At 71.8% G+C, this 45,973-nt stretch carries 43 protein-coding genes; 21 read left to right on the top strand and 22 right to left on the bottom strand.

The window, feature by feature from the left end:
- From P3L51_RS13705 to P3L51_RS13690, 4 genes are all read right to left on the bottom strand, one after another.
- Window positions 1–662: transcriptional regulator (locus P3L51_RS13705; RefSeq protein ID WP_354605446.1), on the bottom strand; the 662-nt coding region annotated here is incomplete at its 3' end.
- Window positions 659–1,123: a hypothetical protein gene (locus P3L51_RS13700; protein ID WP_354605445.1), complete on the bottom strand. Its 465-nt coding sequence runs from the start codon at window positions 1,121–1,123 to the stop codon at window positions 659–661. The genes P3L51_RS13705 and P3L51_RS13700, both read right to left, overlap by 4 nt.
- Before the next feature lie 190 nt (window positions 1,124–1,313).
- Window positions 1,314–2,714 (bottom strand): APC family permease, encoded by a 1,401-nt coding sequence (locus P3L51_RS13695; RefSeq protein ID WP_354605444.1) that lies wholly within the window; start codon window positions 2,712–2,714, stop codon window positions 1,314–1,316.
- 75 nt (window positions 2,715–2,789) lie between these two features.
- Window positions 2,790–4,151: a type III PLP-dependent enzyme domain-containing protein gene (locus P3L51_RS13690; RefSeq protein WP_354605443.1), complete on the bottom strand. Its 1,362-nt coding sequence runs from the start codon at window positions 4,149–4,151 to the stop codon at window positions 2,790–2,792.
- 116 nt (window positions 4,152–4,267) lie between these two features.
- On the opposite strand from P3L51_RS13690, the gene hutU reads away from it, so the two are divergent.
- The 4 genes from hutU to hutI all read left to right on the top strand — a co-directional run bounded on the left by hutU (window position 4,268) and on the right by hutI (window position 9,850).
- A complete protein-coding gene (gene hutU, locus P3L51_RS13685) occupies window positions 4,268–5,941 on the top strand; it encodes a urocanate hydratase (RefSeq protein WP_354605442.1) in 1,674 nt (557 codons plus the stop codon).
- A 116-nt stretch (window positions 5,942–6,057) separates the two neighbouring features.
- On the top strand, window positions 6,058–7,248 hold the full coding sequence (locus tag P3L51_RS13680; RefSeq protein ID WP_354605455.1) for an allantoate amidohydrolase: 1,191 nt from the start codon (window positions 6,058–6,060) through the stop codon (window positions 7,246–7,248).
- On the top strand, window positions 7,239–8,633 hold the full coding sequence (locus tag P3L51_RS13675; RefSeq protein ID WP_354605441.1) for a formimidoylglutamate deiminase: 1,395 nt from the start codon (window positions 7,239–7,241) through the stop codon (window positions 8,631–8,633). The genes P3L51_RS13680 and P3L51_RS13675 overlap by 10 nt, the downstream gene beginning before the upstream one ends.
- A 17-nt stretch (window positions 8,634–8,650) precedes the next feature.
- Complete coding sequence (gene hutI / locus P3L51_RS13670) at window positions 8,651–9,850, top strand: imidazolonepropionase (RefSeq protein WP_354605440.1); 1,200 nt, start codon at window positions 8,651–8,653, stop codon at window positions 9,848–9,850.
- 91 nt (window positions 9,851–9,941) lie between these two features.
- On the opposite strand, the gene P3L51_RS13665 is transcribed toward hutI, so the two are convergent.
- The 7 genes from P3L51_RS13665 to P3L51_RS13635 all read right to left on the bottom strand — a co-directional run bounded on the left by P3L51_RS13665 (window position 9,942) and on the right by P3L51_RS13635 (window position 16,840).
- Window positions 9,942–11,228: a family 16 glycosylhydrolase gene (locus P3L51_RS13665; protein WP_354605439.1), complete on the bottom strand. Its 1,287-nt coding sequence runs from the start codon at window positions 11,226–11,228 to the stop codon at window positions 9,942–9,944.
- A gap of 168 nt (window positions 11,229–11,396) precedes the next feature.
- Window positions 11,397–12,620, bottom strand: a complete 1,224-nt coding sequence (locus P3L51_RS13660) for a cytochrome P450 family protein (RefSeq protein ID WP_354605454.1) — start codon at window positions 12,618–12,620, stop codon at window positions 11,397–11,399.
- An 80-nt stretch (window positions 12,621–12,700) separates the two neighbouring features.
- Window positions 12,701–13,969, bottom strand: coding sequence for a cytochrome P450 (locus tag P3L51_RS13655; protein ID WP_354605438.1), 1,269 nt, complete (start codon window positions 13,967–13,969; stop codon window positions 12,701–12,703).
- Between the two features lie 13 nt (window positions 13,970–13,982).
- Window positions 13,983–14,507, bottom strand: a complete 525-nt coding sequence (locus P3L51_RS13650; RefSeq protein WP_435594442.1) for a GTP-binding protein — start codon at window positions 14,505–14,507, stop codon at window positions 13,983–13,985.
- A gap of 112 nt (window positions 14,508–14,619) precedes the next feature.
- The gene (locus P3L51_RS13645) at window positions 14,620–14,979 is read right to left on the bottom strand and encodes a DUF742 domain-containing protein (protein ID WP_354605436.1); all 360 of its coding nucleotides are present in this window, start codon (window positions 14,977–14,979) and stop codon (window positions 14,620–14,622) included.
- The gene (locus tag P3L51_RS13640; RefSeq protein WP_354605453.1) at window positions 14,976–15,422 is read right to left on the bottom strand and encodes a roadblock/LC7 domain-containing protein; all 447 of its coding nucleotides are present in this window, start codon (window positions 15,420–15,422) and stop codon (window positions 14,976–14,978) included. The genes P3L51_RS13645 and P3L51_RS13640 overlap by 4 nt, the downstream gene beginning before the upstream one ends.
- Window positions 15,423–15,430: 8 nt before the next feature.
- Complete coding sequence (locus tag P3L51_RS13635; RefSeq protein WP_354605435.1) at window positions 15,431–16,840, bottom strand: ATP-binding protein; 1,410 nt, start codon at window positions 16,838–16,840, stop codon at window positions 15,431–15,433.
- 523 nt (window positions 16,841–17,363) lie between these two features.
- On the opposite strand from P3L51_RS13635, the gene P3L51_RS13630 reads away from it, so the two are divergent.
- From P3L51_RS13630 to P3L51_RS13605, 6 genes are all read left to right on the top strand, one after another.
- Complete coding sequence (locus P3L51_RS13630; RefSeq protein ID WP_354605452.1) at window positions 17,364–18,446, top strand: GNAT family N-acetyltransferase; 1,083 nt, start codon at window positions 17,364–17,366, stop codon at window positions 18,444–18,446.
- A 26-nt stretch (window positions 18,447–18,472) separates the two neighbouring features.
- Complete coding sequence (locus P3L51_RS13625; RefSeq protein ID WP_354605434.1) at window positions 18,473–19,930, top strand: glycosyltransferase family 2 protein; 1,458 nt, start codon at window positions 18,473–18,475, stop codon at window positions 19,928–19,930.
- A 35-nt stretch (window positions 19,931–19,965) separates the two neighbouring features.
- Window positions 19,966–20,742 (top strand): polysaccharide deacetylase family protein, encoded by a 777-nt coding sequence (locus P3L51_RS13620; RefSeq protein WP_354605451.1) that lies wholly within the window; start codon window positions 19,966–19,968, stop codon window positions 20,740–20,742.
- A gap of 259 nt (window positions 20,743–21,001) precedes the next feature.
- On the top strand, window positions 21,002–22,765 hold the full coding sequence (locus P3L51_RS13615; protein WP_354605433.1) for a hypothetical protein: 1,764 nt from the start codon (window positions 21,002–21,004) through the stop codon (window positions 22,763–22,765).
- Window positions 22,762–23,151, top strand: a complete 390-nt coding sequence (locus P3L51_RS13610; protein ID WP_354605432.1) for a hypothetical protein — start codon at window positions 22,762–22,764, stop codon at window positions 23,149–23,151. The genes P3L51_RS13615 and P3L51_RS13610 overlap by 4 nt, the downstream gene beginning before the upstream one ends.
- Window positions 23,151–24,236, top strand: coding sequence for a glycoside hydrolase family 26 protein (locus P3L51_RS13605; protein ID WP_354605431.1), 1,086 nt, complete (start codon window positions 23,151–23,153; stop codon window positions 24,234–24,236). The genes P3L51_RS13610 and P3L51_RS13605 overlap by 1 nt, the downstream gene beginning before the upstream one ends.
- Window positions 24,237–24,324: 88 nt before the next feature.
- On the opposite strand, the gene P3L51_RS13600 is transcribed toward P3L51_RS13605, so the two are convergent.
- The 8 genes from P3L51_RS13600 to P3L51_RS13565 form a co-directional block, all read right to left on the bottom strand.
- Window positions 24,325–25,383, bottom strand: a complete 1,059-nt coding sequence (locus P3L51_RS13600; protein ID WP_354605430.1) for a serine hydrolase domain-containing protein — start codon at window positions 25,381–25,383, stop codon at window positions 24,325–24,327.
- Window positions 25,380–26,261: a DUF6895 family protein gene (locus P3L51_RS13595; protein WP_354605450.1), complete on the bottom strand. Its 882-nt coding sequence runs from the start codon at window positions 26,259–26,261 to the stop codon at window positions 25,380–25,382. The genes P3L51_RS13600 and P3L51_RS13595 overlap by 4 nt, the downstream gene beginning before the upstream one ends.
- Window positions 26,262–26,383: 122 nt before the next feature.
- Window positions 26,384–27,364, bottom strand: coding sequence for a DUF6895 family protein (locus tag P3L51_RS13590; protein ID WP_354605429.1), 981 nt, complete (start codon window positions 27,362–27,364; stop codon window positions 26,384–26,386).
- Complete coding sequence (locus P3L51_RS13585) at window positions 27,361–28,053, bottom strand: hypothetical protein (RefSeq protein WP_354605428.1); 693 nt, start codon at window positions 28,051–28,053, stop codon at window positions 27,361–27,363. Before P3L51_RS13585 ends, P3L51_RS13590 begins: the two co-directional genes overlap by 4 nt.
- A gap of 12 nt (window positions 28,054–28,065) precedes the next feature.
- Window positions 28,066–28,254, bottom strand: coding sequence for a hypothetical protein (locus tag P3L51_RS13580; protein ID WP_354605427.1), 189 nt, complete (start codon window positions 28,252–28,254; stop codon window positions 28,066–28,068).
- Between the two features lie 77 nt (window positions 28,255–28,331).
- On the bottom strand, window positions 28,332–30,476 hold the full coding sequence (locus P3L51_RS13575; protein ID WP_354605426.1) for a lipopolysaccharide biosynthesis protein: 2,145 nt from the start codon (window positions 30,474–30,476) through the stop codon (window positions 28,332–28,334).
- Entirely contained in the window at window positions 30,469–31,620 is a 1,152-nt protein-coding gene (locus P3L51_RS13570; protein ID WP_354605449.1) for a DegT/DnrJ/EryC1/StrS family aminotransferase, read from the bottom strand. The genes P3L51_RS13575 and P3L51_RS13570 overlap by 8 nt, the downstream gene beginning before the upstream one ends.
- A gap of 137 nt (window positions 31,621–31,757) precedes the next feature.
- On the bottom strand, window positions 31,758–32,600 hold the full coding sequence (locus P3L51_RS13565; RefSeq protein WP_354605425.1) for a GbsR/MarR family transcriptional regulator: 843 nt from the start codon (window positions 32,598–32,600) through the stop codon (window positions 31,758–31,760).
- A 234-nt stretch (window positions 32,601–32,834) separates the two neighbouring features.
- On the opposite strand from P3L51_RS13565, the gene P3L51_RS13560 reads away from it, so the two are divergent.
- The 4 genes from P3L51_RS13560 to P3L51_RS13545 all read left to right on the top strand — a co-directional run bounded on the left by P3L51_RS13560 (window position 32,835) and on the right by P3L51_RS13545 (window position 36,059).
- Window positions 32,835–33,683: an ABC transporter ATP-binding protein gene (locus P3L51_RS13560; protein ID WP_354605448.1), complete on the top strand. Its 849-nt coding sequence runs from the start codon at window positions 32,835–32,837 to the stop codon at window positions 33,681–33,683.
- 47 nt (window positions 33,684–33,730) lie between these two features.
- Window positions 33,731–34,558 (top strand): ABC transporter permease, encoded by an 828-nt coding sequence (locus tag P3L51_RS13555; RefSeq protein ID WP_354605447.1) that lies wholly within the window; start codon window positions 33,731–33,733, stop codon window positions 34,556–34,558.
- 91 nt (window positions 34,559–34,649) lie between these two features.
- Window positions 34,650–35,123, top strand: a complete 474-nt coding sequence (locus tag P3L51_RS13550; RefSeq protein WP_354605424.1) for a carboxymuconolactone decarboxylase family protein — start codon at window positions 34,650–34,652, stop codon at window positions 35,121–35,123.
- A gap of 18 nt (window positions 35,124–35,141) precedes the next feature.
- Window positions 35,142–36,059, top strand: a complete 918-nt coding sequence (locus P3L51_RS13545; RefSeq protein ID WP_354605423.1) for an RNA polymerase sigma-70 factor — start codon at window positions 35,142–35,144, stop codon at window positions 36,057–36,059.
- 133 nt (window positions 36,060–36,192) lie between these two features.
- Here the strand turns inward: P3L51_RS13545 and P3L51_RS13540 are convergent, their stop codons facing one another.
- Window positions 36,193–37,098 carry an RNA polymerase sigma factor SigF gene (locus P3L51_RS13540; RefSeq protein ID WP_354605422.1) on the bottom strand — a complete coding sequence of 302 codons (906 nt, stop codon included), beginning with the start codon at window positions 37,096–37,098 and terminating at the stop codon, window positions 36,193–36,195.
- A gap of 329 nt (window positions 37,099–37,427) precedes the next feature.
- Between P3L51_RS13540 and P3L51_RS13535 the strand changes: the two genes are divergently transcribed.
- Both P3L51_RS13535 and P3L51_RS13530 read left to right on the top strand, forming a co-directional pair.
- Window positions 37,428–37,796: an STAS domain-containing protein gene (locus tag P3L51_RS13535; protein ID WP_354605421.1), complete on the top strand. Its 369-nt coding sequence runs from the start codon at window positions 37,428–37,430 to the stop codon at window positions 37,794–37,796.
- 194 nt (window positions 37,797–37,990) lie between these two features.
- Entirely contained in the window at window positions 37,991–38,479 is a 489-nt protein-coding gene (locus tag P3L51_RS13530; RefSeq protein ID WP_354605420.1) for an ATP-binding protein, read from the top strand.
- A gap of 104 nt (window positions 38,480–38,583) precedes the next feature.
- Here P3L51_RS13530 and P3L51_RS13525 read toward each other — a convergent pair whose 3' ends face one another.
- Window positions 38,584–40,146, bottom strand: a complete 1,563-nt coding sequence (locus P3L51_RS13525; RefSeq protein ID WP_354605419.1) for a peptide MFS transporter — start codon at window positions 40,144–40,146, stop codon at window positions 38,584–38,586.
- Between the two features lie 263 nt (window positions 40,147–40,409).
- Here P3L51_RS13525 and P3L51_RS13520 point away from each other — a divergent pair, with 263 nt between their 5' ends.
- Together P3L51_RS13520 and P3L51_RS13515 are read left to right on the top strand one after the other, a co-directional pair.
- Window positions 40,410–41,087 carry a response regulator transcription factor gene (locus P3L51_RS13520; RefSeq protein ID WP_354605418.1) on the top strand — a complete coding sequence of 226 codons (678 nt, stop codon included), beginning with the start codon at window positions 40,410–40,412 and terminating at the stop codon, window positions 41,085–41,087.
- A gap of 76 nt (window positions 41,088–41,163) precedes the next feature.
- Window positions 41,164–42,429 carry a sensor histidine kinase gene (locus tag P3L51_RS13515; RefSeq protein WP_354605417.1) on the top strand — a complete coding sequence of 422 codons (1,266 nt, stop codon included), beginning with the start codon at window positions 41,164–41,166 and terminating at the stop codon, window positions 42,427–42,429.
- On the opposite strand, the gene P3L51_RS13510 is transcribed toward P3L51_RS13515, so the two are convergent.
- Window positions 42,422–42,919 carry a GtrA family protein gene (locus P3L51_RS13510; protein ID WP_354605416.1) on the bottom strand — a complete coding sequence of 166 codons (498 nt, stop codon included), beginning with the start codon at window positions 42,917–42,919 and terminating at the stop codon, window positions 42,422–42,424. The genes P3L51_RS13515 and P3L51_RS13510 overlap by 8 nt on opposite strands.
- 169 nt (window positions 42,920–43,088) lie before the next feature.
- Between P3L51_RS13510 and P3L51_RS13505 the strand changes: the two genes are divergently transcribed.
- From P3L51_RS13505 to P3L51_RS13495, 3 genes are read left to right on the top strand one after another with little or no spacing between them, the layout of a single operon-like run.
- The gene (locus tag P3L51_RS13505) at window positions 43,089–44,228 is read left to right on the top strand and encodes a 5-(carboxyamino)imidazole ribonucleotide synthase (RefSeq protein ID WP_354605415.1); all 1,140 of its coding nucleotides are present in this window, start codon (window positions 43,089–43,091) and stop codon (window positions 44,226–44,228) included.
- Window positions 44,225–44,749: a 5-(carboxyamino)imidazole ribonucleotide mutase gene (gene purE, locus P3L51_RS13500; protein WP_354605414.1), complete on the top strand. Its 525-nt coding sequence runs from the start codon at window positions 44,225–44,227 to the stop codon at window positions 44,747–44,749. Before P3L51_RS13505 ends, purE begins: the two co-directional genes overlap by 4 nt.
- Before the next feature lie 8 nt (window positions 44,750–44,757).
- A complete protein-coding gene (locus P3L51_RS13495; protein ID WP_354605413.1) occupies window positions 44,758–45,951 on the top strand; it encodes a dipeptidase in 1,194 nt (397 codons plus the stop codon).
- Window positions 45,952–45,973: the final 22 nt, after the last annotated feature.

Here is a 45,973-nt window from a genome sequence, read left to right as displayed (position 1 = left end):
AGTCCGGCCGCCGCCAGGCGCCGTACCTCCAGGAGGGTGTGGAACGCGGGGCGGCCCAGGGCCCAGGCGATGGCCGCCGGGGTCCGTACGCCGTCCGCCAGCTCCAGCAGCGCGCGCTGGCGGCGGGTGACCGACTGGCCGGGCGCGGGGGCGCGGGGCACGACCGGCGAGGTGTCCACCGCGGGGTACGGCCAGACCTGGTCGAGCAGTTCGCGGCGGCGCAGCGTCTCGCGTTCGACGGCCGCCGCCGCGACGGGGCGCACCGGGCCGAGCCAGTGCGCGACGCCGTACCGGAACCGGGTGGGGCCGCTGCCCGGCGCGAGCGCGAAGAACGCGGCGTCGTACAGCGCGCCGAGATGGCAGATCTCCAGTTCGCCGCCGCCTATTCGGCCGCTGTCGACGAGGAAGCGCCCGACCTGACGGCGCGCCCCGGCCTCGTCGACCGCCCGCTGCCAGCCGTCGCGCGGCAGCCGGCCGCCGGTGGTCAGCAGGACGTCGATGCCGGGCGCGGTGGGGCTCTCGGCGTGCACGACGCGGCCTTCGCGGAGATAGAGCGTTCCGTGGTCGCGCAGGAGGGCGCCGGTGGCGCGTTCGTCCGCCAGCCGGACCAGCATGGGGGAGACCGGGGAGGAGAGGGCGGGCGCCGCAGTGTCGCCGTTCATGCGAGTACCAGCCGTTCGGCGAGCTGTTGGAGCCGGAGCCGGGCGAGAGCGAGATTCCCGGTGTCGCGGTCGAGCCACAGATGAAGGAAGACGCTGCTGTCGAAGGTCGTCTCGACGAAACGCAGGACGTGGTAGCCGGTGCGGGTGGTGATGATCAGGTCCTCGACGGGCGGGCCCTTGCCGTCGCCCTCCGCGTCCCGTGCCGCGTCCCGTGCCGCGGACCCCGCCTGCCCGGGGCCCGTTCGCCCCGGGCCCGCCCGCTCGGCGGCCGGCGCGAACGCGGGGTACTCGGCGGCGGCCCGCGCCAGTTCGGCGGTCTCGGTCGCGGTCGTCTCGTGGTCACCGTTCGGCGACTCGCCCGCCGTACCGAGCGCGAGACCGCTGGTCCAGTCGACGATCGCCGCTCCGCGGGCGCCGGGCAGGGCCATGATCTCGTGCAGACAAGCGTCGATTCCGGGCACGCGGACTTCCCTCCCAGCCGGTCGTGCGTAGGCACCGTCGTGCGGCAGTGACGGTGAGATTACGCAACGTACGTACGGGGGAAGGGGTTTCGGGCAATTTCCAACGGAACATGCCCCACGGGGATAGGGTCGGCGCACGGAACGGCTCGGGGCGGTCCCGTGGCTGTCCCGTGCCGTCCCGCGTCACGTACTACCGCGTCACGTCACCGCCGGTCCTGGCGTGCTCCTCCGAACGCGCCTTCAGGACCAGCTTGTTGACCGCCCACAGCGCGATCCCGATCGCCAGCAGCACCCCGGCCCGGATGTAGACGTCGGCGGTGCGGTCGGCGAGCGGGCTGGCCAGGATCAGCGCGGTGATCGCGCCCAGTACGGGCACGATCGTCGGCGCGCGGAAGTGCCGGTGCCCGACCGGGTCGCGGCGCAGTACGAGCGCGGCGACGTTGACCACGAAGAACACGCAGAGCAGCAGGAACGCCGTGGTGTCGCCGAGCCCCTGGATCTCGCCCGTCGACACCAGCCCGATGGCGAGCACCGACACGAAGACGATGCCCACGACCGGCGTACGGCGCGCGGGGAGCACCCGGCCCATGGCCCTGGGCAGGATGCGTTCGTTGGCCATGCCGTAGCAGAGCCGCGAGGCCATCATGATGTTGATCAGCGCCGAGTTGGTGACGGCGAAGAGGGCGATCAGGGCGAAGAGTTTCGGCGGGAAGTCGACGCCGCCGGCCTTCACGACCTCCAACAGCGGGCCGCTGGAGCCCTCCAGGGTCCGGTAGTCCACCAGGAGGGACGAGACGAGGGCGACCAGGATGTAGATCGTGCCGGTGACCGCGACGCCGATGAAGATCGCGCGCGGGAAGGTCCGGCTCGGATCCTTGGTCTCCTCCGCCATGTTGACCGAGTCCTCGAAGCCGACGAACGCGAAGAACGCGAGTGCCGTCGCGCCGAGCACACCCGTCATCAGGGAGAAGCCGGTGCCGCTCGCCTCGAAGTCGGTGAGCCGCGACGGCTCGCCGTCGCCGGTCATGACGGCGTACGCGCCGATGCCGAGGATGATCGCCAGACCGCTCAACTCGACCAGCGTGAGTACCACGTTGGTCTTCACCGACTCCGAGACACCGCGCAGATTCAGCGCGGCGAGCGCGACGACGAACAGGATCGCGACCAGGGTCGGCGGCACGGCGTCGGTGAACTCCGCCAGGTAGTCGCCACTGAAAGCGCGGGCCGCCGCGCTCGCCGACGACAGACCCGAGCACATCACCATGAAGGCGACGATGAAGGTCAGGAACGGGACCTTGAACGCCTTCTGGGTGTAGAGCGCGGCGCCGGCGGCCTTCGGGTACTTGCCGACCAGTTCCACGTACGAGGCGGCCGTCAGGATCGCGACGAGGAAGCCGATCGCGAACGGCACCCAGAGCGCGCCGCCGACCCTGCCCGCGACCTGGCCGGTGGTCGCGTAGATGCCGGTGCCCAGGATGTCGCCGACGACGAAGAGGATCAGCAGTCCGGGGCCGAGGGCGCGTTTGAGCTCCGGTGCGCCGCCGGCCGGTCCCGGTGTGCCGGCCGCTGTCGGTGGGTGGGTTGTGGGCATGCGATGACCTCCCCCGGTTGATGGTGGGAAGTGTTCTGCCCGGAACGGCGGGGCTGATTCCTCTCGGTCCGGCCGTCAGTCCCGTACGAGCGCGTCCGGGTGCCCGCCACCCGACTCGGCGACGATCTCCGCCACGCTCTGCGGCGCCCGTACGGTGGCGAACCGCACCGCGTCCGTCCCGGTCCGCGCCGCCGCTGTGAAGCCGTAAACCCCGGGCCGGGCAAGGCTGTTGTACGCGTAGTGGTTGGCGAAGTAGTACGCGCCGGTGTCCAGCGCCGCGACGAGGTCGCCCTGCTCCAGCAGCGGCAGGGGCCGGCCCGTGGCCAGGACGTCGCCCGCGAAGCACGCCGGGCCCGCGACGTCCTGGACGACGTCCGGGCCCTTCTTGGGGCGGCCGTCGGCGTCGTACGCGGCGATGCGCAGCGGCCACGAACGGGGGTCGTAGACGGTACGGGTGGCGACCTGCACGCCCGCGTGGGTCACGGCGATGGGCCGGCCGCCGGCGGACTTCGCGTACTCGACCCGGGCCAGGATCGTGCCGTGCTTGGCGAGCAGCGAGCGGCCGAACTCGGTGACGAGCCCGTAGCGGCCGTCGAACAGGCCGGGGACGGTGGACTTCAGCAGCCGGGCGTAGTCGGCGTAGGTGGGGGTCTCCTCGTCGGAGGAGAAGTTGACCGGCAGGCCGCCGCCGATGTCGATGGTGTCGACCTGCGGCCGGCCGGCCGCAGCGTTGATCTCCTCGGCCAGCTCGTGGACCGTCCGGACGCCCTCCGCCATGAGGGCCGGCTGCACGCCCTGGGAGCCGGAGTGGGTGTGCAGCCGGGTCAGCCAGGGCCGGTCCAGGAAGGCCCGTACGACCCAGGCGCGGGCGCCCTCGTCGCGCAGCGCGACGCCGAACTTGGACGTCGCCGTCGCCGTGGACAGGGCCTCGATGGAGCCGCTGCCGGTCTGCGGGTTGACCCGTAGCCCGATCGGGGAACTGGTGGGCGCCGCGTGCAGGAGGGCGTCGAGCCGGGTCAGCTCCTGCGCGTTGTCGGCGTTGACCGCGATACCGGAGTACAGGGCGTCGCGCAGCTCGGTGGGCGTCTTCGCGGGAGAGTCGAGAACCGTGCGGTCGGGCGGGATCCCGGCGGCGCGCGCGAGGCCCAGCTCGCCGGGGCTCGCGACCTCGGCGCCGACACCCGCGTCACGCAGCAGGCGCAGGACGGGCACCAGGGGCGAGGCTTTCACGGCGAAGGCGTGCAGTACGAGGGTGTCCGGCGCGGTGACGGCGTCGAACGCCGCCCGCAGCGCGGCGGCGGAGGCGCGGACACCCGCCACGTCCAGGAGGGCGACGACGGGATCGGCCTCGGTGAGCAGCCCCCGCTCGACGGCGGCCCGTACGGCGAGATCGCGCCTGACGGCGACGGTGTTGTCCTGTCCTGCTTCGTCGACCATGCGTGTCAGCCAATCATCCGGCCGCCGGTTACTCCACTGTTGACTACATCTATTCACCCGGCGAGGATGTGAATAGATCGGCCAACAGTGGAGCAGCGACGGAGGAGGCACCCGCCATGTCAGGACCCCGACCCGTACGGGCACCGCGCGGTACGGAACTGAGCGCCCTGGGATGGCAGCAGGAAGCCGCCCTGCGCATGCTCCAGAACAACCTCGACCCCGAGGTCGCCGAACACCCCGACCAGCTCGTCGTCTACGGCGGCACGGGCAAGGCGGCGCGTGACTGGCGCTCCTTCGACGCGATGACACGCACGCTGCGGACGCTCAAGCAGGACGAGACGATGCTCGTCCAGTCCGGCCGCCCGGTGGGCGTGATGCAGACCCACGAGTGGGCCCCGCGTGTACTGATCGCCAACTCCAACCTGGTCGGCGACTGGGCCAACTGGGAGGAGTTCCGCCGCCTGGAGCGGCTCGGCCTCACCATGTACGGCCAGATGACCGCCGGCTCCTGGATCTACATCGGCACGCAGGGCATCCTCCAGGGCACGTACGAGACGTTCGCCGCCGTCGCCGCCAAGAGGTTCGGCGGAACGCTGGCCGGGACGATCACGCTCACCGCCGGGCTCGGCGGGATGGGCGGCGCGCAGCCGCTGGCCGTGACCATGAACGACGGCGTCGCGATCTGTATCGACTGCGACCCGCGCGCGATCGACCGCCGGATCGAGCACCGCTTCCTGGACGTGCGGGCCGACTCCTTGGAGCACGCGCTCCAGCTCGCCACCGAGGCCCGCGACGCGCGCCGGCCCCTGTCGATCGGGCTGCTCGGCAACGCGGCGGAGCTGCTGCCCCGGATGCTCGCCGAAGGCGCGCCGATCGACATCGTCACCGACCAGACGTCGGCGCACGACCCGCTGGCGTATCTGCCGCTCGGTGTCGACTTCGACGACATGGCGTCGTACGCCGCCGAGAAGCCGGCCGACTTCACGCTGTGCGCCCGCGAGTCGATGGCGCGGCACGTGGAGGCGATGGTCGGCTTCATGGACGCGGGCGCGGAGGTCTTCGACTACGGCAACTCCATCCGCGGTGAGGCGCAACTGGCGGGCTACGAGCGGGCGTTCGCGTTCCCCGGGTTCGTACCGGCTTACATCAGGCCGCTGTTCTGCGAGGGCAGGGGTCCGTTCCGCTGGGCGGCGCTGTCCGGCGAGGCGTCGGACATCCACAAGACGGACAAGGCGATCCTGGAGCTGTTCCCCGAGGACGAGTCCGCCCACAACGCCTCGTTGCACCGCTGGATCAAGATGGCCGGCGAACGCGTCCGCTTCCAGGGCCTGCCCGCGCGCATCTGCTGGCTCGGCCACGGCGAGCGCGACAAGGCCGGTGAGCGCTTCAACGACATGGTCGCGAGCGGTGAACTCGCCGCGCCGGTCGTCATCGGCCGCGACCACCTGGACGCCGGGTCGGTCGCGTCCCCGTACCGCGAGACCGAGGCGATGCTCGACGGCTCGGACGCGATCGCCGACTGGCCGCTGCTGAACGCCATGGTGAACGTCGCCTCCGGCGCGACCTGGGTCTCCATCCACCACGGCGGCGGAGTCGGCATGGGCCGCTCGATCCACGCCGGCCAGGTGACGGTCGCCGACGGCACGGAGCTGGCGGCCGAGAAGATCCGCCGCGTCCTGACGAACGACCCGGGCATGGGCGTCATCCGCCACGTCGACGCGGGCTACGACATCGCGGAATCGGCCGCCGCCGAACACGGCGTCCGCATCCCGATGCGGGAGTCCGAGTGACACCGCCCGCCGGGTCGGCCGCGCCGGGCGGCGCCGACCCGCACCCGGGCGTGGGTGGCACGCCCGCCGTGGACGAGGCGCCGGGCGGCGCCCTCGGTGCGGTCTCCTTTCATGAGATGTGGCGTGACCTCGCGCCCATCGGACGGGACCCCGGCACCCGTGGGTACCGGCGCTACGCCTGGAGCGGTGCCGATCGGGAGTGCCGGGACTGGTTCCGCGCGCAGGCGGAGGCGCGGGGGCTGGTGTACGAGAGCGACCGGAACGGCAACCAGTGGGGGTGGGCCGGGGACCCGGACGCCGGGGACGCCGTCGTCGTCGGGTCGCATCTGGACTCCGTGCCCGACGGCGGCGCCTTCGACGGGCCGCTCGGTGTGGTCTCCTCCTTCGCCGCGCTCGACGAACTCCGCCGCAGGGGCGCGGAGTTCACCCGGCCGGTCGCCGTCACCAACTTCGGTGACGAGGAGGGTGCCCGGTTCGGGCTCGCCTGTGTCGGGTCCCGGCTCACCGCCGGGCAGCTCGGCGTCGCGCAGGCGCACGCCCTGCGCGACGGGGACGGCGTCCCGCTGCCGCGCGCCATGGAGGCGGCCGGTTACGACCCCGACGCCATCGGGCCCGACCCCGAACGCCTCGCCCGGATCGGCGCCTTCGTCGAGCTGCACGTCGAGCAGGGGCGCGCGCTCGACCTGACCGGTGACCCCGTCGGTATCGCCTCCTCCATCTGGCCGCACGGCCGCTGGCGCTTCGACTTCCACGGCGAGGCCAACCACGCGGGCACCACCCGCCTCGCCGACCGCCGCGACCCGATGATCAGCTACGCCGAGACCGTCCTCGCCGCCCGCCGCGAGGCGGCACTCGCCGGCGCTCTCGCCACCTTCGGCAAGATCGCCGTCGAACCCAACGGCGTCAACGCCATCCCCTCTCTCGTACGCGGCTGGCTCGACTCCCGCGCCGCCGACCAGGCCACCCTGGACACCGTCGTCACCGCGATCGAGGCGGCGGCCCACGAGCACGCCGAGCGCGCGGGCATCGACCTGAGAGTCGTACGGGAGTCCTTCACCCCCGTCGTCGAGTTCGCCCACGGCCTGCGCGACGAGGTCGGCCGGATCCTCGGCGGCCGGCTCCCCGTGCTCGGCACGGGCGCCGGGCACGACGCGGGTATTTTGTCCGGATCCATTCCGACCGCCATGCTGTTCGTACGGAACCCCACCGGCGTCTCGCACTCCCCGGCCGAGTTCGCGGCCGAGGACGACTGCGTGGCCGGGGTCCTCGCACTCGCCGACGTACTGGAAGGGCTGGCGTGCACGTGACCACGTACTGGCTGGAGCACGCCTGGCTCGACACCCACGTCGAACCGGCTGTCACCGTGACGGTCGCCGACGGGCGGATCACCGACGTCCGCACCGGGGACGACACCCCACCGCCCGGCGCCACGGCCCTGCGCGGGCTCACGCTCCCCGGCCTGGCCAACACCCACTCGCACGCCTTCCACCGCGCGCTGCGCGGCAAGGTCCAGGTCGGCTCCGGCACCTTCTGGACCTGGCGCGAGATGATGTACCGGGTCGCCACCCGGCTCACCCCGGACACCTACCACGCGCTCGCCCGCGCCGTGTACGCCGAGATGGCGCTGGCCGGCATCACCGCCGTCGGTGAATTCCACTATCTGCACCACGCTCCTGGCGGAACGCCCTACGACAATCCCAACGCGATGGGCGAGGCGCTGATCGCCGCCGCCGACGACGCCGGGATCCGGATCACCCTCCTGGACACCGCCTATCTCTCCTCCGGCATCTCCAAGCGCCGCGGCGGCAAGCCCCCGGACCGCCACCAGGTCCGCTTCTCCGACGGCACCGCGCACGCCTGGGCGGAGCGCGTCTCCGCCCTCGCGGACCGCTACGGCGGTGTCGGCGGGGACGCCGAGGACGGCAAGCACGACGACCACGTACGTGTCGGCGCCGCCATCCACTCCGTACGCGCCGTGCCCGCCGAGCAGCTGTCGACCGTCGCCGAATGGGCCGAGGCGAGGCAGGCCCCGCTCCATGTCCACCTCTCCGAACAGACCGCCGAGAACGACGCCTGCCTCGCCACCCACGACCGCACCCCCGCCCGTCTCCTCGCCGACCACGGCGTCCTCGGTCCCCGCACCACCGCCGTCCACAGCACCCACCTCACCGACGACGACATCGCCCTGCTGGGCTCCACCCGCACCGGCACCTGCATGTGCCCCACCACCGAACGCGACCTCGCCGACGGCATCGGCCCCGCCGCGCGGCTCCAGCACGCGGGCTCCCCCCTGTCCCTGGGCAGCGACAGCCACGCAGTGATCGACATCCTCGAAGAGGCCCGCGCCCTGGAACTCAACGAGCGGCTGCGCTCCCGCACCCGGGGCCACTGGACGGCCGCCGCGCTGATCACCGCCGCCACAGCCGACGGCCACGCGGCCCTCGGCAGGCCCGAGGGGGGCCGGATCGAGCGGGGCGCGCTCGCCGACCTCGTCACGATCGCCCTGGACTCCGTCAGAACGGTGGGGCAGGTGCCCAGACTGGGCGCCGAGGTCGCCGTATTCGCCGCGACAGCCGCGGACGTACGGCACACGATCGTGGGCGGTCGCCATCTCGTACGCGACGGTGCGCACACCCTGATCCCCGACGTGCCAGAAGCCCTTGCCCGGTCGATCGCGGCCGTACGCGGCTGAAGGAGAGCGCCCCCACGATGACGTCCGCCACCACGCGCACCAGCACCACCACGACCGCCATCACCAACATCGCCGCTCTGGTCACCAACGACCCCTCCCTCGGTGACGGATCCCCCATCGGTCTGATCCAGGACGCGGCCGTCGTCATCGACGGCGACCGCGTGCTCTGGGTCGGTGAATCAAGCAAAGCACCCGCCACTGACAACGCGGTCGACGCCGGCGGCCGGGCCGCCGTCCCCGGCTTCGTCGACTCCCACTCCCACCTCGTCTTCGCGGGCGACCGCACCCAGGAGTTCAACGCCCGCATGTCGGGCCGCCCCTACTCCGCCGGCGGCATCCGCACCACCGTCGCCGCGACCCGCGCCGCCACCGACGACGAGCTGAGCGCCAACGTCGCGAAGTACCTCGCGGAAGGTCTCCGCCAGGGCACCACCACCCAGGAGACCAAGTCCGGCTACGGCCTCACCGTCGCCGACGAGGCACGCGCGCTGCGCGTCGCGTCCCGGCACACCGACGAGGTCACCTATCTCGGGGCGCACATCGTGGCGCCCGAACTCGCCGACGACCCCGCCGCCTACGTCGACCTCGTCACCGGCGACATGCTCGACGCCTGTGCCCCGTACGCCCGTTGGGTCGACGTCTTCTGCGAGAAGGGCGCCTTCGACGGCGACCAGGCGCGCGCGATCCTCACCGCCGGCCGGGCGAAGGGCCTCCAACCACGCGTCCACGCCAACCAGTTGTCCTACGGACCCGGCGTCCGGCTCGCCGTCGAGGTGGACGCGGCCTCCGCCGACCACTGCACCCACCTCACCGACGAGGACGTCGACGCGCTCGCCCACTCGCGCACCGTCGCGACGCTGCTGCCCGGCGCCGAGTTCTCCACCCGCGCCCCATGGCCGGACGCGCGGCGCCTGTTGGACGCGGGCGCCACCGTCGCGCTGTCCACCGACTGCAACCCCGGCTCGTCCTTCACCTCGTCGATGGCGTTCTGTATCGCGCTCGCCGTACGCGACATGGGGATGACGCCCGACGAGGCGATCTGGTCGGCCACGGCGGGCGGCGCCGCCGCTCTGCGCCGTACGGACGTCGGACGCCTCACGCCCGGCGCCCGCGCCGACCTCGTCCTGCTGGACGCCCCGAGCCATGTCCATCTCGCCTACCGGCCGGGCGTTCCACTGACGTGGGGCGTCTGGCGCTCGGGCGAACGCCTGCACTGACCGGACAGGGGCCGGGGAGAGCGACGAACCCCGGCGGCGGGCAAGGGACTTGCCGCGCCGCCGGGGTCCGTGAACGGACAGAGCGTGGGTGTTACGCGTTCACCGACCACTTCTGGTTGGCCGCGCCCGTACATGTCCAGATCCGGGCGCGCGCCCCGTTGGTCGACGTGCCGCCGGTCACGTCCATGCACTTGTCCGCCTGGATGTTCACGACATCGTTCGCACCCGACACCGCCCAGCGTTGATTACCCGTGCCGGCGCAGTCCCAGAGCTGGAGCTGCGCGCCGTCGGCGGTGCTGTTGTCCTTGACGTCCAGGCACTTGCCCAGCGCCCGCAGCGAGTCGTTGGCGCCCCTGCTCCACTGCTGCGCGGCCGTGCCGTTGCAGTCGTAGAGCTGAACGGGGGTGCCGTTGGCGGGGTTCGCCGCCGCCACGTCCAGGCACTTGCCGCCGATGCCGGTGATCGACCCGCCGGTGCCACCGCCGCCGTCGGTCGTGACCCGCACGTAGTCGACGGTCAGGGTGCTCGGGAAGGGCGTGCTGCCGTTGGGGTCGCCGGGCCAGTAGCCGCCGACCGCGAGGTTGAGGATCAGGAAGAACGGCTTGTTGAACACCCATTCCCGGCCGCCCAGATCGGCGGGCGTACGGGTCTGGAAGACATTGCCGTCGACCGACCAGCGGATGGAGTTGGGCGACCAGTCGATCGCGAAGGTGTGGAAGGCGTCGGCGAACGCCTGGCCGCCGGGGAGGCTGTAGCCGGCGCCGATGCCGCCGGAGCCCGAGTAGCCGGGGCCGTGCAGTGTGCCGTGCACGGTGCCGGGCTCGAAGCCGACGTTCTCCATGATGTCGATCTCGCCGCTGTTGGGCCAGCCGACCTGGCCCATGTTGTCGCCGAGCATCCAGAACGCGGGCCACATGCCCTGTCCGCGCGGGACCTTCATCCGGGCCTCGACGCGGCCGTACTGCGCGGTGAACTTGCCGGCCGTGTTGAGCCGGGCGGAGGTGTACTCGCACCGGCCGTACCAGCACTGGTAGTTGCCGGGGTTGTCCTTGCGGGCGGTGATGACGAGATTGCCCTGGCCGTCGAGCGCGGCGTTGTTGTTGCCCGCCGTGTAGAACTGCCGCTCGTGGTTGTTGACGTTGTCGCCGGTCTCGATCTGCCATCTACTGCCGTTGACAGCCGATCCGGCGGGACCGTCGAAGTTCTCGTCGAACGTGACGGCCGCGGCAGCCTTCGTGCCGTTGGTGTCGCTCGCGGCACTGATACGGGGCTCGGGCGAGGGCGTCGCCGCTCCGGCGGGCATGGCCGTGGCCAGGCTCGTACAGGTGAGAAGAGCCACGGCGTACAGCGTCACACGACGCCGCAGGGGGGTTCGCACAGGTCATCACTTCACTTCTCGTGGGGGCATGCGCATGACATTCAGGACGGTGGAGCACAGGTGGGGCACGGGTTGAACACAGTTATTTCAATACTTGATTTAAGGGAGGGCGGGAGAGGCCGTCAAGGCGTTGGTATGGACCAAAGTTCTTGACGACCCGTCACCCAACTACCCCAACGACACCGGAAGTTGCTGCACGCTGTTGCCCACGAAGCTCGCGTGGCGCGGCAGTTCCGCCTCCGTGACCGCGACGTCCAGGTCCGGGAAACGGGTGAACAACCGCTCCAGAGCGATCGTCGCCTCCATCCGGGCCAGCGACGACCCCAGACAGAAGTGCGCGCCGTGCCCGAGCGAGAGATGGCGGGTGGCCGAGCCCGTGGCGTACCGGGTGAGGTCGAAGACGTCCGCGTCCTCGCCGTGCGCGGCCTTGTCCCGGCCCGCCGCCGAGTAGCCCGCCAGGACCGGCGTGCCCTGCGGGATCACCGTGCCGTCCACCGTCAGGTCCCGGGTCGGATAGCGGAACGGGAAGAAGCTCACCGGGCTGTCCCAGCGCAGCGTCTCCTCGACCACGTCCGACCAGCTCGCCTTGCCCGTCTGGACCAGTTCGAGCTGATCGCGGTGGCGGCACAGCGCGCGCACCGCGTTGGTGATCAGATTGAGTGTCGTCTCGTGCCCGGCGATGATCATCAGCAGCAGGGTGCCGATGAGTTCCTGCCCGCTCAGCCGGTCGCCGTCCTCCTCGCGCGCCGCGATCAGCGCACTGGTCAGGTCCTCGCCGGGATTCTCCGTACGGGAGGCGGCCACCGCGCTCAGTACGGCCACGATGTCCCGGTTGGCGGCCATCGCGTCCTCGGGGGCGATGTCCGTCGCGACGATCTGGTTCGACAGATGGTGCAGCTGGTCGTGGAACTCCGGGTCCACACCGAGCAGTTCGGCGATGACACCCATGGGCAGCGGCAGCGCGAAGTGCTCGCGGAGATCGACGACCCCGGCCCCGTCCCGGCCGTCCTGCCCGCCGGCCGCCGCCAGATTGTCCAGCAGCTCCGCCGTCACCTCCTCCACCCGCCCGCGCAGCGCCTCCACCCGCCGCGCCGTGAACGCCTTGCTCACCAGCGAGCGCAGCCGCCGGTGGTTGTCGCCGTCCGCCGTCGTCATGCCCTGCACGGTCGCGAACGTCTTCAGCGGCCACCCGTCGGGGATCCGCCCCTCCCGCAGCGCGGTGAAGTGCGCGGCGCCCTTCGCGACATCGGGATGCGCCAGGAACTCCTTCAGCGCGTCGTGCCCGATGACCGCCATCGCCTCGACCTCACCGGGGAGTACGACGGGGGCCACCGCCCCGCGCGCGAGCAGGCGCGCGTTGGCGGCGTGCGGGCAGCCGCCGGACGGATCCATCCGGTGCGGGGCGGCGGCGGACGGGTCGGGGGTGGCAGCGGCGGGGGGCGTGCTCGGCTCGGGGCTCAACAGGGCTCTCCTCAACTCCGCGTCGCGCGTGGTCCACGCGGCAACTGCGGTTCGGTGAAGCGGACGGGAAGGGCCGCCAGGCCCTTGCTCCAGGGCGACTTGATCCAGGCCAGCTCGGCCTCCGGCACGGCCAGTTCGAGATCCGGCAGCCGGTGCCTGATCGTGTCGACGGCGGTACGGGTGATCAGCCTGGCCGGGTCCTGGGCCGGGCAGGTGTGCGGCCCGGCCCCGAACGCCAGATGGGAACGGTTGCCGACGACGGGTATCCCGTCCTCCGGCAGGATGTCGGGGTCGGCGTTCGCCGCGGCCAGACCGAGGATCAGCATGTCCCCGGCCCGGATCTCCTGCCCGCCGAACCGCAGATCGCGGGTGGCGTACCGGGCGGGGAAGTTCTGCGTCGGCGGGAAGCGCCACAGCACCAGGTCGAGCGCGTCGTCGACGCTCAGATGACCGCCGCTGAGCGAGGACCGGAACGCCGGGTCGCACAGCAGGATGCGCAGGGTGGTGGCGATCCAGTTCACCGTCGTCTGGTTGCCCGCGACGAACATCACCACCAGGTTGTGCAGCACCTCCTCGTCCGTCAGCCGCGCCGGATGGTGCAGCAGCGCGGAGGTGACGTCGTTGCCGGGCCGGTGGCGCTTCTCCTCGATCAGGGAGAGCAGGATCGCGCCCATGCGCTTGCTCGCGTCGGCGGATTCGGCGTTCGCCACGGCCAGCCCCGCGATGGCCTTCACCAGCTCCTGCCCCGTCGGCTCGTCGAGCCCGAGCAGGCCGGTGATCACCATCAGCGGCAGCTTGCGCGCGTAGTCCGACACCAGATCGGCCTCTTTGCGGTCGGCGAACTCGGCGATCAGCCGCTCGGCCGTCGCCCGTACGCCGCGCCGCAGTTCGTGCCCGTTGATCCTGGACAGCGCGTCCGACACGGCCGCCCGCATCCGGCGGTGCTGCTGCCCGTCGGCGAACAGCAGCGCAGGCCGCCAGCCCACCATCGGCAGGATCGGCGAGTCCGCGGGCACCAAGCCCTCGCGCAACTGGCGCCAGCGGCGCGGGTCGTGGGAGAAGTCCTGCTCCTCGCGGGTCAGCCGCAGCAGTTCGGGGTGGCCGAGGACCAGCCAGGCCGTGATGTCGGGCGCGACGGTGACCGGGGCCACCGGGCCGTGATCGGCGCGCAGTTGCTCGTACAGGAGGGGCATCCGGTCCCCGTCGAGCTGTTCCCCGTAGATGGGCGTCGCGGACGCGGGCGTCACCGAGGGCGAGGGGGTGGGGGCGGGCGTGGTCATGTGGACTCCGGCGTCATGAGGACTCGGCGGCGAGGAGGAGGTGGCGTACGAGGGCGATCAGCGCCATGACCGAGGACCGCTCGTCCCGCGCGTCGCAGGACACCAGCGGTGTCTCCGGCAGCAGGTCGAGCGCCGCGCGCAGCTCGGCGTCGCTGTGCGCGGGGCTGCCCGGGAAGACGTTCACGGCGACGGCGAACGGCAGCCCAAGGTCCTCCAGATGGCCGAGCGCGTCGAAGGACGCGGTCAGATCGCGGGTGTCCACGAGGGCGAGCGCGCCGAGCGCGCCCCGCGCCAGATCGCGCCAGGCGGGCAGGAAGCGCTGCTGCCCCGGCGTACCGAAGAGGTAGAGGACCAGCTCGCCGTCGATCGTCATCCGGCCGAAGTCCAGGGCGACGGTGGTGGTGGCCTTGGCCCGGTCGACGGTCACATCGACCGAGGCGCCCGCCTGGGTCATCACGGCCTCGGTACTGAGCGGCTTGATCTCGGAGACCGTACCGATGAACGTCGTCTTGCCGACGCCCAGCGGCCCGACGACCATGATCTTCGCCGCGCCGGCGACGCTCGATCTGACGTACTTGCCGGAGGCGTCCGGGAGGCCGGACGGCCCCGGCGGCGCGTCCGCCGCGTCCGGCGCCTCGGCCGCGGAGGCCTCAGAGGCGGCTTTCGAGGCCATGGAGGACCTTTCTCAGCATGGTCACATCGGCTCGTTCGGCCGGCGGTATGGGCGGGCGGGTCACGATCAGTCCCCAGTCGATGAGGTCGGCGAGCAACACCTGCACCACGGAGGGCGGTTGGCCGAGATGTGCCGACACCTCGGCCACCGACAGCAGCCCCTGACAGTGCGTCAGGATGATGCGGTGCTCCGGCTGGAGGGTCGCCGGCGGGACCGTTTCCGCGGCCACCACCAGCGATTCCCAGGACAGTGGTTCGACTCCGGCGTCCGCCCTCCCGCCGGTGATCACGTATGGGCGTACCGCCGACGTGGGCCGGTCGTCGGGGCGTTCCGTCATGACGACGGGCTCACCGGATCCCGGGGCTGGCTGCTCAGGTGGCTGCCGATCTTCACGACCAGCAGCTGCATCTGCTGGGCCACCAGGCCCACATCGGCGTCGGTCTCGGTCGCGGCCCCCAACTGGGCACCCACACCGGCCGAGGTGAAGAGGACGAAGCCCTGGTCGGACTCCAGCATCAACTGCCGTACGCCGGCGCCGCTCCCGAACAGCAGCCCCGCCGTGGACCGGCCCGTCATGGTCAGCGCGGCGGACGCGGCGGCGAGCGATTCGGCCTCGGCCACGCTCAGTTCGGACACGGCACCCTTGAGATTCTCGGCGGACGCGTGGCCGAGCCGCAGGCCGTCCTCCGAGACGACCACGGCGTGTCTCACGCCCGGGATCTCGGTCAGCGGGCGGAGCATCCACCCGAGGTCGGGGAGTCGGGAGATCGTTCCGGTCACTCTTCCGGTCACTGCCGGCCTCCGTCGTGTTGGTCGGGCACTTCGCTGTCCTGGACGGCCGCCGCCCGGCCACGACGCGAGCCGGACACCACGCTGGTGATCGACGCGCGCGCCGCTTCGGGGGTCCAGGCGGGGTCGGGCTGCGCTTGCTGTGGGGGTTGCGGCCGCGACGCCTGTGGTGCCTGTTCCCGTGCCCGGTCCTGATCCGCCGCGGTGGCGGGGTCCCGCCGCCGGCTGCGGCGGCGCGGCAGCCCGCCGGGCCCGTCCTCGGCGCGTACGGGGGCGGCGGCCGTCCGCTCGTGCTCACGCTCGTCACCGGCCGAGGAGGCGCCCGCCGAGACGGGCACCGGCTCCGCCGGAAAGTGCGACAGCGGTTCGGTCAGCAGCCGGTGCGGTACGAAGGTGACGGCCCGGGTCCCGCCGTACGCCGACGCGCCCGTCAGCTCCACGTTGAAGCCCATCTCCCGGCACCAGCGCCCCACGCACGCCAGCCCCAGCCTCGGCACGGCACCGAGCCGCGTCAGGTCCAGCTCGTCCCTGAGCTGCGACATCGCCTGGTGCAGTACGTCCGGCGGCATTCCGAGACCCGCGTCGTCGATCTCCACGACGGCTCCCGCGCCGACCTCCCGGATCGTCACGATCACCTGGGTGCGGGAGGGCGAGAACACGGTCGCGTTCTCCAGGAGTTCGGCGATCGCGTGCATCAGCCCCTCGACGGCCGGCGGCACCACGAACAGCGTCTGCCCGCCGTGCACCTCCACCCGCCCGAACTCCACGATCCGCGACTGCGCGCCGCGCACGCAGTCGTACAGCGAGACCGGCTGCGACTCGCGCCTGGCCGGCCAGATCCCGCACATCACGAGGAGCGTCTGGGCCTTGCGGGTCATCTGCGAGGCGGCGTGGTCGGCCTTCATCACGTCCGCCATCAGGCGCGGGTCGTCGATGGCGCGCTCCACGTGGTCGAGTACCCGCTGCTGCACCGTGGCCATCGCGTGCATGTTGCGGGCGACGGACTCGAAGGCCGTCTGCACCGAGTCGCGCAGCCCGCGCTCGCGCCGTACCCCCTCGTCCGAGCCGAGGGCGGCGACCACCGAGGCCAGCGCCCGCGCGAAGTCCTCGCCGGTGTCGGCCTCGGGCGCGACCGGTCCCGGAACACCGTCCAACCGCCGTCCCGCGCGCACCCGTTCGACGATGGCGGGGACGCGCACCGCCGCCAGATGGGCCACCTCGGCGCCCCGCGCGGCGGCAGTCCGCCGCTCCCGGTCCCGGTCGGCACGTTCGGCGCCCAGCCGCCGGTACAGCGCCAGCACCCAGGCGAGGAGCAGCACGGTCAGGGCCGCGCAGCCGCCCGCGAGCGCCTGGCGCCACTCCGCCGTGGACACCCGGCCGATCAGGAAGGCGGCGACGGCGGCGATCACGAGGACTCCGAGCCACCACAGCGCCCGTCTGCTCCGTCTGTTCGCCGGTCGGTTCAACACGGCGACCCCGACACGACAGGCGTGGATACGGCGGCTAGCACGGAGACCGGGCCCCTTCCAGGACTCGTCGGACACGTCGGGCTCGCCGATGGGGTGATCGCGAGCACCCAGATCCTACGAGCAATGTGCCTGATTGGGGCGGGAGTTGCTCAACTACTGTCACTCGGCGGCACGGGTCGGGCACCATCCGCACACGTGGATGCCGGGGGCCGCGGGGGCATACGGGCTGGCCGCGCGGTGTGAACCCGTCCCGCACACCGGCACCCCCGTCACCATCGGACCCATGTACAGGTTCACCCGCCGTGTCGGCCGCGATACGCCTCCGTCATGACATTGCCGACTGGCCCTGTACCGGAGGGATTTGGACCGGTACCGTCCTGTTCGGCGCGAGACGAGCGACGACCGGGGGGTCGAGTTGAGCGACGTACGCGTACGTGGTGCCGCCGCCGCCCGCATCCGTGTGATGCGGCCGGGGGAACTGGACGCGGGGGAGATGGAGCGCTGGCGGGAGTTACGGGCGCTGTCCGGCGCGCCCGGGAATCCCTTCATGGAACCGGAGTTCACCCGCGCCGTCGGCCGCGTCCGGCCTGGTGCCAGGGTCGCGGTCATCGGGGGCGGGGGAGCGGGAGGGGCGCCGGTCGGCTTCTTCCCGTACGAGAGAGGCCCGTTGGGGCAGGGCCGCGCGATCGGGTTCGGGGTCTCCGACAGCCAGGGGACGGTGCTGGGCCCGGAACACACGCTCACGGCGGCCGAGTTGCTGCGCGCCTGCTCGCTCACCAGCTGGGAGTTCGACAACCTCGAAGCGGGCCAGACGCTGTTCGTCCCGGACGCCGCGGAGGAGTTCGACTCCCCGGTCATCGACATCGGCCAGGGCTACGAGGCGTACGAGGCGGTCCTGCGCGCCGGATCGCCCAAGTTCTTCCGTACGACGACCGCCAAGGAACGCAGACTCGCCCGGCAGGCCGGCGAGGTCCGGTTCGTCTTCGACGAGCGCGATCCGGCGGCCCTCGACACCCTCATGGGGTGGAAGTCGGCGCAGTACCGCAGGACGGGCCGGCGCGACCGGTTCGCCAAGGAGTGGATCAGCACGCTGGTACGGCAGTTGGCGGCCGACCACACACCCGACCGCACGCCCGGCTGCTCCGGGGTCCTCTCCGTGCTGTACGCCGCGGACCGTCCGGTCGCCGCGCACTTCGGCCTCCGCTCACGCACGGTCCTCTCGTGCTGGTTCCCCGCGTACGACACCGACTTCGCCAAGTACTCGCCGGGTCTCATCCTCCATCTGCGGATGGCCGAGGCGGCGGCCGGCGCCGGGATCGGCCTGCTCGACCTCGGCCGTGGCGCCGCCGAGTACAAGGACGCGCTCAAGACCGGTGACCTGCGGGTGTACGAGGGGGCCTCGGTACGGCGCGGGCCGCGGGCGGCCCTGTACCGGCTCAGCCGCGAGCCCTCGCGCCGCGCGCACAGCTTCGTACGGAACCGGCCGAAGCTGGCCGGATACGCGCAACGGGCCCTGAACCAGGTCGGCCGGCTGCGGGACCGGTGACCCGGCACCACATGAGGGGAGGCATCATGCCGCGCACTCCGAGCACGTCCTCACGACTGACATCACGGCTGACTGCGCAGTTGACGTCGCGGTTGACATCACCGCTGACACCACCGCCGACATCAGCGCAGACGTCGCGATCACTGCTGCGCGACGTCCGTGTCGCCGATCTCGACCTGGACCTGGACCCGGACCTGGCCCCGGACGGCGGGGGCGAGGGCGAGGTGGTGCTGTCACTGACCCCCGCCCCCGGCGGCCCGCCCGTTCGCGCGGGCGCCGTCTACGCCCTCGTACGGCTCCGGGGGCGCCCCGTCGCCACCGTCCTCACCACCGTCCCGGACGGCGCCGACCCCGCCGGCGTACTCACCGCGGCTTTCCTCGCGCGGGGCCCGAATCACGACCGACAGCCCGACCGGACAAGCCTGTTGAGCGGTGTGACACCACCCCGTACGACAGTCGTCGTCGCCACCCGCGAGCGCGCGGACACGCTCGGCCGGGCGCTCGACTCGCTCCTCGCGCAGGACCACCCGGACTTCCGCGTCGTGGTCGTCGACAACGCGCCCGTCACGCCCGCCACGCGCGAACTGATCGACGCCCGCTACGCGGACCGTCTCACCTATGTCCACGAACCGGTTCCCGGACTGGCCACCGCCCACAACGCGGGCGTCGCCGCCACCGACAGCCCCGTCGTCGCCTTCACGGACGACGACGTCGTCGCCGACCCGCACTGGCTCTCCGCGCTCACCGCGCCGTTCGCGGCCGACCCCCGCACCGGCTGCGTCACGGGCCTGATCCTCCCCGCCCGCCTCACCACCCCCGCGCAGGTTCTCCTGGAGAGCCACGGCGGCTTCGCGAAAGGCTTCGCCCCGCGTCTCCACGACCCGGCCGCGCCACCCGCCGACGAGCCGCTGTTCCCCTTCACGGCGGGCAGTTTCGGCTCCGGGGCCAACATGGCGTTCCGGGTGTCCGCGCTGCGCGCCGTCGGCGGCTTCGACCCCGCCACCGGCACCGGCACCCCCGCCAGGGGCGGCGACGACCTCTACGCGTTCGTCCGGATCCTGACCGCCGGACACCGGCTGCGCTACACGCCCGACGCGCTGGTCTGGCACCACCACCGTGAGACCTGGCAGGACCTGCGGAACCAGGCGTACGGCTACGGCGCCGGCCTCACCGCGTACCTCACCGCCGTCCTCTGCCGCCACCCCGCCCTCCTGCCCGCGCTGCTCGCCAAGCTCCCGCGCGGCCTGGCCCACGCCCGCGCCATCACCGCCCACCGGGACGGACATCCGGCCGGCGCTCCAGACGCTCCCGGCGCTCCGGTCGGCGCTCCAGACGCTCCCAGCACTCCGGCCGGCGCTCCACCCGCTCCCGGCGCGCACGGCGCCCTCGGCCACCCGTGGCCGCGCACGCTGTCCCGGCTGGAGCGCAGAGGCATGCTGTACGGCCCCCTGGGCTACGCCAAGGCCCGCTGGGGGAGACGGTGACGCGCCCGACCGGCGGCTCCCCCTCCCGCGTCCCGGTGCTGCTCTACCACGCCGTGATGGACGACCCGCCCGCCTGGATCGCCGAATTCACCGTGACACCACGGCAGTTCACCGCCCAACTCGACGCGGTCGTGGCCACCGGCCGTACCCCCGTCCCGATCAGCGCGCTCGCCGACCGGCTGACCCGTGGCGCCCCGCTGCCGCCCCGCCCCGTCGTCCTGACCTTCGACGACGGATTCGCCGATCTGCCGGGCCCGACCGCCGAGGCGCTCGCCGAACGCGCTCTGCCCGCCACCGCCTATCTCACGACCGGCGCCATCACCCCGGGCCGCGGCAGCCTGCTGCCGCCCGCCCCGATGATGACGCTCGCCCAGGCGCCGTCGCTGGAGGGGCACGGCCTGGAGATCGGCGCGCACACGGTCACCCACCCGCAGTTGGACACGCTCCGCGGGCCCGAACTCGACCGCGAGCTGGGGGAGTCGAAGGCCGCGCTCGAAGACGTGCTGGGCCACGAGGTGACGCATCTCGCCTACCCGCACGGCTACAACAGCCGCACCGTGCGCGGGGCCGCGCGCCGCGCCGGATACGCCTCCGCCGTCGCCGTACGCCACGCGCTCAGCTCCGAGACGGACGAGCCCTACCGCATCGCCCGCCTCATCCTGCGCCGCGGCCACACGGTGGCGGACGTGCAGGCATGGATGGCGGGGGAGGGCGCGAGAGCGGCGCCGTTCCCCGACTCGGCGGCAACGGTGGGCTGGCGGCTCTACCGCAGGGCCCGCGCGGTGGCGCGCGGCCCGCGCTTCGCGGGATGACGGAGATGGCGGAGATGGCGGAGATGGCGGAGATGACGGAGATGTGCGGGAGATGCGCGAGAGCCACGCAAAAGCGCAGAGAGTTCCTATAATTCGCTGAAGGGGACACCACAGGGGTGGGGGGAGTCGCACCGTGCAACCACGCGCGCCCGCGTTGGCAGAGGCTCCGGCTCCGGCGGCCCCGCCACTCTCCGAGCCGACGGACCGCCGCGGGCTCCCACGCCTCTTACGCCCTCAACCGCTGCTCTCCTGGCTCCCGTTGCTCGCCGCGACCGCCCTCTGGGCGTACGCGCTGCCGCGAATCGGCTTCCGTTCCATGGGCGACTACGGGCTCCTCGACCGGTTCCCCGCCGCGTTCTACATCGCGCTGGCCCTGCTCACCGGCGGATTCCTGGCCGCCCTGCGCCGCGCCGGAACCGCGCCCTGGTGGCCCGCCGCCTACTGCGTCGCGCTCCTCGTCGCGCTCAAGGCGCCACCCGCCGTGCTGTACGACTCCGTGCGCTACCCCTGGGCCTCCAAGCACGACGCCGTCGTCAACCAGCTCCTCCTCAACGGTGAACTGCGCCCGAACGGCGCCCTGTCGGGCAACATGTCCGCCTACGACCAGTGGCCCGGCTTCTTCACCCTCACCGGCGGGCTGGTGCGTGCCTTCGGCGTGGACAGCGCGGCGGTGTTCCTCAACTGGGCGCCGATCGCGCTCGGTCTGCTGATGATGCCGGTGCTCGTACTGCTCTACCGCACCTTCACCGAGGACTGGCGGCTGGTGTGGAGCGCCGTCTGGATCTTCCAGCTCGCCAACTGGGTGGGGCAGGACTATCTGTCGCCGCAGGGCTTCGCGTATCTGCTGCACCTGTCCGTGCTCGTCGTCGTCCTGCGCCACTTCGTGCTGCCGGGGTCGGCGGGCAGGCTGCGCGACCGGTCGTTCCTGGACCCGGCGTCCGCCGCCGTGCCACCGCCCACCGGCACCCGGCAGCGCGCCGTCTGCGTGGCCGTCCTGGCGCCGCTGATCCTGGCCGTCAACGCCTCGCACCAGCTCACGCCGGTGATGCTCTGCGTCTCGCTGTTCGCCCTGACCCTCACCCGCCGCTACCGCAACTACGGGCTGCTGGCCGTCGCCGCGCTGATCATGCTGGCCTGGGACCTGACGATGGGACGGCCGCTGTTCGTCGAGACGCTGGGCACCCTGCGCGACTCGCTCGGCGAGCTGACCCAGAACTCACGCGCCGGATACGCCGGTGAACTCACCGGCCCCGGCCCCGAACTCGCCGGTCGCGCCAACGTGTTGATGGTGCTCGCCGTCGCGGCGCTGGCGGGCGCGGCCCTCTTCCTGCGGCGCCGGCTCGTCCGCGCCGCGCTGCCGCTGCTGCTCGTGTCGCTCGCGCCGGTCCCGCTGTTCGTCGTGAACGACTACGGCGGCGAAATGCTCTTCCGGGTCTACCTGTTCGGGCTGCCGGGCGCCGCCTTCTTCGCGGCGGCGACGCTCGTGCCCGCGGCCGGGCGGGCACGGGGGAGAGCGCGGCGACGGGCCGCCGCGCTCACGCTGCACGGCGCGCTGCCCGTCGCCCTCGTCGCACTGCTGGCCGGGTTCCTGCCCTCGTACTACGGCAAGGAGAAGATGTACTACACCCCGCCCGCCGAGACCGCGCTCGTCACCCGCGCGATCGACAGGGCACCCGACGGCGCGCTGATCCTCGCCACCACCGGCTCCTTCCCGCAGGCGCTGCACCGCTACGACCACGTCGAGCACTGGTTCTTCGCCGAGCAGGAACTCCCCGAGAACGAGCGGATGCTGGCCGACCCCGCGCGCCATCTGGCCGACGGCATCCCGCCCGGCACCGACGCGTACGTGATCCTCACCCGCACGCAGGACATCTACGCGGCCGGCGAAGGGCTCCTGCCACCGGGCGGCTTCGACACACTGCGGTCACGGCTCGCCGCCTCGCCGCTGTTCCGGACCGTGGAGGAGCACCCGTACGGCATCGTCCTTCAGTACCGGCCACCCTCGGGGAGCGACGGTCCATGACTTTCGATCATTTACGGCTCCGAGTACCGCTGGCCCTCGCCGGCTGGGGCGCGCTCGCCGCGACCGCGCTGCCCGGCGGTTCACCACTGCGCTGGATCCCGGTGTCGCTGTTCATCTGCTTCGGACCCGGCCTCGCGCTCCTCCACCCGCAGCGCGGCCCGCTGCGCCCGGCCGCCCGCATCGAGGCGGTCGCCCTCGCCGCGCCGCTCAGCCTCGCCCTCGCGGTCACCGTCACCACCACGCTCTTTCTGGTGCGCGGCTTCTCGGCCACGGCCTTCCTGGTTACACTCGCGGCCCTCACGACCGTCGCCGCCGCCCTGCCGGGACTGCCGCTGCCCGCCGCGACGCGCGGCGCGGTCGGCGGCGACCGGAGGAAGGGCCGCTGATGGCGGTACGGCTCAGCACGGTCGAGAAGCAGGCGTACACCGTGGTCGTCCTGGTCGCCGTCGGGCTGCTCATCGCCGGGATCGGGATCTGGGCCACCGAGTCGGACGGACCGGGGGACGGCTGCGCGGCGACGGACCGGCTGGAACCGCCGTGCGGCGCGTGGTGGGGGGCGTACGTCCCGTACGCGGAGGACGGCCCGGCGGACGGCTCGCTGACCAGGGCGGTCCACGCCTTCGAGAAGAAGATCGGCCGCAGGCTCGACCTCGTCTACAACTACCACGACATGTCGAACACCGAGCTCGACGGACAGCTCCTCACCCCCGACGAGCGGGAGCTCGGCGAGGACCGGATGCTGATGCTGGCCTGGGAGTCCACGATCTGGCGCGAGCCGCACCACGAGAACTGGACCGAGGACCAGCTGGGTTGGGCGAACATCGCCTCCGGCCGCCACGACGCGCAGATCATCGACCCGCAGGCGCGCCGCATCAAGGAGTACGGCGACGAACACGGCAAGCGGATCTTCCTCTCCTTCGACCAGGAGGTCGACGCCCGCATCAAGGAGGGCGCGGGCACCCCGGACGAGTACGTCGCCGCCTACCGCCATCTCCGCGACCGCTTCGACGAGTTGGGCGTCGACAACGTGGTGTGGGTGTGGACGGTCTCCGGCTATCTGGGCAGCGCGGACGACATGGCGGCGCTGTATCCGGGGGACGACTACGTCGACTGGATCGGCATGGACCAGTACAACTACTTCCTCTGCCACGACACCACCGACTGGAAGGACTTCGACCGCAGCCAGCGCCCCACGTACGACTGGCTACGGGCGAACATCTCCGCCGAGAAGCCGCTGATGCTGGCGGAGTTCGGCACGGTGCCGGATCCGGCGGACGCCGACAGACAGCGCGACTGGTACGCGCGCATCCCGGAGGCGGTGCGGACGATGCCGTCGGTGAAGGCGCTGGTCCAGTGGAACAGACCGGTGCCGGGCGACGACTGCGACCTGACGGTCAACGAGGGCCCGGGGCTCGAGGGTTACCGCGAGGCGGGCGCCGACGACTACTTCGGCCAGCCACTGCCGCGATGAAAGCCCGTCCGGCGGCCACATGCCGGCCCGCCCGGCGGTCGAGGACGAGGGCGGGGGCGAGGACGGGACCGTCACCGCGCGGCGCCGGTCACCCGGTCCCGAACAGCACGCCGTACGCCGTCGGCACGAACGCGTCGGCCCGCCGGAACCGCCGCGAGGCCACCGCCGCCACCGCCGTCCCCGTCCCCGGGCAGAACCCGAGGAACGCCTGCTGCCCGCTCGTCGCCCCGCAGTGGAAGTACGCCGGACCGTCGTCCGTCGGGTGCTGGAACCACGTGAGGGTGTGCGTGTGCGCCTTGCCGATGCCGCGACGCAGTACGGGGCGGCGTACCGCGCGCAGCGCGTCCGCCAGCGACGGTGTGCGCTCCGGCCGCAGATGCGCCTCCAGGAAGGTGAGCAGATCGTGCGGGGTGGCCCGGACCGCACCGGCCGCCGCGAAGCCGCCGATACGCAGCGGGGGCACCTCGGTCACCCCGTCCCCGGCGTGCCCGACCGCGTCGGCGGCGTCGTCCGCGCCGCCGGCACGGCCACCCGCGAGCGTCGACGTACCGGCCAGCCCCAGCGGCGCGAGGACCTGCTCCGCCATCAGCGCGTCCCAGCCCGTGCGGGTCGCGGCGCAGAGCGCGTGCCCGAGCGCGGAGACGGCGAAGTTGGAGTAGTGCCAGCGCGTGCCCGGCCGGTGGCGCGGACGCGCCCGCAGGAACGCGTCGACCACGCGGTGCGCGGGATATCCGGCGAACGGATTGGTCGTCCAGTGCGGCAGTGCCTGCCGGTAGAAGTCACGTGGCAGGGCGGGCAGTCCGGACGTGTGGGTGATCAGATGGCGCAGGGTGATCGGCGCGACGGGCCGGGGCGGCCGGGGTCCGAAGCAGGCCGCCGCCGAGTCGTCGTACGCGACTTGACCGCTCCGCGCGAGCTGGGCCAGCAGCAGGCCCGTGTACGGCTTGGACGCGGACCCCGTCTCGTAACGCAGCCCCTCCGCGCCGGGCGAGGCACGGACGGTGCGGTGTCCCTGCACGGAGACGGCGAAGACGACGTCCGGGGCGTCCACCGCGCGCACGGCCGCGTCGAGCCGTTCGTGCGGCGTACCGGCGAGGGCGGCGCGCGCGCCGTCCGCCCGTACCGTCGTGATCTCGTGCTCGCTCATGACGCCACGGGCGCCGACAGCCGTGCCATGGCGCGCGAGGTGGCGAGTACGGAGGCGAAGGCGGCGACCAGCGTCGGGTGGTAGACGATGTCGAACACGTCGTCCCCGCTGCCCTCCGGCATCTCGCGCACGGTGGGCATCGCGCCGTCGGGCTGCTGCGCGGCGGCGAGGCCGCGCCACGCCCGCGCGTCCAGGGTCGGTTCGGGCAGACAGGCGTCCACGACGAGCAGTTCGCCGAGCAGGTCCCAGCGCTCCAGGTCGAGCCAGTCGTCCAGCCAGACCGGCAGCCAGGCGGCGAGATAGTCGGCGATGCCGGCCGGCAGCCCTTCCGGTCGCCGGCCCCAGTCGGTGAGATGGAAGACCGTGTGGGTGATGTCGTACCCGATGTGGCCCTCCACGGTCCACGGCTCGGGTGTGCGGGCGAGCCAGGTGTGCCGGGCGGCCTCCTCGACCGGGGTGCTCGGTGCCAGCCCGAAGCGCCGCTCGTACGTGGAGATGCCCAGGCGCCGGACGGGCAGCACCTCCAGGGCGGCCCAGCTGCCGAGCCGGTGGTTGAGGCGTACGGCGCGCTCGGTCTCCGGTTCCTCGTAGCCCATCTCCTTGAACGGCAGATAGACCTCGAAGGGGATGGGCGAGATCGGTTCCTGCCGCTGGCCGCGCGCCAGCATCCGCCCGCCGTCGAGGGCGTCGCGCCACAGATGGTCCATCAGCCCCCGGGCGAGGGAGGCCTGCCGTGAGCCCGCCACCCCTTCCCGGAACAGGATCTTGCAGATCATGGCGGCTTCGCCGATCGGTTTGAAGCGCTCCATGAAGCCGATCTCGGGGTCGGCGTCGAGTTCGAGCCGGAAGCCGGCGCGGTTGGTGTGCAGCCACTCCATCGCCCGCGCGCCGACACCGTGGATGAGCTTCGTGTGCGCGGCGCCCGCGCTGCCGGTGTCGTCCGCGATGCCGGTGCCGTCCGCGTTGCCGGTCTCGTCCGTGTCGTCCGTGCTGTCCGTCGTCATGCGACGCCTCCTTGTACGGCCGGCAGGTGGGCGTCGGCCAGCGTGGCGGCGAACGCGGCCATCAGCGTGGAGTGGTAGCAGTAAGCGAAGTCCCTGGCCGGCTCGTGCGGGCGCCCGGCGCCGTTCTCGGGGATGCCTCCGGCCGCGTCCTGCACCTCGGCGATGCGCGCCCACGCGCTCTCGACGGTGCGGGCGGTCCCCGTGTCCGACGAGACGTCGGGGAGGCTCGCGGCGACGGCGAGCAGTTCGCAGCTCAGGTCCCACTGCTCCGCCTCCAGACAGGTGTCCAGCCAGGCAGGCAGCCACAGCGCCAGATAGTCGCGCAGCTCGGCCGGCATCCAGTGCGGCGCGTTGCCCCAGTCGGTGAGGTGGAAGACGACATGCGTCAGCCCGTAACCCGCCGTCCGCTCGAACGTCCACGGCTCCGGCAGCCCGCCCAGCCAGGTGCGCGCGAACGCGGCCGAGGACTCCCCGTACGGTGTGAAGCCCACGCGCCGCTCGGAGTTGAGCACGCCGAGGCGCCGGTTCGGCTCCTGCTCGATCCGTGCCCAGCCGCGGGTACGCCGCACCGTGGCCGTCAGCTCCTCGAACCCGGTGTGCCGGAGTCCGGCGGTGGCGAAGGCCGCGTAGATCTCCAGCGGATACGTCGTGAAGGGCTCGCCGCGCAGCAGGTCGAGGAAGAGCCCGCCCCGCCCGGTCTGCTCCCACGCGAAGTCCAGCAGCTCCGACGCGCGCCGGTGCCGGTCGGAGCCGGGCGCGCTGTGCGTCAGGATCGAGTGGCTGAGCTGGGCCAGCTCCCCGAGCGGCTTCAGCGTCCGGTTGACGTCGGCCCTCGGGTCCAGCACGTCGTCCGGCAGAGCGAAGGAGTCGCGGTGGTCGCACACCCACTCCAGGGCGGTCCGGGAGAAGCGCGACGCCTCCGACTCCCCGGCCGTCCCCGGTGCCGACGTCACCCCGGCGATCAGGGGCTCACTCATCCGAGGGCCCCGGCGCGGATGTGGCGCGCGGCGTGCACATGCAGGCCGACCCGCGCGTCCGTTCCCGCCATCTGCTCGACGAATTCGAGTCCGGTGTCCAGACCGAGCGTGTCGGGGACGCCGTCGATGACGCTGAGCCAGCGTCCGGCACCGGCCGCCTGGAGCCAGTCACGGCGTCGTACGGCGCGTACGAAGCCCCGTGCCACGTCCACCGGCCGGCGGGCGGCGGCCTGCGCGACCTCCGAGTCGGCACCGGGTACGGCGAGCGACCCCAGCAGCGACAGCTGATGGGTGAACCGGGGCCAGTCCAGGGCGTCCAGCCACGACGCGTCGGGCCCGGAGTGCGCTCCGGTGGCCGGCACGTCCAGTCTGTGCAGTGTCTGGGTCATCGCCCAGTGGCTCCACACCGTCGTCGCGGACGACGTGGCCTTCGGGGCGAAGGTGACGACGGCGCGCTGGAAGACCGCCAGGTCGTCCGGGAGCGGCCGGCGGCGGGTCAGCACGCTCGGCAGCAGGACGTCGGCGCCCAGTACGCGCACCGCCGCCAGGCCCAGTCGGTCGTCGGCGAGGCCGCCGACGGTGCCGCCCACCACAGAGGAATGGCCTCCGCCCCGAAGGACGGAGACCACCTCTGAAGCAAGGTCATGCACCACACCCGCGAGGCGGGGAGAAGTACCTGACTGCTCCATTCGCTTCTCCCGTCAGCCCTTCTTCGTCGGGCGCGGAGTCGGCGGCGAAAGCAGGATCGCCCCTGTACCGGCGATCAGCACCAGCGCTGCGCACTCTCGGCTGTCACGGTATGTACCTTCGGCCTCGCTCGGGCTCAGGACCGCGTCGATGTCGACGTCCAAGTCCTTAGTAACGTCTCGGGCGTTGGTCTCGGTGAACATGCCATCATCCCCTCAGAAGGAAGCTGATTGGGCGTACCTGAATCAGTTCACCTCACATATCGGACACTCGCAAACGCTCAGCTCCGGGAGCGGGACCCTCGGGCGGCGGTACGTGCCAGCAGTGCGGTGGCCGCGACCGCCAGCAGCCCCACGGACACCGGGACGGCGACCGTCGCGAAGAGCCGCTGTGCCGACCAGCCCGCCACCGCGAGAAGCCAGACCGCCGCCGCGACGGCCCGCCCGTCCATCCGTCCCCTCCCGCGGGACGCGCGGAGGGCGACGGCGGCCAGCCCCAGACAGAGCAGTTGCAGGACGACGGGCAGGAGCTCCCACGCCCGCGCCTGACCGGTGAGCTGGGCGAGAGCGTCGGCGACCGGGCGGTGCCAGGGGCCGGACACCTCCTCGGGCCGTACGCCGAGGAGCGGCGGCGCGCCGTGCAGCGCCCCGAAGAGCACCAGCAGGCCGGCCGTGAGCAGGAGCGGACGCGACCGTACGAGCGCCACGGCCGCGCACTGGACGACGATCAGCAGGACTCCGGCGCCGAGCGTCAACGGCGGCAGGGCGGTGAGGAGGCGGGTGCCCGACACCTCGCCGTCGCCGATGTCGGGCGCCTCCCGCAGCGGGATCCAGAACAGCCCGGCGGCCAGGGCCAGGAGCGGCCAGAGCGCCACGTCCGACAGGCGCCTCTGCGGGCGCGGGGCCGTGGGCGCCGCCGGTTCCTCCGTAGGAGACGCGGGCTTCGGTACGTGCACGGGCAGCCCGAAGGCCGGGGTCGCCGTGTCGTACCCGCCGTGCGGATACGTGGTCTGCCGCGCCCACGCCGCCCGGTACTCGGCCTCCTCCGCCGGGTCGAGCGGGCCGCCACCCGTACGCCGCCTGCGCTCGGCGGCCTCGCGCGCCCACGTCGTCCCGTACCCCGCGTCAGGCTCCCCGCCGCGCCTTCGCAGCGCCGACCGCAGCCCCGGCGCCGCCACCAGCGCGACGAGCGTCATGGACAGCAGCATCGCCAGCCCGGCGCCGGAGATCCCGGCGGGCCCGAGCAGAACGACCGCGCTGCCGAGGACGGACACGCACATGGCGCCCTGGAGGGCGGCGAGCATGCCCGTACGCCCCTGGACGCGCAGCACGCCGATGTACAGCTCCACGACCACGCGCGGCAGCGCGGCGGCGGCCAGCAGGCGCAGCACCGTCGAGCCGTGCTCGGCGTAGTCGGCGCCGAAGGGCGCGAGGATCTGGGGGGCGAAGACCACCAGCACCAGCACCACGGGCACCAGAAGCACCGTCATCCGGCGCAGCGCCCCCCGGACGCCCTCGGCCAGCCGCTCGGGGGAGTGCGAGGCGTGCGCCGTCAGGGACGAGGCCATGTTGATGGCCATGAACTCCATCGTCCCGCCCACGGTGTACGCCGTGTAGAAGAAGGCGTTGTGCGCCGCGTCGAAGCGCACGGCCACCATCACCGGCAGCAGATTGATCATCGCCAGACTGAACAGGGCGCCCACCGAGTCACCGGCGAGGAACCGGCCGATCTCGGCCGGGCGCGGCGGCTCGCGGTCCCGGTCTGCGGCGGCCTGCCGGGGAATGAGCCGGCGGAATACCAGCCAGCCGAGCGGCAGTACGGACAGCGCGATGGCCGCCGCCCAGGACACGAAGACGCCCAGGACCGGCATCGCCGTGGCGAACGCGACGAGCAGCACCAGTTTGCCGAGGGAGAAGACGGCGTTGCCGACGGGCACCCAGAAGGCCTTGCGGAGGCCGGTCAGCACGCCGTCCTGGAGGGTGAGTAGCGCCCAGGCGACGCACGAGGCGGTGAAGACGAGCCCGGCGGTGACACCGCTGAGCGGCGCGTACGAGGGGCCCCACAGGTCGAGCGTCAGCAGAAAGACCACGCAGGCGACGCACACGACGGCCGAACTGACCGCGTACGCGCGCCAGACGAGCGCGCCGGTCGCCCGCCCGGCCCGTGGCACGTAGCGCACCACCGCGCCGATCATGGTGGTCGCGGTGAGGGAGGCCAGCAGCCGCATGGCGGCGATGGCGGCGGAGCCCTGGCCGACGGCGTCCTCGGTGTAGTAGCGGGCGGCGACCAGCCAGAAGCCGAGACCGAGGGCGGCGGAGACGCCGGTGGAGAGCATCAGCGCGTACGCGTTGCGGAACATCGAGTCGCTGTTGTCGGCGCTGCCGTGTCCGGTGGCCACCGTGTCCGTACGGGCGGTGTCAGCCACCGCCGTGCCCCGGAGGCAAGACGGGCTCGGCCCCCGACTCCTCGAGTACGGCGATGACTTGACGGGCCCGTAACGGGTCGGCGGGCAGCGCGTGACGCGCGAACCAGGCGGCGGGCGCGGGGTGCGGCGACGCGTCGGTGAAGACGTCGCCCGCGTACACGTCCAGCGGCGGGTCGTACAGATACCCGGTGGTGATCCGGCGCCGGGCGAGCGCGGCGACGGCGGCGTCCCGGTCGGCGACCAGCAACGGCACCCGGAACAGCGGCTGGACGGGCCCTGGCGGCGCGGGCGCCGCCCACCGGGTCGCCAACAGCCGCTCCGTGCCCACCCGGTGGGCGGCGAGCAGCGGATCGAGCCCGGACAGCAGCCGCTCCGTGCGGCGCAGGCGGACACGGCCCGGCGTGAGGCGGTACCGGTGCATGTCCACCCGTACCCACGAGTCGAAGCCGCCCAGCCCCGGCCCGTCGGCCAGCGCCTCCTTCAGCTCGCCAGGACGCAACTCCATCCGGATTCCCCGCCGTTCCTCGGCCCCGGCCGCGCGCAACAGGCCACGCGCGGCCCGCACCAGCCGCAGCCCGCGCACCCCGGCCTCCGCGTACGGCCGCAGGGCGTAGGCGAGTTCGGCGGCGAGCCGGGACGGTTCGAGGAGCGCGTCGCGGGCCGCCGCCAGTTCCGTACGGAGCGCGGGGTCGGCCACGGCGACGAACCCGCCGGTCTTGGCGCCCACATGCTTGGAGAGGCTGAACACGGCCGCGTCCCCGAAGGTCCCGACGGCCCGGCCCGCCACCTCGCTGCCGATGGCATGGGCCGCGTCCTCGATCAACGGGATCCCCGACGCGTCGCAGCGGGCGCGCAGTCCGGGTGCCGGGTCGGGATTCCCGTACAGATTCGTGGTCAGTACGGCGGACAGCCCCCGCCAGTCGGAGTCCCGTAAGGCCCCCAGGTCGATCGACCCGTCCCGCGCGTTCAACGGCGCCTGGACGGGGCGCAGTCCGGCCGCGAGCACCACGAACATGATCACGTCGTCGTTGACCGGGGACATCAGCACCCGGCCGCCGGGCGGGCACCAGTGGCGCAGCGCCACGAAGAGCCCGAGCCGGCACGACGGCACATACAGACACTCTCTGCCGAGCCGCCGCCGCATGAGCGTTTCCAGCGCGGTGTACGGCGCCGGGCAGCCCTCCCCAAGAGCCATACCGTCCCCCCTGCCCCCGGATCAATGTGGCCTTTGGGGACGCTCCCGTCAATACGGTCCCGGGTCAACGACCGGTCAACCACCGGTCATGCCGCGAGGGCGGCACGCTGGGCCGGGCTGATCCGGTCCGGTCCGGCGTGCCGCAGGGCGTCGGCGACGCGCTCGGCGGACCAGCCGAGCCCGGTGGCCAGTTGCCCGACATCGGCCGGCGCCCGCGTGTGCACGAGCGCGGCGAGCAGCGTCAGCGCGTCGTCGACGCCGGACGGGCCGCCCGCCATGTCGTCGCTGAGGGTCGCGAAGAACTGGCCCATGTGGTCGAGCCGGACGCCGGCCGGCGTGCCGGTGCCGACGATGCCGGCCCCCCGCCGGGCGGTGTCCGCCCACGTCGCGGTCGTACGCGTGTCGCGCGTCCAGGCCCGCAGCCAGACGTCGTCGTCCACGACGTACCGCTCGCGCCGCCGCCCGGGATCGCGCTCGCGCCGGACCATCTCCAGACCTTCGAGGTAGCTGACGGCCTTGGAGACCGACGCGGGGCTGACCCGCAACTGCCCGACCAGATCGGCGGCGGTGAGGCCGCCGGAGTCGGTGAGGAACAGCCGGACGAGGACGCGGGACGCCATGCCGGGGAGCCCGGTCTCGACCAGCAGGGCCACGAACTGCTCGGCGAAGCACCGCAGTTCGTCGCGGTCGAGTTCGTCGTGGGGCCTCGGTGCCGCGAGCGCGGGCGCGCGCCGCCGGGCCCGCCGCTCGGTGGCCCGCAGCGCGCGGTCCGCCCGGTAGCCGTCGGTGCCGCCGTTGCGCGCCACCTCCCGGCTGACGGTCGAGGTGGGCCTGCCGAGGCGTCTGGCGATCTCGGCGTACCCGAGCCCCTCGGCCAGTCCCGCGCCGATGCCCTGGCGGTCCTCGTGCGTCAGCCTGCCTCCCGGCATCCGCGCCTCCTGACGATTCGTCGGTGAACGGTCGGTCCCAGTATGCGTTCACCGTCATCTCATTGCAACGATCCATCCAAGAGAATCAGTTGCATTCACGGTCATGACCATTGCAATTGTGTTTGACGACTCGTAAAACGCAACGTAGCTTTCGCGATTGCTGAAACAATCACGGCAAGGGGGTCCGATGTGACGACCGGCGAGAGAGTCGTGCTCGACGTCGAGGGGCTGCGTATGCGGTACGGCGCGAACGACGTCCTGCGCGATGTGCGGTTCCAGGCCCACCACGGGGAGGTGCTGGCCCTGCTGGGGCCGAACGGGGCGGGAAAGACCACCACGATCGAGATCCTGGAGGGCTTCCGGATGCGGTCGGCGGGCCGTGTGGACGTGCTCGGCTCCGACCCGGCGCAGGGCGACGAACGCTGGCGGGCCAGGCTCGGAGTTGTCCTTCAGTCCTGGCGCGACCACGGCAACTGGCGGGTGCGCGAACTGCTCGCCCACCTCGGCACGTACTACGCCCCCTACACGACCGACCGCGTGCGACGCCCCTGGGAGACCGATGAGTTGGTCGAGGCGGTCGGCCTGACGGCGCAGACGGGCAAGAAGATCAAGACCCTCTCCGGCGGGCAGCGGCGCAGGCTGGACGTGGCGATCGGCATCGTCGGCCGCCCCGAACTGCTCTTCCTGGACGAGCCGACCGCGGGCTTCGACCCGCGCGCGCGGCACGAGTTCCACGACCTCGTCCACCGCCTGGCCCGCGACCACGCGACCACGGTCCTGCTCACCACACATGACCTGGACGAGGCCGGGAAGCTCGCCGATCGCATCGTGGTTCTCGCCGGCGGCCGGATCATCGCCGACGGCACCCAGGACGAACTGGCGCGCCAGGTGGCGGGCGAGGACGAGGTGCGCTGGACGCACGACGGAAACCACCACACGCGTACGACCTCCGACTCGACCGGTTTCGTACGCGACCTCTTCGCCCGGCACGGCGCGGCGATCGGCCGACTGGAGGTCCGCCGGGCCTCGTTGGAGGATACCTACATGGCACTCGTACGCCAGGAAGAGACGGCGGCCCGGTGAACGCGGCGGTGTACGTGACTGCCAGGTCCAAGCCCACCACGCGCGCGATGAGGGCGGGCTGGTCCCGCGGCCTGATCGAGTTGCGGCAGTCCTTCACCAACGGTGGTGAGCTGCTGTCCCATCTGCTCTGGCCCACCCTGATGCTGACGGTGATGTACTTCCTGCGGGACTCGGCCTTCGGCTCCGGCGGGCTCATGCTCGGCACCCTGGCCCTGCCCGGCATCCTCGGTATGAACGTGGCGATGGGCATGGTCGGCATGAGCCAGACCCTCACCGCCGAACGCGAGGACGGCACCCTGCTACGGGCCAAGGCGACACCCGACGGCATGCCCGCCTATCTGATCGGCAAGGTCGTCACGGTCGGCGGCGGCCTGCTCGCCGACCTGGCGATCCTGCTGATCCCCGGCCTGCTCATCATCGACGGCCTCGCGGTCGGCGACGCCGGATCCTGGCTCACCGTCGTCTGGGTCCTGCTCCTCGGAATGGCCGCGACCCTCCCCCTCGGCGCGATCCTGGGCTCGGTGTTCACCAGCGCCCGGGGTCAAGGTCTCATCCAGCTACCGGTGTTGGCCATGATCGCGATCTCCGGCATCTTCTACCCGCTCACCTCGCTGCCGGAATGGGCGCAGTGGCTCGGTCAGGCGACCCCGATCTACTGGCTCGGCCTGGGCATGCGCTCCGCCCTCCTCCCGGACGCCGCGGTCACCGTGGAGATCGGTGAGTCCTGGCGCCAGTGGGAGACGGCCGGAGTGCTCGGCCTCTGGGCCGTACTCGGCCTGGCGCTCGCCCCCCTCGTACTGCGCCGCATGGCCCGGCGCGAGTCGGGTTCGAGCGTGTCGGAACGCCGCGAGAAGGCGCTGCGGCGCGTCGGCTGACCCCCGGATCCGTCGCGCGCCGTGTCACAGGGCGCGGCGCCGTCTCGTCTCAGGGAATGCAGACACCGACGACGATCCGGAGGAGCGCACCATGGACGCGCGACTGAACTATTTCGCCAGCCCGACCGCGGGCAAGGTCCTCAAGTACTTCATGTCGACCGGCAAGGCGTTCAAGGAATCCCCGCTGCCGGCCGTGACACAGGAGCTGGTGGCGCTGCGTGTCAGTCAGATCAACGGCTGCGCCGCCTGTATCGACATGCATACCAAGGAGGCCGCCGCGGCCGGTGAGACCTCGGTGCGGCTGAATCTGGTCGTGGCGTGGCGGGAGGCCACGGTCTTCACCGAGGCCGAGCGGGCCGCGCTGGAGCTGGCCGAGCAGGGGACCAGGGTCGCGGACGCGGCCGAGGGGGTCGGCGACGAGGCGTGGGCGTACGCCGCCGAGCACTACGACGAGGAGCAGCTCACCACCCTGGTGATCCTGGTCTCCTTCATGAACGCGGTGAACCGGCTGAACATCATCACGCGGCAGCCGGCCGGCGACTACGAGCCCGGACGATTCCACTGAGACGGAAGGGATTCAGACGTGAGCGAGGTCGACGAGTTCGAGGAGCTGCGGCCACTGCTGTTCTCGATCGCCTACCGGCTGCTCGGCAGCGTGAGCGAGGCCGAGGACGCGGTGCAGGAGACGTGGTTGCGTTTCGACGGCTCGGCGACCCGGCCCACGTCGGCCAAGGCGTTCCTGTCGACCGTGGTGACCCGGATCTCGATCGATGTGCTGCGCTCCGCGCGGGTGCGGCGTGAGGCGTATGTGGGCCCGTGGTTCCCCGAGCCGCTGCTCAGTGATCCGTATCAGGATCCGGAGCGTTCGGTGGAGCTGGCCGACTCGGTGTCCATGGCGGCGCTGCTGTTGCTGGAGCGGCTCAGCCCGCCGGAGCGGGCCGTCTTCCTGATGCGGGAGGTGTTCGCCTTCGAGTACGACGAGATCGCGGCGGCGGTGGGGCGTTCGGAGGCGGCGTGCCGGCAGCTGCTGGTCCGGGCGCGGCGGCACATGGAGGCAGGGCGCCCGCGATTCGCGGCGGACCGTCAGGAGCGGCAGGAGCTGGCGACGCGGTTCTTCGACGCGCTGAAGGACGGCGACGTGGGCGGGTTGCGGGAACTGCTGGCCGCGGACGTGCGGATGGTCGGCGACGGCGGCGGCAAGGCCCCGCAGCTGGCCAAGCCCGTCATGGGCGCGTCGAACGTGTCCCGGTTGCTGGGCACGGTGTTCCCCTGGCTGATCCGGATCGACGTGACGTGCGAGCAGCACGAGATCAACGGCCAGCCCGGCGCGATCTACCGCGACCGGGACGGCAAGGTGCTCCACATCGTGGCCCTCGACATCCTCGACGGGCGGATCCAGACCATCCGTACGGTGATCAATCCCGACAAGCTCGGTCACCTCGGGCCGGTCGCCGACGCCTGGGCGATCGACCGCGAGATGAGGCGGGCCCGCCGCGGATGATCCGCCCCCCGAACCGACCCTGTCCGACCCCTGATCCGACCTCCCAAGCCCCCACCGCACACCTGTGGCCCGGCAGCCGTGGGAACGGCCGCCGGGCCACCTGGAGAACGCGCCCTCGAAGAGGAGGCCGCCGTCACTCCTCGATCGTCAGGCCCTTCCGCAGCCTGACGAGCGTGCGTGACAGCAGCCGGGACACGTGCATCTGGGAGATGCCGAGCTCCTCGCCGATCTCCGACTGCGTCATGTTGGCGACGAACCGCAACGACAGGATGGTGCGGTCGCGCGCCGTGAGCCCCGCTATCAGCGGCTTCAACGACTCGACGTACTCGATGCCTTCGAGCCCGTGGTCCTCGTAGCCGATGCGGTCGGACAGCGCGCCCTCGGTGTCGTCCTCCTCGGGCTGCGCGTCGAGCGAGCTCGCCGTGTACGCGTTGCTCGCCGCCATCCCCTCGACGACCTCGTCGTTGGTGATGCCGAGCCGGCCCGCCAGTTCGGCGACCGTCGGTGCGCGGTCCAGCTGCTGGGACAACTCGTCGCCGGCCTTGGCCAGTTCGAGACGGAGCTCCTGGAGCCTTCGCGGCACCCGCACCGACCACGACGTGTCGCGGAAGAAGCGCTTGATCTCGCCGACGATCGTCGGCATCGCGAAGGTGGGGAACTCGACGCCCCTGCTGAGCTCGAAGCGGTCGATCGCCTTGATCAGACCGATCGTGCCGACCTGGATGATGTCCTCCATGGGCTCGCTGCGGGAGCGGAACCGGGAGGCGGCGAACTTGACCAGGGCGAGGTTCAGCTCGACCAGGGTGTTCCGTACATAGGCGTGCTCATGGGTACCCTCTTCCAGGCCTTCGAGGCGCCCGAAGAGGGTCTTCGACAGGGACCGGGCGTCGAGCGCGCCCACCTCGTCGAAGGGCGGGATCTCTGGCATGTCATCGAGGCCCGGGAAACCGGACGCGGGTGTGGCGCCGGTCTCGTCAGGTTCGGACGGGATTGTCGACGGCGCGTCGTGGGTACGCGGTTCGTCGAGCCGGGGTGACATGGTCTCCTCCATACGTTCTCGGCATATGGCTGCCGATGCCAATACGCGCTGCTGCGGTTTGCGGCGCCTCCATAGCCGGTCGTTTTCGGTCTTGTTGGTTGTGTCTTTACTAGCCCTATCGGTTCAGCGCAGACAGGTGCAAGTGTCATTTCGTACGTATGTCCGCATTGCGTGGGAGATTGGCTACCGAAGAACGCATGAAAGGCGTAATGTTTCGGTGAACGTCAACGACGCGTGACACAAAGACGTCCGCGACCGGCAACGACTTCCCAACCATCTGAAACATCTGATGACGGCGCACGACACGGCAGAAGTGGGGACGGACGGGCATGGACCGCCAGACGGTCGGCAGCGCGAATCGGGGCCGGCTTCGGGTCGAGGTTCGGACCGAGGGCCGCAGTGAGGTCGTGACAGTGGCGGGTGAGCTGGATCACCACACCGCCGAACTGTTGCGCGCACCCCTGGAGGAAGCGATCGACCAAGGGCGGGTACGCCTCGTGGTCGACTGCTCACAGCTTGAGTTCTGCGACTCGACCGGACTGAACGTCCTGCTCGGGGCCCGCCTCAAGGCCGAGGCCGACGGCGGCGCCGTCCATCTGGCCGCGATGCTGCCGGTGGTCGCCAGGGTCTTCGAGATCACCGGCGCCGACGCGGTCTTCACCGTGCACGAGTCGTTGGAAGCGGCCCTTGCCGACTGACCCCGGAGCCGTACGCGGGCTCCGCGGGAATCAGATGTTGCAAGTCTCACGCCACCCGCGTAGGTCTTGTGGGTGTTGTCACGATTCCGCCGGGCAGAAGAGACTCCGGGCGGCCCGTCAGGACGGGCCGGGCACTCTCTGTACCGACGTAACGACTAATTGGCGAACCGGTGAATCGGTGAGGTGAAGCGCTGATGAGCACCACCCGGCAGTATCAGCCGGGCGATTTCGGCTCCGAGCCGGACGGCGCGGGTACCACCTCCGCCGGGTCCGAAAGCCGGGTACGCACCCTGGCGTTGGGCAGCGCCAGCGGCATCGTTCCGATGGCCCGCGACTTCACCCGCCAGGCGCTCTACGACTGGGGCTGGCTGCCGGCCGAGAGCGCGGAGCGCCGGGCCGCCGCCGAGGACGTACTGCTCGTCGTCTCCGAGCTGGTCACCAACGCCTGCCTGCACGCCGAGGGCCCCGAAGAACTGCGGGTCTCCTCCGACACCAAGGTGCTGCGCCTCGAAGTCACCGACCGGGGCACCGGCCAGCCCGCGCCCCGCACCCCGCACCGCGCCGGACGGCCGGGCGGGCACGGCATGTTCATCGTGCAGCGGCTCTGTCTGGACTGGGGGGTGTCCCGTACGCCGGGAGCACCCGGGAAGACGGTCTGGGCGATCCTGGCGGCCCCGGCGTAACGCGCGGCTCCCCCGGACGCCGATCTCCGCCCCCGATCGCCGGGGGGCTCATCAAGAGCCCGCCCGGCGATCGAGAGCGCCGCGCACCTTCTCTCAGCGGCGCGTCACCGCACGTCCCCCATCAGCGCCCGCACCTTCTTGCGGTACATGAAGATCGCGAAGCCCGCGAGCGTGGCCAGCGCCGCCTCCAGGGCGACCACTCCCGTACGGCTCAGATCGACCCCCGCGATGGAGAGCATCCCCGTCACCGAGTCGCCCGCCGTGACGGCGAGGAACCAGACGCCCATCATCCGACTGGCGTACTTCGTCGGTGCCATCTTCGTGGTCACCGACAGACCGACCGGCGAGACGCACAGCTCGCCGACGGTCTGGATCAGATAGATGCCGACCAGCCACACCGGGCTGACCAGGGTGCCGTCCGCCGCCAGGACCAGCGGGATCAGGAAGAAGAAGAACGAGACACCGACGAACGCCAGGCCGGCGGCGAACTTCACGACCGTGCTCGGCTCCTTGCCCCGCCGGTTCAGCCAGAGCCAGAGCCAGGCGATCACCGGGGCCAGCGCCATGATGAACACGGGGTTCAGCGACTGGTACCAGGACGTCGGGAAGCCGATGCCGAAGACCTCGCCGGCGGCCTTCGTCGTACCGAACGCCTGGATCGTCGACCCGCCCTGGTCGTAGATCATCCAGAAGACCGCGGCCGCGACGAAGAACCAGATGTACCCGGACATCTTCGTCTGCTCGGCCGCCGACAGATCCTTGTCGCGCTTTATCCGGATCAGCACTCCGGCCGGGATGACGATGCCCGCGAGCGTCAGCGGCACCATCGCCCAGTTCAGGGTGAAGTTGCCGGTGAAGACGACGACTCCGTAGAAGACCGAGCCGATCAGCAGCCAGGTCAGACCCTTCGTCAGCCAGCTTGCCCGCTCCTCGCGCGACAGCGGCGTCGGGACGTGGCTGCTCCGCGGGGCCAGGTGCTTCGTGCCGAGCAGGAAAACGATCAGCCCGATGCCCATGCCGACGGCCGCGAGCGCGAAGCCGAGGTGCCAGCTGTACTTCTCACCGACGGTGCCGATGATCAGCGGCGCGAAGAAGGCACCGATGTTGATGCCCATGTAGAAGATGGTGAAGCCGCCGTCGCGGCGCGGGTCGTTCGGGCCGTCGTAGAGATGGCCGACCATCGTGGAGATGTTGGACTTGAGCAGTCCGGAGCCGAGGGCCACCAGCGCCAGACCGGCGAAGAAGGTGCCCGAACCCGGCAGCGCGAGCGTCAGATGGCCCACCATGATGGTGCAGGCCGCGATCGTCACCGTCTTGCGCGGGCCCCAGACCCGGTCGCCGAGCCAGCCGCCGGGCATGGCCAGCAGATAGACCATCGACAGATAGATCGAGTAGATCGCCGTCGTGGTGGCCAGGGTCAGGCCCAGACCACCCTCCTGGAGCCCCTTCGAGGCGTCGGGGCCGCCGGAGAGCAGATAGATCGTGAGCAGAGCCCTCATGCCGTAGAAGCTGAAGCGCTCCCACATCTCCGTCATGAAGAGCGTGGCCAGACCGCGCGGATGGCCGAAGAACGTCTTCTCGGGGGTGGCGCCGGGGTGACCGGGGCCGTGGGGACCGCCGGTCGGATCGGGCGGGTCGGGGGAGTCCTTGGTGAGGCTGGACGCCATGGGGGGGGATCCTTGCTCGCTCGGGTTCATGAAAAGGGGACCTTCGGCTCACAAGCTGCCAAAGATCCCCAACAGGTCGTACATGGAGCGAGGCCACCATACGGCATGACAGAGCGGCATATGGAAGGACTTGAGGCATGGATCACAGGTCTTCCATCGAACCACGGGTCACATTCGAAGGCAGCCGACCCAATCGCATCCCAGAGCCACAGGCATCGGCGATCACTGCCCGTCCGCTCCTCCGCGCGGACTACCATCACCTCATGACCCGTGTACTGCTCGCCGAGGACGACGCGTCCATCTCGGAGCCGCTGGCCCGCGCCCTGCGCAGGGAGGGCTACGAGGTGGAGGTACGCGAAGACGGTCCCACCGCGCTCGAAGCCGGCCTCCAGGGCGGAGTGGACCTGGTCGTACTCGACCTCGGACTGCCCGGCATGGACGGCCTCGAAGTGGCCCGGAGACTGCGTTCCGAGGGCCATTCCGTGCCCCTGCTGGTGCTGACCGCCCGCGCCGACGAGGTGGACACGGTGGTCGGCCTCGACGCGGGCGCCGACGACTACGTGACCAAGCCCTTCCGCCTGGCCGAGCTGCTCGCCCGCGTACGGGCCCTGCTCCGGCGCGGCGCGACCGAACCGGCCGCCTCGCCCACCACCCACGGCGTCCGCATCGACGTCGAGTCGCACCGGGCCTGGATGGGCGAGGAGGAGCTCCAGCTCACCGCGAAGGAGTTCGACCTGCTGCGGGTCCTGGTCAGGGACGCGGGCCGGGTCGTCACCCGCGACCAGCTGATGCGCGAGGTCTGGGACACCACGTGGTGGTCGTCCACCAAGACCCTGGACATGCACATCTCGTGGCTGCGCAAGAAGCTGGGCGACGACGCGGCGAACCCGCGGTACATCGCGACGGTACGGGGCGTCGGTTTCCGCTTCGAGAAGAGCTGAGCCGGACGGCCCGGCCCCACGGGCGATCCGCCCCGGGCCGGAGGAACGGGCCCCGGCCGAACAGAAGTAGGGCACAGTGCGCCGTCGTCTGATCAACTCCACGCTCGCCGTGGTGCTCGTCGTCATCGCCGTCTTCGGGGTCTCGCTCGTCATCGTCGAGACCCGCACCATCAGCAGCAGTGCCCAGGAGAGCGTCGACCTGGAGGCGGTGCGGCTGGTCAGCATCGTCGACAGCCGGCTGATCGGCGGCGAGCGCGTCACCGAGGCGATCCTGCGGGAGCAGGTCGACGGCGAGCGGTACGCCAAGGTCGAGATCCCGGGCCGCCCGAGCGTCGAGATCGGCGAGCCGCCCGAGGGCGGCGTCATCAAGGGCAGCGCCCGGGGCGAGCAGGGCGAGACCGTCACGGTCCAGGAGTCCCGCGCGTCCGTCACCCGTGAACTGGGCCGCACCCTGATGATCATCGGCGCGGTGGCGCTGCTCGCCGTCATCGCCGCCGTCCTGCTCGCCGTACGCCAGGCCAACAAGCTCGCGTCACCGCTCACCGACCTCGCCGAGACCGCCGAACGCCTCGGCTCCGGCGACCCGCGCCCCCGCCACAAGCGGTACGGCGTACCCGAGCTGGACCGGGTCGCCGACGTACTCGACTCCAGCGCCGAGCGGATCGCGCGGATGCTGACCGCCGAGCGCCGCCTGGCCGCCGACGCGTCGCACCAGCTCCGTACGCCGCTCACCGCGCTCTCCATGCGGCTGGAGGAGATCTCCACCACCGACGACCCGGACACCGTCAAGGAGGAGGCGACGATCGCGCTCACACAGGTGGAGCGGCTGACCGACGTGGTGGAGCGGCTGCTCACCAACTCGCGCGACGCGCGCACCGGCTCGGCGATCGTCTTCGACCTCGACGACGTCGTACAGCAGCAGATCGAGGAGTGGCGCCCGGCCTACCGCAGCGCCGGCCGCGCGATCGTCTGCTCGGGCACGCAGCACATGCGCGCCGTCGGCACCCCCGGAGCCGTCGCCCAGGTCCTTGCCGCGCTGATCGAGAACTCCCTGATGCACGGCGGCGGCACCGTCGCCCTGCGCAGCCGGATCACCGGCAACCAGGCGGTGATCGAGGTGACGGACGAGGGTCCCGGAGTACCGGCGGACCTCGGGGCGCGGATCTTCGAGCGCGCGATCAGCGGGCACAACTCGACGGGCATCGGGCTGGCGGTCGCCCGCGACCTCGCGGAGGCGGACGGCGGGCGGCTCGAACTGCTCCAGCAGCAGCCGCCGGTCTTCGCGCTGTTCCTCAGCCGCGAGGTGCGCGTACGCGAGGAGCCGAAGAAGACGGTCAGGTGACCCGGCCGGGCTGCGGCACCGGCTCGGGCACGGGCGCCGTCTCCGGCTGAAGCCTGCGGAACACCCACGTGCGGTACGACCAGAAGCGGAACAGCGTCGCCACGCCGATCCCCAGGAACTTGAACACGTTGCTCTGGAGCGGCCCGTCCCAGCCGAACCCGTACGTCGCCGTGTAGAGCACGCCGTTCTCGATGACCAGCCCGACCGCGCTGAACAGCAGGAAGAGCGTCAGCTCCTTCGTACGGCGGCTCTTGTCGCGGTCCCGGTAGGCGAAGTACCGGAAGCCCACGTAGTTGCAGGCGATCGCGACGACGGTCGCCAGGACGCTGGCCCGCACCACCGGAAGCTCGGTGGTGTGCCGTACGAGGTTGAAGACCACCAGATTGACCAGCAGCCCCACCCCGCCGACCGCGCCGAACTTCGCGATCTCGCGCGTGAGCACGGACAACCGCTCCCGCAGGGCCTGTCGCTGCGAAGGCGCGGCAGTCATCTGGTCGCTCAGCCCCGTCCGGTGGGTGTGTTCGGTCGACGACGCAGTCTCGTCGGTGGAGTCTCCCGCGGCGCCGCGACGGCGCCGACCGACCCACTGTAACCACCGGACCGGCCCAGACCGGCAACCACCGGACCGCCCCGGGCCGGGCGACGGATACCCTGGGTGTGTGACGTTCCCGGTAGTCGGCATGGTCGGCGGCGGTCAGCTCGCCCGTATGACCCACGAGGCGGGCATCCCCCTCGGCCTCAGATTCAAGCTCCTCAGCGAGACCCCTCAAGACTCCGCGGCGCAGGTGGTGGGCGACGTGGTCGTCGGCGACCACCGCGACCTGGAGACGCTGCGCGCCTTCGCACGCGGCTGCGACGTGATCACCTTCGACCACGAACAGGTGCCGATCGAGCATCTGCGCGCCCTGGAGGCGGACGGCGTCCCCGTACGCCCCGGCCCCGACGCCCTCGTGCACGCGCAGGACAAGGGCGTGATGCGCGCCAGGCTCACCGAGCTGGGCGCGCCCTGCCCGCGCCACCGCATCGTCACCGACGCCGCCGACGTCGCGGCCTTCGCCGAGGAGGTGGGCGGCTTCCCCGTCATCCTCAAGACGGTGCGTGGCGGCTACGACGGCAAGGGCGTGTGGTTCGCCCGATCGGAGGACGACGCCGAGCAGCCCTTCCGCGCCGGCGTTCCCGTCCTGGCCGAGGAGAAGGTCGACTTCGTCCGGGAGCTCGCCGCCAACATCGTGCGCTCGCCGCACGGCCAGGCCGTCGCGTACCCCGTCGTGGAGTCCCGGCAGGTCGACGGCGTGTGCGACACCGTCATCGCGCCCGCGCCCGGACTCTCGGAGGAGCTGTCCGGCGAGGCGCAGCAGCTCGCGCTGCGGATCGCCGCCGAGCTGGGCGTCGTCGGTCATCTCGCCGTCGAGCTGTTCGAGACGGCCGACGGCCGGATCCTCGTCAACGAGCTGGCCATGCGCCCGCACAACTCCGGCCACTGGACGCAGGACGGCGCGATCACCTCGCAGTTCGCCAACCACGTTAGGGCCGTGCTCGACCTGCCGCTCGGCGACCCGCGCCCGCGCGCGCCGTGGACGGTCATGTGCAACGTGCTGGGCGGCGACTACCCCGACATGTACGCGGCGTATCTGCACTGCATGGCCCACGACCCGCAGCTCAAGATCCACATGTACGGCAAGGACGTGAAGCCCGGCCGCAAGGTGGGCCACGTCAACACCTACGGTGACGACCTGGACGACGTGCTGGAGCGCGCCCGCCACGCCGCCGGATACCTCCGAGGAACGATCACCACATGAGCTCTCCCCTCATCGGCGTCGTCATGGGGTCGGACTCCGACTGGCCCGTCATGGAGGCCGCCGCCCAGGCGCTCGACGAGTTCGAGATCCCGTACGAGGTCGATGTCGTCTCCGCGCACCGGATGCCGCGCGAGATGATCGCGTACGGCGAGGGGGCCGCCGGACGCGGACTCAAGGCGATCATCGCGGGCGCGGGCGGCGCGGCCCATCTGCCGGGCATGCTGGCCTCGGTCACGCCGCTGCCGGTCATCGGGGTCCCCGTACCGCTGAAGTACCTGGACGGCATGGACTCGCTCCTGTCGATCGTCCAGATGCCGGCGGGCGTACCGGTCGCCACCGTCTCCGTAGGAGGAGCGCGCAACGCCGGTCTGCTGGCCGCGCGGATCCTCGCGGCCCACGACCCGGAGCTGCGGACCCGTATGACGGACTTCCAGCAGCACCTGAACGAACAGGCGACGGACAAGGGCAAACGCCTCCGTTCGAAGGTCGCGGGCCACGACGCCTTCGGCTTCGGGAAGTGAGGGCCACCATGGGCACCGAGGACTATCTGGAGCAGGCCCGCGAACTGCTCGAAGACTTCCCCGTGGTCGACGGGCACAACGACCTCCCGTGGGCGCTGCGCGAGCAGGTCCGCTACGACCTCGACCGCCGCGACATCGCCGACGACCAGTCGGCGCACCTGCACACCGACATCCCGCGGCTGCGGGCGGGCGGCGTGGGGGCGCAGTTCTGGTCGGTGTACGTACGCTCCGACATGGCCGGCGACACGGCGGTCAGCGCGACCCTGGAGCAGATCGACGTCGTCGGGCGCATGATCGCCCGCTACTCCGACGACCTCGCCGCCGCGCGCACCGCCGACGACATGGAGAACGCCCGCCGCACGGGCCGGATCGCCTCCCTGATGGGCGCCGAGGGCGGCCACTCCATCAACAACTCCCTCGCCACGCTGCGCGCCCTGTACGCCCTGGGCGTGCGCTACATGACGCTCACGCACAACGACAACCTCGCCTGGGCGGACTCGGCCACCGACGAGCCGGGCGTGGGCGGACTGTCGCCCTTCGGCCACGAGGTCGTACGCGAGATGAACCGCACCGGCATGCTGGTCGACCTCTCGCACGTGGCCGCCACGACGATGCGCGACGCGCTCGCCACCTCCACCGCGCCCGTCCTCTTCTCGCACTCCTCCGCGCGCGCGGTCTGCGACCACCCGCGCAACATCCCGGACGACGTGCTGGAACTGCTGGCGGCCAACGGCGGAGTGGCGATGGCCACCTTCGTACCCAAGTTCATCCTTCCCGCCGCGATCGCCTGGACGAAGGCCGCCGACGAGAACATGCGCGCGCACGGCGCGCACCCGCTGGACACGACCGAGTCGGGGATGAAGATCCAGCGGGCCTACGAGGAGGCCAACCCGCGCCCGGCGGCCACGGCGGCGACGGTCGCCGACCACCTGGACCACATGCGCGAGGTCGCGGGCATCGACCACATCGGCATCGGCGGAGACTACGACGGCACGGCGTTCACACCGCAGGGCCTTGAGGACGTGGCGGGCTATCCGAACCTGATCGCGGAACTGTTCGCCCGCCGCTGGTCGCCCGAGGACCTGTCGAAGCTGACGTGGCACAACGCGGTACGGGTGCTGCGCGGGGCGCAGGACGTGGCGCGGGAGCTGCGGGCGGAGCGGGGTCCCTCGACGGCGACGATCGGGGAACTGGACGGCTGAGCGGCGGTACGGGGGCGGGCGT

Source organism: Streptomyces panacea (assembly GCF_040560175.1).
GTDB lineage: Bacteria > Actinomycetota > Actinomycetes > Streptomycetales > Streptomycetaceae > Streptomyces > Streptomyces panacea.
Note: the sequence above shows the minus strand (reverse complement) of the source record. Positions and strands in the feature narration are given on the sequence as shown.

Excerpts from the sequence above, each read along its gene's own strand:
- P3L51_RS13695 (WP_354605444.1), bottom strand. The coding sequence starts at position 2,714 with ATGCCCACAACCCACCCACCGACAGCGGCCGGCACACCGGGACCGGCC.
- P3L51_RS13690 (WP_354605443.1), bottom strand. The coding sequence starts at position 4,151 with ATGGTCGACGAAGCAGGACAGGACAACACCGTCGCCGTCAGGCGCGAT.
- hutU (WP_354605442.1), top strand. The coding sequence starts at position 4,268 with ATGTCAGGACCCCGACCCGTACGGGCACCGCGCGGTACGGAACTGAGC.
- P3L51_RS13680 (WP_354605455.1), top strand. The coding sequence starts at position 6,058 with ATGTGGCGTGACCTCGCGCCCATCGGACGGGACCCCGGCACCCGTGGG.
- hutI (WP_354605440.1), top strand. The coding sequence starts at position 8,651 with ATGACGTCCGCCACCACGCGCACCAGCACCACCACGACCGCCATCACC.
- P3L51_RS13660 (WP_354605454.1), bottom strand. The coding sequence starts at position 12,620 with ATGGATCCGTCCGGCGGCTGCCCGCACGCCGCCAACGCGCGCCTGCTC.
- P3L51_RS13655 (WP_354605438.1), bottom strand. The coding sequence starts at position 13,969 with ATGACCACGCCCGCCCCCACCCCCTCGCCCTCGGTGACGCCCGCGTCC.
- P3L51_RS13650 (WP_435594442.1), bottom strand. The coding sequence starts at position 14,507 with ATGGTCGTCGGGCCGCTGGGCGTCGGCAAGACGACGTTCATCGGTACG.
- P3L51_RS13645 (WP_354605436.1), bottom strand. The coding sequence starts at position 14,979 with ATGACGGAACGCCCCGACGACCGGCCCACGTCGGCGGTACGCCCATAC.
- P3L51_RS13630 (WP_354605452.1), top strand. The coding sequence starts at position 17,364 with ATGCGGCCGGGGGAACTGGACGCGGGGGAGATGGAGCGCTGGCGGGAG.
- P3L51_RS13625 (WP_354605434.1), top strand. The coding sequence starts at position 18,473 with ATGCCGCGCACTCCGAGCACGTCCTCACGACTGACATCACGGCTGACT.
- P3L51_RS13610 (WP_354605432.1), top strand. The coding sequence starts at position 22,762 with ATGACTTTCGATCATTTACGGCTCCGAGTACCGCTGGCCCTCGCCGGC.
- P3L51_RS13605 (WP_354605431.1), top strand. The coding sequence starts at position 23,151 with ATGGCGGTACGGCTCAGCACGGTCGAGAAGCAGGCGTACACCGTGGTC.
- P3L51_RS13600 (WP_354605430.1), bottom strand. The coding sequence starts at position 25,383 with ATGAGCGAGCACGAGATCACGACGGTACGGGCGGACGGCGCGCGCGCC.
- P3L51_RS13595 (WP_354605450.1), bottom strand. The coding sequence starts at position 26,261 with ATGGAGTGGCTGCACACCAACCGCGCCGGCTTCCGGCTCGAACTCGAC.
- P3L51_RS13590 (WP_354605429.1), bottom strand. The coding sequence starts at position 27,364 with ATGAGTGAGCCCCTGATCGCCGGGGTGACGTCGGCACCGGGGACGGCC.
- P3L51_RS13585 (WP_354605428.1), bottom strand. The coding sequence starts at position 28,053 with ATGGAGCAGTCAGGTACTTCTCCCCGCCTCGCGGGTGTGGTGCATGAC.
- P3L51_RS13580 (WP_354605427.1), bottom strand. The coding sequence starts at position 28,254 with ATGTTCACCGAGACCAACGCCCGAGACGTTACTAAGGACTTGGACGTC.
- P3L51_RS13570 (WP_354605449.1), bottom strand. The coding sequence starts at position 31,620 with ATGCGGCGGCGGCTCGGCAGAGAGTGTCTGTATGTGCCGTCGTGCCGG.
- P3L51_RS13565 (WP_354605425.1), bottom strand. The coding sequence starts at position 32,600 with ATGCCGGGAGGCAGGCTGACGCACGAGGACCGCCAGGGCATCGGCGCG.
- P3L51_RS13560 (WP_354605448.1), top strand. The coding sequence starts at position 32,835 with ATGCGGTACGGCGCGAACGACGTCCTGCGCGATGTGCGGTTCCAGGCC.
- P3L51_RS13555 (WP_354605447.1), top strand. The coding sequence starts at position 33,731 with ATGAGGGCGGGCTGGTCCCGCGGCCTGATCGAGTTGCGGCAGTCCTTC.
- P3L51_RS13550 (WP_354605424.1), top strand. The coding sequence starts at position 34,650 with ATGGACGCGCGACTGAACTATTTCGCCAGCCCGACCGCGGGCAAGGTC.
- P3L51_RS13540 (WP_354605422.1), bottom strand. The coding sequence starts at position 37,098 with ATGTCACCCCGGCTCGACGAACCGCGTACCCACGACGCGCCGTCGACA.
- P3L51_RS13535 (WP_354605421.1), top strand. The coding sequence starts at position 37,428 with ATGGACCGCCAGACGGTCGGCAGCGCGAATCGGGGCCGGCTTCGGGTC.
- P3L51_RS13530 (WP_354605420.1), top strand. The coding sequence starts at position 37,991 with ATGAGCACCACCCGGCAGTATCAGCCGGGCGATTTCGGCTCCGAGCCG.
- P3L51_RS13525 (WP_354605419.1), bottom strand. The coding sequence starts at position 40,146 with ATGGCGTCCAGCCTCACCAAGGACTCCCCCGACCCGCCCGATCCGACC.
- P3L51_RS13520 (WP_354605418.1), top strand. The coding sequence starts at position 40,410 with ATGACCCGTGTACTGCTCGCCGAGGACGACGCGTCCATCTCGGAGCCG.
- P3L51_RS13510 (WP_354605416.1), bottom strand. The coding sequence starts at position 42,919 with ATGACTGCCGCGCCTTCGCAGCGACAGGCCCTGCGGGAGCGGTTGTCC.
- purE (WP_354605414.1), top strand. The coding sequence starts at position 44,225 with ATGAGCTCTCCCCTCATCGGCGTCGTCATGGGGTCGGACTCCGACTGG.
- P3L51_RS13495 (WP_354605413.1), top strand. The coding sequence starts at position 44,758 with ATGGGCACCGAGGACTATCTGGAGCAGGCCCGCGAACTGCTCGAAGAC.